This is a genomic window from Cupriavidus sp. a3, from assembly GCF_051015765.1.
GTDB classification, from domain to species: Bacteria; Pseudomonadota; Gammaproteobacteria; order Burkholderiales; family Burkholderiaceae; genus Cupriavidus; species Cupriavidus oxalaticus_A.
In genome coordinates, this window is sequence record NZ_CP170643.1 from 4,533,059 (window position 1) to 4,586,575 (window position 53,517).

53 protein-coding genes and 1 pseudogene (1 of these 54 running past the window's edge) are annotated in these 53,517 nt (G+C 65.8%); 26 read left to right on the forward strand and 28 right to left on the reverse strand.

Going from position 1 to position 53,517, the window contains the following annotated elements; all coding sequences use genetic code 11:
- Together ACAD63_RS21645 and gatB are read left to right on the forward strand one after the other, a co-directional pair.
- A protein-coding gene (locus ACAD63_RS21645) for a dienelactone hydrolase family protein (RefSeq protein WP_195427776.1) crosses the window boundary here: on the forward strand, positions 1-134 show its 3' end. It extends 955 nt beyond the left edge of the window; 134 of the gene's 1,089 nt are visible here — the last part of the coding sequence; the start codon falls outside the window, past its left edge; it ends in the stop codon at positions 132-134.
- Positions 135-231: 97 nt separating this feature from the next.
- Entirely contained in the window at positions 232-1,689 is a 1,458-nt protein-coding gene (gene gatB, locus ACAD63_RS21650; RefSeq protein ID WP_133096689.1) for an Asp-tRNA(Asn)/Glu-tRNA(Gln) amidotransferase subunit GatB, read from the forward strand.
- 48 nt (positions 1,690-1,737) lie between these two features.
- Here gatB and ACAD63_RS21655 read toward each other — a convergent pair whose 3' ends face one another.
- The gene (locus ACAD63_RS21655) at positions 1,738-2,442 is read right to left on the reverse strand and encodes a tetratricopeptide repeat protein (protein WP_135704104.1); all 705 of its coding nucleotides are present in this window, start codon (positions 2,440-2,442) and stop codon (positions 1,738-1,740) included.
- Between the two features lie 147 nt (positions 2,443-2,589).
- Complete coding sequence (locus ACAD63_RS21660; RefSeq protein WP_133096687.1) at positions 2,590-3,561, reverse strand: magnesium and cobalt transport protein CorA; 972 nt, start codon at positions 3,559-3,561, stop codon at positions 2,590-2,592.
- A gap of 242 nt (positions 3,562-3,803) precedes the next feature.
- On the opposite strand from ACAD63_RS21660, the gene minC reads away from it, so the two are divergent.
- The 4 genes from minC (at position 3,804) to ACAD63_RS21680 (ending at position 7,202) form a co-directional block, all read left to right on the forward strand.
- On the forward strand, positions 3,804-4,634 hold the full coding sequence (gene minC / locus ACAD63_RS21665; RefSeq protein ID WP_434033242.1) for a septum site-determining protein MinC: 831 nt from the start codon (positions 3,804-3,806) through the stop codon (positions 4,632-4,634).
- Between the two features lie 67 nt (positions 4,635-4,701).
- Positions 4,702-5,517 carry a septum site-determining protein MinD gene (gene minD, locus ACAD63_RS21670; protein ID WP_029047801.1) on the forward strand — a complete coding sequence of 272 codons (816 nt, stop codon included), beginning with the start codon at positions 4,702-4,704 and terminating at the stop codon, positions 5,515-5,517.
- A 21-nt stretch (positions 5,518-5,538) separates the two neighbouring features.
- Positions 5,539-5,793: a cell division topological specificity factor MinE gene (minE, locus tag ACAD63_RS21675; RefSeq protein ID WP_006164360.1), complete on the forward strand. Its 255-nt coding sequence runs from the start codon at positions 5,539-5,541 to the stop codon at positions 5,791-5,793.
- Between the two features lie 329 nt (positions 5,794-6,122).
- On the forward strand, positions 6,123-7,202 hold the full coding sequence (locus ACAD63_RS21680) for a porin (RefSeq protein ID WP_135704100.1): 1,080 nt from the start codon (positions 6,123-6,125) through the stop codon (positions 7,200-7,202).
- Positions 7,203-7,296: 94 nt separating this feature from the next.
- Here ACAD63_RS21680 and ACAD63_RS21685 read toward each other — a convergent pair whose 3' ends face one another.
- The gene (locus ACAD63_RS21685; RefSeq protein ID WP_133096684.1) at positions 7,297-8,004 is read right to left on the reverse strand and encodes a response regulator transcription factor; all 708 of its coding nucleotides are present in this window, start codon (positions 8,002-8,004) and stop codon (positions 7,297-7,299) included.
- Between the two features lie 202 nt (positions 8,005-8,206).
- On the opposite strand from ACAD63_RS21685, the gene ACAD63_RS21690 reads away from it, so the two are divergent.
- Positions 8,207-8,887, forward strand: coding sequence for a response regulator transcription factor (locus tag ACAD63_RS21690; RefSeq protein WP_133096683.1), 681 nt, complete (start codon positions 8,207-8,209; stop codon positions 8,885-8,887).
- A gap of 16 nt (positions 8,888-8,903) precedes the next feature.
- Here ACAD63_RS21690 and ACAD63_RS21695 read toward each other — a convergent pair whose 3' ends face one another.
- From ACAD63_RS21695 to ACAD63_RS21705, 3 genes are all read right to left on the reverse strand, one after another.
- Entirely contained in the window at positions 8,904-9,899 is a 996-nt protein-coding gene (locus tag ACAD63_RS21695) for a Bug family tripartite tricarboxylate transporter substrate binding protein (RefSeq protein ID WP_434033243.1), read from the reverse strand.
- Positions 9,900-10,018: 119 nt separating this feature from the next.
- The gene (locus ACAD63_RS21700) at positions 10,019-10,324 is read right to left on the reverse strand and encodes a hypothetical protein (protein ID WP_434034035.1); all 306 of its coding nucleotides are present in this window, start codon (positions 10,322-10,324) and stop codon (positions 10,019-10,021) included.
- A gap of 58 nt (positions 10,325-10,382) precedes the next feature.
- Positions 10,383-11,324 carry an EamA family transporter gene (locus ACAD63_RS21705; protein ID WP_434033244.1) on the reverse strand — a complete coding sequence of 314 codons (942 nt, stop codon included), beginning with the start codon at positions 11,322-11,324 and terminating at the stop codon, positions 10,383-10,385.
- Positions 11,325-11,411: 87 nt separating this feature from the next.
- Here ACAD63_RS21705 and ACAD63_RS21710 point away from each other — a divergent pair, with 87 nt between their 5' ends.
- A complete protein-coding gene (locus ACAD63_RS21710) occupies positions 11,412-11,972 on the forward strand; it encodes a MarR family winged helix-turn-helix transcriptional regulator (RefSeq protein ID WP_135704096.1) in 561 nt (186 codons plus the stop codon).
- Positions 11,973-12,009: 37 nt separating this feature from the next.
- Here the strand turns inward: ACAD63_RS21710 and ACAD63_RS21715 are convergent, their stop codons facing one another.
- Positions 12,010-13,251, reverse strand: a complete 1,242-nt coding sequence (locus tag ACAD63_RS21715) for an MFS transporter (protein WP_434033245.1) — start codon at positions 13,249-13,251, stop codon at positions 12,010-12,012.
- Positions 13,252-13,375: 124 nt separating this feature from the next.
- Between ACAD63_RS21715 and ACAD63_RS21720 the strand changes: the two genes are divergently transcribed.
- Complete coding sequence (locus tag ACAD63_RS21720; RefSeq protein WP_434033246.1) at positions 13,376-14,257, forward strand: AraC family transcriptional regulator; 882 nt, start codon at positions 13,376-13,378, stop codon at positions 14,255-14,257.
- A 77-nt stretch (positions 14,258-14,334) separates the two neighbouring features.
- Here ACAD63_RS21720 and ACAD63_RS21725 read toward each other — a convergent pair whose 3' ends face one another.
- The 3 genes from ACAD63_RS21725 to ACAD63_RS21735 form a co-directional block, all read right to left on the reverse strand.
- Positions 14,335-15,558 carry a M20 aminoacylase family protein gene (locus tag ACAD63_RS21725; protein WP_195427754.1) on the reverse strand — a complete coding sequence of 408 codons (1,224 nt, stop codon included), beginning with the start codon at positions 15,556-15,558 and terminating at the stop codon, positions 14,335-14,337.
- A 294-nt stretch (positions 15,559-15,852) separates the two neighbouring features.
- Positions 15,853-16,701, reverse strand: a complete 849-nt coding sequence (locus ACAD63_RS21730; RefSeq protein ID WP_135704089.1) for a fumarylacetoacetate hydrolase family protein — start codon at positions 16,699-16,701, stop codon at positions 15,853-15,855.
- Positions 16,702-16,738: 37 nt separating this feature from the next.
- Positions 16,739-17,458: a GntR family transcriptional regulator gene (locus tag ACAD63_RS21735; protein WP_434033247.1), complete on the reverse strand. Its 720-nt coding sequence runs from the start codon at positions 17,456-17,458 to the stop codon at positions 16,739-16,741.
- Positions 17,459-17,646: 188 nt separating this feature from the next.
- Between ACAD63_RS21735 and ACAD63_RS21740 the strand changes: the two genes are divergently transcribed.
- The 3 genes from ACAD63_RS21740 to gstA all read left to right on the forward strand — a co-directional run bounded on the left by ACAD63_RS21740 (position 17,647) and on the right by gstA (position 20,559).
- The gene (locus tag ACAD63_RS21740; RefSeq protein WP_133096676.1) at positions 17,647-18,945 is read left to right on the forward strand and encodes an MFS transporter; all 1,299 of its coding nucleotides are present in this window, start codon (positions 17,647-17,649) and stop codon (positions 18,943-18,945) included.
- Positions 18,946-19,032: 87 nt separating this feature from the next.
- Positions 19,033-19,761: a maleate cis-trans isomerase family protein gene (locus tag ACAD63_RS21745; RefSeq protein ID WP_029047813.1), complete on the forward strand. Its 729-nt coding sequence runs from the start codon at positions 19,033-19,035 to the stop codon at positions 19,759-19,761.
- A 171-nt stretch (positions 19,762-19,932) separates the two neighbouring features.
- Complete coding sequence (gstA, locus tag ACAD63_RS21750) at positions 19,933-20,559, forward strand: glutathione transferase GstA (RefSeq protein ID WP_133096675.1); 627 nt, start codon at positions 19,933-19,935, stop codon at positions 20,557-20,559.
- Positions 20,560-20,592: 33 nt separating this feature from the next.
- Here gstA and ACAD63_RS21755 read toward each other — a convergent pair whose 3' ends face one another.
- From ACAD63_RS21755 to ACAD63_RS21780, 6 genes are all read right to left on the reverse strand, one after another.
- Positions 20,593-21,222: a glutathione peroxidase gene (locus ACAD63_RS21755; RefSeq protein ID WP_434033248.1), complete on the reverse strand. Its 630-nt coding sequence runs from the start codon at positions 21,220-21,222 to the stop codon at positions 20,593-20,595.
- Positions 21,223-21,303: 81 nt separating this feature from the next.
- On the reverse strand, positions 21,304-22,857 hold the full coding sequence (locus ACAD63_RS21760) for an MDR family MFS transporter (RefSeq protein ID WP_135704085.1): 1,554 nt from the start codon (positions 22,855-22,857) through the stop codon (positions 21,304-21,306).
- 272 nt (positions 22,858-23,129) lie between these two features.
- Positions 23,130-23,570 (reverse strand): CBS domain-containing protein, encoded by a 441-nt coding sequence (locus ACAD63_RS21765; RefSeq protein ID WP_133096672.1) that lies wholly within the window; start codon positions 23,568-23,570, stop codon positions 23,130-23,132.
- Positions 23,571-23,726: 156 nt separating this feature from the next.
- Positions 23,727-25,148: an ATP-dependent RNA helicase DbpA gene (gene dbpA, locus ACAD63_RS21770; protein ID WP_133096671.1), complete on the reverse strand. Its 1,422-nt coding sequence runs from the start codon at positions 25,146-25,148 to the stop codon at positions 23,727-23,729.
- A gap of 22 nt (positions 25,149-25,170) precedes the next feature.
- The gene (locus tag ACAD63_RS21775; protein ID WP_135704084.1) at positions 25,171-26,082 is read right to left on the reverse strand and encodes a DUF72 domain-containing protein; all 912 of its coding nucleotides are present in this window, start codon (positions 26,080-26,082) and stop codon (positions 25,171-25,173) included.
- Between the two features lie 150 nt (positions 26,083-26,232).
- Positions 26,233-27,435, reverse strand: a complete 1,203-nt coding sequence (locus tag ACAD63_RS21780) for a DUF4382 domain-containing protein (RefSeq protein WP_135704083.1) — start codon at positions 27,433-27,435, stop codon at positions 26,233-26,235.
- A 279-nt stretch (positions 27,436-27,714) separates the two neighbouring features.
- Here ACAD63_RS21780 and ACAD63_RS21785 point away from each other — a divergent pair, with 279 nt between their 5' ends.
- Positions 27,715-29,514: a methyl-accepting chemotaxis protein gene (locus ACAD63_RS21785; RefSeq protein WP_135704082.1), complete on the forward strand. Its 1,800-nt coding sequence runs from the start codon at positions 27,715-27,717 to the stop codon at positions 29,512-29,514.
- On the opposite strand, the gene ACAD63_RS21790 is transcribed toward ACAD63_RS21785, so the two are convergent.
- Positions 29,501-29,992, reverse strand: a complete 492-nt coding sequence (locus tag ACAD63_RS21790) for a helix-turn-helix domain-containing protein (RefSeq protein ID WP_434033249.1) — start codon at positions 29,990-29,992, stop codon at positions 29,501-29,503. The two genes, ACAD63_RS21785 and ACAD63_RS21790, sit on opposite strands and share 14 nt — an antisense overlap.
- Before the next feature lie 74 nt (positions 29,993-30,066).
- Between ACAD63_RS21790 and ACAD63_RS21795 the strand changes: the two genes are divergently transcribed.
- The 3 genes from ACAD63_RS21795 (at position 30,067) to ACAD63_RS21805 (ending at position 33,247) form a co-directional block, all read left to right on the forward strand.
- Positions 30,067-30,957 (forward strand): class I SAM-dependent methyltransferase, encoded by an 891-nt coding sequence (locus ACAD63_RS21795; protein ID WP_434033250.1) that lies wholly within the window; start codon positions 30,067-30,069, stop codon positions 30,955-30,957.
- Between the two features lie 145 nt (positions 30,958-31,102).
- The gene (locus tag ACAD63_RS21800) at positions 31,103-32,245 is read left to right on the forward strand and encodes a hypothetical protein (protein ID WP_167884577.1); all 1,143 of its coding nucleotides are present in this window, start codon (positions 31,103-31,105) and stop codon (positions 32,243-32,245) included.
- Positions 32,246-32,389: 144 nt separating this feature from the next.
- Positions 32,390-33,247 (forward strand): hypothetical protein, encoded by an 858-nt coding sequence (locus ACAD63_RS21805; RefSeq protein ID WP_434033251.1) that lies wholly within the window; start codon positions 32,390-32,392, stop codon positions 33,245-33,247.
- Between the two features lie 69 nt (positions 33,248-33,316).
- On the opposite strand, the gene ACAD63_RS21810 is transcribed toward ACAD63_RS21805, so the two are convergent.
- A complete protein-coding gene (locus ACAD63_RS21810) occupies positions 33,317-33,640 on the reverse strand; it encodes a nucleotide pyrophosphohydrolase (protein WP_434034036.1) in 324 nt (107 codons plus the stop codon).
- A 156-nt stretch (positions 33,641-33,796) separates the two neighbouring features.
- On the opposite strand from ACAD63_RS21810, the gene ACAD63_RS21815 reads away from it, so the two are divergent.
- The gene (locus tag ACAD63_RS21815; protein ID WP_135704074.1) at positions 33,797-34,456 is read left to right on the forward strand and encodes a methyltransferase family protein; all 660 of its coding nucleotides are present in this window, start codon (positions 33,797-33,799) and stop codon (positions 34,454-34,456) included.
- A 40-nt stretch (positions 34,457-34,496) separates the two neighbouring features.
- Here the strand turns inward: ACAD63_RS21815 and ACAD63_RS21820 are convergent, their stop codons facing one another.
- The 4 genes from ACAD63_RS21820 to ACAD63_RS21835 all read right to left on the reverse strand — a co-directional run bounded on the left by ACAD63_RS21820 (position 34,497) and on the right by ACAD63_RS21835 (position 39,181).
- Positions 34,497-35,711 (reverse strand): T6SS immunity protein Tli4 family protein, encoded by a 1,215-nt coding sequence (locus ACAD63_RS21820; protein ID WP_434033252.1) that lies wholly within the window; start codon positions 35,709-35,711, stop codon positions 34,497-34,499.
- Positions 35,708-37,540 (reverse strand): lipase family alpha/beta hydrolase, encoded by a 1,833-nt coding sequence (locus ACAD63_RS21825; RefSeq protein ID WP_434033253.1) that lies wholly within the window; start codon positions 37,538-37,540, stop codon positions 35,708-35,710. The genes ACAD63_RS21820 and ACAD63_RS21825 overlap by 4 nt, the downstream gene beginning before the upstream one ends.
- Positions 37,541-37,668: 128 nt before the next feature.
- A complete protein-coding gene (locus tag ACAD63_RS21830) occupies positions 37,669-38,322 on the reverse strand; it encodes a hypothetical protein (protein ID WP_434033254.1) in 654 nt (217 codons plus the stop codon).
- A 175-nt stretch (positions 38,323-38,497) separates the two neighbouring features.
- Positions 38,498-39,181 carry a type 1 glutamine amidotransferase domain-containing protein gene (locus ACAD63_RS21835; protein ID WP_434033255.1) on the reverse strand — a complete coding sequence of 228 codons (684 nt, stop codon included), beginning with the start codon at positions 39,179-39,181 and terminating at the stop codon, positions 38,498-38,500.
- A 475-nt stretch (positions 39,182-39,656) separates the two neighbouring features.
- Between ACAD63_RS21835 and ACAD63_RS21840 the strand changes: the two genes are divergently transcribed.
- Both ACAD63_RS21840 and ACAD63_RS21845 read left to right on the forward strand, forming a co-directional pair.
- Positions 39,657-42,164 (forward strand): EAL domain-containing protein, encoded by a 2,508-nt coding sequence (locus ACAD63_RS21840; RefSeq protein ID WP_434033256.1) that lies wholly within the window; start codon positions 39,657-39,659, stop codon positions 42,162-42,164.
- A 391-nt stretch (positions 42,165-42,555) separates the two neighbouring features.
- Positions 42,556-45,198: a bifunctional diguanylate cyclase/phosphodiesterase gene (locus ACAD63_RS21845; protein WP_434033257.1), complete on the forward strand. Its 2,643-nt coding sequence runs from the start codon at positions 42,556-42,558 to the stop codon at positions 45,196-45,198.
- Between the two features lie 110 nt (positions 45,199-45,308).
- On the opposite strand, the gene ACAD63_RS21850 is transcribed toward ACAD63_RS21845, so the two are convergent.
- Genes ACAD63_RS21850 through ACAD63_RS21860 form a run of 3 tightly spaced genes read right to left on the reverse strand, consistent with a single transcriptional unit; the run spans position 45,309 to position 46,743 of the window.
- On the reverse strand, positions 45,309-45,641 hold the full coding sequence (locus ACAD63_RS21850; protein ID WP_195427740.1) for a hypothetical protein: 333 nt from the start codon (positions 45,639-45,641) through the stop codon (positions 45,309-45,311).
- Positions 45,613-46,212, reverse strand: coding sequence for a hypothetical protein (locus ACAD63_RS21855; RefSeq protein ID WP_195427739.1), 600 nt, complete (start codon positions 46,210-46,212; stop codon positions 45,613-45,615). The genes ACAD63_RS21850 and ACAD63_RS21855 overlap by 29 nt, the downstream gene beginning before the upstream one ends.
- Positions 46,213-46,215: 3 nt before the next feature.
- Complete coding sequence (locus ACAD63_RS21860) at positions 46,216-46,743, reverse strand: PAAR domain-containing protein (protein WP_218959519.1); 528 nt, start codon at positions 46,741-46,743, stop codon at positions 46,216-46,218.
- 650 nt (positions 46,744-47,393) lie between these two features.
- Here ACAD63_RS21860 and ACAD63_RS21865 point away from each other — a divergent pair.
- The gene (locus ACAD63_RS21865; RefSeq protein WP_434033258.1) at positions 47,394-47,903 is read left to right on the forward strand and encodes a hypothetical protein; all 510 of its coding nucleotides are present in this window, start codon (positions 47,394-47,396) and stop codon (positions 47,901-47,903) included.
- A 34-nt stretch (positions 47,904-47,937) separates the two neighbouring features.
- On the opposite strand, the gene ACAD63_RS21870 is transcribed toward ACAD63_RS21865, so the two are convergent.
- Complete coding sequence (locus ACAD63_RS21870; protein ID WP_434033259.1) at positions 47,938-48,216, reverse strand: hypothetical protein; 279 nt, start codon at positions 48,214-48,216, stop codon at positions 47,938-47,940.
- On the opposite strand from ACAD63_RS21870, the gene ACAD63_RS21875 reads away from it, so the two are divergent.
- From ACAD63_RS21875 to ACAD63_RS21900, 6 genes are all read left to right on the forward strand, one after another.
- Positions 48,197-48,808 carry a saccharopine dehydrogenase NADP-binding domain-containing protein gene (locus ACAD63_RS21875; RefSeq protein WP_434033260.1) on the forward strand — a complete coding sequence of 204 codons (612 nt, stop codon included), beginning with the start codon at positions 48,197-48,199 and terminating at the stop codon, positions 48,806-48,808. The genes ACAD63_RS21870 and ACAD63_RS21875 overlap by 20 nt on opposite strands.
- Before the next feature lie 57 nt (positions 48,809-48,865).
- A complete protein-coding gene (locus ACAD63_RS21880; protein WP_434034037.1) occupies positions 48,866-49,612 on the forward strand; it encodes a saccharopine dehydrogenase C-terminal domain-containing protein in 747 nt (248 codons plus the stop codon).
- A complete protein-coding gene (locus ACAD63_RS21885) occupies positions 49,612-50,784 on the forward strand; it encodes a glutathionylspermidine synthase family protein (RefSeq protein ID WP_434033261.1) in 1,173 nt (390 codons plus the stop codon). The genes ACAD63_RS21880 and ACAD63_RS21885 overlap by 1 nt, the downstream gene beginning before the upstream one ends.
- Before the next feature lie 4 nt (positions 50,785-50,788).
- On the forward strand, positions 50,789-51,517 hold the full coding sequence (locus ACAD63_RS21890) for a hypothetical protein (protein WP_434033262.1): 729 nt from the start codon (positions 50,789-50,791) through the stop codon (positions 51,515-51,517).
- 63 nt (positions 51,518-51,580) lie between these two features.
- On the forward strand, positions 51,581-51,979 hold the full coding sequence (locus ACAD63_RS21895; protein ID WP_116322302.1) for a DUF350 domain-containing protein: 399 nt from the start codon (positions 51,581-51,583) through the stop codon (positions 51,977-51,979).
- A gap of 43 nt (positions 51,980-52,022) precedes the next feature.
- Positions 52,023-52,790 (forward strand): ElyC/SanA/YdcF family protein, encoded by a 768-nt coding sequence (locus tag ACAD63_RS21900; RefSeq protein WP_434033263.1) that lies wholly within the window; start codon positions 52,023-52,025, stop codon positions 52,788-52,790.
- A 104-nt stretch (positions 52,791-52,894) separates the two neighbouring features.
- Here the strand turns inward: ACAD63_RS21900 and ACAD63_RS21905 are convergent, their stop codons facing one another.
- Complete coding sequence (locus ACAD63_RS21905; protein WP_434033264.1) at positions 52,895-53,224, reverse strand: DUF1484 family protein; 330 nt, start codon at positions 53,222-53,224, stop codon at positions 52,895-52,897.
- An 88-nt stretch (positions 53,225-53,312) separates the two neighbouring features.
- Positions 53,313-53,507: pseudogene (locus ACAD63_RS21910) on the reverse strand (3-hydroxyacyl-CoA dehydrogenase NAD-binding domain-containing protein); the annotation flags it as partial.
- Between the last annotated feature and the right edge of the window lie 10 nt (positions 53,508-53,517).

Below are 53,517 nucleotides of genomic sequence, written 5' to 3' on the forward strand. Positions count from 1 at the left end.
GCCACGACGTGCCCGCTGCCGGCAACGGCGGCGGCGTGCGCAAGGCGCGCGCGGTGACCGTCGGCGGCGACGCGGTGGCGCGCGCCGCGGCGCTCGCGCAACTCGATTCCTGGCTCGCCAGCCCCGACCCCTGAGGCGCACCGAGGGCCCGCAGCCAGACAGACCCAACCCGGGGCGGCCCGCCGCCCCGCCGTAACAGACAGAACGAAAGAACCGAACAGGAATACCGCCATGCAATGGGAAGTGGTGATCGGCCTCGAAACGCACGCGCAGCTTTCGACGGCCTCCAAGATTTTTTCTGGCACGTCCACCGCCTTCGGGGCCGAGGCCAACACGCAGGCCTCGCCGGTGGACCTGGCGCTGCCCGGCGTGCTGCCGGTGCTCAACAAGGGCGCGGTCGAGCGCGCGATCCAGTTCGGCCTGGCGATCGGCGCTACCATCGCGCCGCGCAGCATCTTCGCGCGCAAGAATTACTTCTACCCCGACCTGCCCAAGGGCTACCAGATCAGCCAGTATGAGATCCCGGTGGTCCAGGGCGGCACCATCACCATCCAGGTCGAAGGCAAGAAGGGCGAGTTCTACGAGAAAACCGTCAACCTGACGCGCGCGCACCTGGAAGAAGACGCGGGCAAGTCGCTGCACGAGGACTTCGCCGGCATGACCGGCATCGACCTGAACCGCGCAGGCACGCCGCTGCTCGAGATCGTCACCGAGCCCGACATGCGCAGCGCCGCCGAAGCGGTGGCCTACGCCAAGGCACTGCACTCGCTGGTGGTGTGGCTGGGCATCTGCGACGGCAATATGCAGGAGGGCAGCTTCCGTTGCGACGCCAACGTGTCGGTGCGCCCGGTCGGCCAGAAGGAATTCGGCACGCGCCGCGAGATCAAGAACCTGAACTCGTTCCGCTTCCTGCAGCAGGCCATCGAATACGAAGTGCAGTGGCAGATCGCAGAAATCGAGGACGGCCGCAAGATCCAGCAGGCCACCGTGCTGTTCGATCCGGACACCGGCGAGACCCGCGCGATGCGCACCAAGGAAGACGCGCACGACTACCGCTACTTCCCTGACCCGGACCTGATGCCGCTGGAGATCGAACCGGCCTGGATCGAGCGCGTGCGCAATGCGCTGCCGGAGCTGCCGGCCGCGATGCAGGCGCGCTTTGTGTCGCAATACGGCTTGTCGGCGTATGACGCGACCACGCTGACCGCGACCAAGGCATTTGCCGCCTACTACGAGGCCGTGGTCGCCGATGCCGGCGCCGCCAACGCCAAGCCCGCCGCCAACTGGCTGATGGGCGACGTGGCCTCGCAACTGAACCGCGAAGGCATCGCCATCGACGACGCACCGGTCAAGCCGGCGCAGCTGGCCAGGCTGCTGGCGCGCATCGCCGACGGCACGGTCTCGAACAACACCGCCAAGAAGGACGTGTTCCCGGCCATGTGGGCTGGCGAGCACGACGGCGATGCCGACGCCATCATCGCCGCCAAGGGCCTGAAGCAGATGTCGGACAGCGGCGAGCTGGAGAAGATCATCGACGACGTGCTGGCGGCCAACGCCAAGTCGGTCGAGGAATTCCGCTCGGGCAAGGAAAAGGCGTTCAATGCGCTGGTCGGCCAGGCGATGAAGGCGACCAAGGGCAAGGCCAATCCGGCGCAGGTGAACGAGCTGCTGAGGAAGAAGCTGGGCTGATCCAGGCCTGCCAGCTGTTTGCTACCTCTCCCGCGATGCGGGAGAGGACTACATCCCCGCCCTCCCCTTCACCGTCTCCTCCAGCAGCGACCTCAGCTTCGCCAGCGCACCCGGATCCCCGCGTGCCGCTGAGCGCGCATACCAGATCTTCGCCTGCTCGATATCGCGGTCGACCACGCCAGGCTCGCCGTGCTCATAGAAGCTGCCGACGATGTACTGCGCCCCGCCATCTCCCGCACTCGCCGCGCGCCGGTACCACGCAAACGCCTGCGCATAGTCGCGCGGCACGCCGCGACCGGTGAAGTAGTTCGTTGCCAGCTCCATCTGCGCCTGCACGTGCCCGCCTTGCGCCGCGCGCTCATACCAGCGGTTCGCCTCTTCGAGCGATTTCGGCACCAGCTGGCCGCGCTCGTACAGATCGCCCCAGGTGTATTGCGCATGCGTCATGCCGTTGTCGGCCGCCCTGCGCAGCCACACCAGGGCCTCTTGCGGCCGCGCAGCGGTGCCCTCGCCACGCAGCAGCATCATCGCGTAGTTGAATTGCGCCAGGCGGTTGCCCTGGCGCGCGGCGCTGGAGAAGCCCTGCAAGGCCTCGTCGAAGCGGCCCGACTCATAGGCAGCAACGGCGTCGCGGGTCTGCGTCTGTGCGGGGGCGGGCGGCTGGGGTGCGGCGGCGGCGGGCGGCAGGCACAGCCATGCACAGCAGAGGATGCCGGCCAGCACGGCGGCATGCGGGGAACGGGCTTTCGACATGGCGGACTCCGGGCGCGGCGCCTTCTTTGCTCCAGTGTAGGAGTCAGCGGGGGCACCCGGTAGGCGGGCCAGTTTATCGATGCGAATAATCAATCATATGAAAAATAATGATCCGTCATTCTTAGCATCAATAAATTAGCGATCGGATCATATCCATCCCGCGCGGTGGAGCCGCCGCCACAGCAGTCCGCACGCCACCGCCGTCACGCCGATCACTGCCGGATAGGCGTAGTGGAGAGTCAGCTCCGGCATGAAATCGAAGTTCATCCCGTACAGGCTGAACACCACCGTCGGGAGCGCCAGGATCGCGCCCCAGCCGGCAAGCCGCTTGACCACCTCGTTCTGGCCCACCGTCACCAGTGCCAGGTTGACCTGCACCGCGGTGGTCAGCATTTCGCGGATCACGTCCAGCGTGCGCACCAGCCGGCTGGCGTGGTCCTCGATGTCCCGGAAGTAGGCGCGCAGTTCCTTCGGCACCAGCTCCTCGTGCAGGCGAATCAGCTGGCTGCACATGTCTTCCACCGGGCTGACCGCATTGCGCAGGCGCAGCACCTGGCGCTTGACCCGGTACAGATTCTCGATCGCCCCGCGGTCGAACTCGTCGCGGAAGATGCCCTGCTCCAGGTCCTCCAGCGTGTCTTCCAGCCGCGTGACGATCGGCAGGTAGTGATCGACCACGAAGTCCATCAGCGCGTACAGCACGTAGCCGGGTCCGTTCGCCAGGCCTTGCGGGTCGCTTTCGCAGCGCTCGCGCACCGGGGTGTAGGCGCTGCTCGCACCATGGCGCACCGAGACCACGTAGTTGGGACCGACGAACAAATGCGTCTCGCCGACCACCACTTCGTCCTCGGCCAGCTGCGCCGTGTTGAGCACGACGAACACCGAATCGCCATAGGCCTCCAGCTTGGGCCGCTGGTGCGCATCGAGCGCATCTTCCACCGCCAGGTCGTGCAGGCCGAAGGCGAGCTGCACCTTGCGCAGCAGCGTCAGGTCTGGCTCATGCAGCCCGAGCCAGACAAAGGTGCCGGGCACGCCCAGCACCGTGGGGATCTCTTCCATGCCGACCGTGCCGAGCCGCTGGCCCTGCCGGTAGGCCACGCAATTGACGATGGCGCCCATGGGAACTCCGCTGTCCAATGGCGCAATCGTAACAAGGCTTTGCAAATTGCTACGGCGGCGAGAGCCGGCCCTGCGTGTCGCCGGTCACTCGGCGCCGGCGGTGCGAGCCGCGTGCTGCACAACGCGCGGGCAGATGGAACGCACAGGGCACCTATTGCGGCTCGATCTCATGGATCGCGCCAATTGTTACAGTTCGCGTGTAAGACAACGTTAGAATGTGGCATTTCCACGGTCACCCGGCTATGTCCCAGAAGAAATCGCCACGCTTCGAGCTGCGCAGTGGCAACGTCGATGCCCTCCTTCTCGCCCTCCAGACCGCCGACATGGCTGCGCTGCGGGATGACCTCCTCTCCCGGTTCGAAGCCACTCCCGATTTCTTCTCCAATGACGTGATCGCGCTGGACCTGCGCGCGCTCGAGGACGATAGCGAAGTCGCGCTCGGCACGGTGATCGAGACCCTGGCCACGCTCAAGGCACGCGCCATCGGCGTGGTGGCCCGCGCCGGCCAGCGCGAATGGGCCGAGCGCTTCGGTCTGCCGCTGCTCGACAGCCAGAGCCGCCGCGGCAGCGGGGCCGGCGCCGATCGTGCCGCCGAGGCCAAGGCCGCCGCCGAGGCGGAACAGGCCGCTGCTCAGGCCGCCGCGCAAGCCGCGGCCGAGCAGGCCGCGCGCGAAGACGCCGTCCGCGCCGCCGCGCAGGCCACCACCGACGCCGCGGTCGCCGCCGCGGTGCGCCAGCACCAGACCCTGCTGATCGACAAGCCGCTGCGCTCGGGCCAGCAGGTCTACGCGCACGGCGACGTGGTGATCCTCGACGTGGTCAGCTATGGGGCCGAGGTCATTGCCGAAGGCAACATCCATATCTATGCCCCGCTGCGCGGCCGCGCGCTGGCGGGCGTCAAGGGCAACACCGGTGCGCGCATCTTCAGCACGTGCATGGAGCCCGAACTCATTTCCATTGCCGGCATCTACCGTACCGCGGAGCAGACGCTCCCGGCCGACGTGCTCGGCAAGACGGCCCAGGTACGCCTGGCCGAAGAAAAACTGATCCTCGAGGCGCTGCGGCTCAAGTAACCGCACCGGCATCGGGGACCCCAATCAAGCAGCGCAAGCTTCAACCTAATTACTGGACCAAAGAGCCATGGCAAAAATCATCGTTGTGACCTCCGGCAAGGGAGGCGTCGGCAAGACCACCACCAGCGCCAGCTTTGCCGCCGGCCTGGCCCTGCGTGGCCACAAGACTGCCGTGATCGACTTCGACGTCGGCCTGCGCAACCTCGACCTGATCATGGGTTGCGAGCGCCGCGTGGTGTACGACCTGATCAACGTGGTGCAGGGCGAAGCCAACCTGCGCCAGGCGCTGATCAAGGACAAGAAGTGCGAAAACCTGTTCATCCTGCCGGCCTCGCAGACGCGCGACAAGGACGCGCTGACCAAGGAAGGCGTGGAGAAGGTCATCAACGGCCTGATCGAGATGGACTTCGAGTACATCGTGTGCGATTCGCCCGCGGGCATCGAGTCGGGCGCGCTGATGGCGATGTACTTTGCCGATGAGGCACTGATCGTCACCAACCCCGAAGTGTCCTCGGTGCGCGATTCGGACCGCATCCTCGGCATCCTGTCGTCCAAGACCAAGCGCGCCAGCGAAGGCGGCGATCCGATCAAGGAACACCTGCTGATCACCCGCTACAACCCCAAGCGCGTGCACGGCGGCGAGATGCTGTCGCTGACCGACATCCAGGAAATCCTGCGCATCAAGCTGATCGGCGTGGTGCCGGAATCGGAAGCCGTCCTGCACGCATCGAACCAGGGCACGCCCGCCATCCACCTGGAAGGCAGCGACGTAGCCGACGCCTATGGCGACGTGGTGGACCGCTTCCTCGGCAAGGACAAGCCGATGCGCTTCACCGACTACCAGAAGCCGGGGCTGTTCTCCCGCATCTTCGGCAACAAATAAACGGTCCGGAGGCTCATCCCAATGTCGATCCTTTCCTTCCTGCTGGGGGAGAAGAAAAAGTCCGCGTCGGTCGCCAAGGAGCGGCTGCAGATCATTCTCGCCCACGAGCGCACCGGCCATTCCGCCCCCGCCGACTACCTGCCCGCGTTGCAGCGCGAGCTGGTGGCGGTGATTTCCAAGTACGTCAAGATCAGCGACCAGGACCTGCGCGTCAGCCTCGAGCGCCAGGACAACCTCGAGGTGCTCGAAGTCAAGATCGAGATCCCGCAAGGCTGATCCCGGTCGCCATAGCCCGGTCCCCATCCGTCCCGCTACAGGCCAGGGCGCAGTGTCTGCGTCCTGGCCTGTAGTCTTTTGCGCTCCGCCATCAGTTCACCAGCCCAGTGCCCAAGCGGCCTGGGGCATTGCGCGTCGCACCAAAACTGGAATTTGTAGCGGCGAGACAACGAATTCGCACCAAAATCCTGCTTGAAAGCCGGGCTTGGCGGACATTTGTGTCCTTACTGCTTACGTTTTGTTAAATTTTCGCCGGCGTTTACACGAAACGTAGACCTTCTCCCTGCCGTGATCCGGCAGAGAACAGTACAAGACAGAAAAGGAGCACCATGAAGAAATCGGCCATCGTCCTCGCAGCCGGCAGCCTGTTGGCAGGTTCGGCATTCGCCCAGTCGTCCGTCACCCTGTACGGTATCGTTGACCAGAGCATCCGCTTCCAGACGAACTCGAGCGCCAACAACGACAACTCGTGGGAACTGACCAACGGCGCAGTGACCAACAGCCGCTGGGGTATCAAGGGCAGCGAAGCGCTGGGCAACAACCTGAAGGCGATCTTCCAGCTGGAAAACGGCTTCGATCCGGACACCGGCCGTGCCAACCAGGGTGGCCGCCTGTTCGGCCGTCAAGCCTATGTGGGCCTGTCGGGCGACTTCGGCACGATCAAGCTGGGCCGCCAGTACACCGAAGGCTTTAATTTCTTCGGCGACTTCGATCCGCTGACCATCGGCAACTACACCAACAACGCCTGGCCGTTCTTCCTGACCAACTTCCGTAACGACAACGTCGTCAGCTACGGCGGCAAGTTCGGCGGCCTGGACGTTGGCGCCAGCTACGGCTTCGGCGAGCAGCCGGGCAGCATGAGCCAGAACCAGTACTGGGGCACGCGTGCCGCTTACACCTACGGTCCGTTCGCCGTCGGCGGCGTGTACCAGGAAGTGCGCAACACCACCGGCCAGAAGCAGCAAATGTGGGGCGCTGCCGGTAAGTACTCGATCGGCCCGGCAAAGATCTTCCTGGGCTACATCGGCGGCCAGGACCGCACCGGTTCGGTCGACGCTTCGCTGAACTTCACCGGCGGCGCGACGAACAACCCGGTCCCGGCTGGCGGCAACTTCGCGGCTAACCCGCGCAAGGACACCATCGGCTACATCGGCATGACCTACCAGGCCACCCCGGCCCTGGCCCTGACCGGCGTGTTCTACGGCGACTACGTCGAGAACGTCAACGGCGTGAGCGACAACAACGGCCGCCGCTACACCGGCGTGCTGCTGGCCGAGTACTCGCTGTCGAAGCGCACCCAGGTCTATGGCACCGTGGACTTCAACAAGGTCTCGGGCGGCACCATCACCGAAATGCCGGGCCGCAACAACCAGACCGGCGCTGCCGTCGGTATCCGCCACATCTTCTGATCGTTACCCCATCAGCAGTCCCTGGCGAAAGGCACCTTCGGGTGCCTTTTTTTCATTGGCGTGCGCTGCCCTCGTGCCTGCCCTCATGCTTCCCTCACGCGGCGGCGCGCTCGATCCGTTCCAGCCGGTAGCCATGCGTGTAGACGGGCGTCAGCCGCAGCGCCTGCGACGCCTGCAGGCCGAGCTTGCTGCGCACGCGCGACACATGGGTATCGATGGTGCGCGACAGCGAAGAGATCTCGCGCCCCCAGACCGCGGCGGTGATGTGGTCGCGCGTGACGATGCGGCCCTCGTTGCGGAACAGCAGCACGGCGAGGTCGAACTCCTTGGGCGTCAGGCAGATGGGATGCCCGTTGCAGGTGGCCGTGCGCATGGCGCAGTCGAAGGCGTATTCGCCCAGCCGCAGCGGGGCGTGCGGCGACTGCACCGGGGGATAGGCGCGCCGCAGCAGGCATTCCACACGGGCCGACAGTTCGGCGGGACGCACCGGCTTGACCATGTAGTCGTCGGCGCCCGCGGCGAGCGCGCTGATGATGTCCTGCTCGGCATCGCGCCCGCTGAGGAACATCACCGGCACGCGCCGGTCGAGATGCGTGCGCACCCACGCCAGCACCTCGCGCCCGGACAGGTCCGGCATCGACCAGTCGAGCAGCAGCAGGTCGAAGCACGCATTACGCAGCGCCAGCAGCAGCTTGCGACTTTCGGTGAAGGTCACGCACTCATGCCCGCCGCCGGCGATGATCCGGCGGATCAGTGCCGCATCGGCGGGCGCGTCCTCTAGCGATGCAATCTTCTTTCCCATGTGTGGTCTCCGGCGACGTTCGCCCGCAGCGCACAGTCGCTGCAGTCGTAGCGCGTCATTTAAGACCGCGTGCCCCGCCGGACGAATAGGAAAGACCTCAATTCGGGCTTTCAACAATCTTTTACTTCTTGCCTCAGCCAGGCGCCCATAACATGGCTTCGCCATTGCCGGCGGCATTGCGCCGGCAGGAGGAGCCACGACCGTGAAGATTGCCTCGCTGCAGGCCGATCCGACCCTCGCCATCCGCATCGAACAGGCCCTGCGCCTTGACGGCCACCAGTGCCGGCGCTACCTCAGCGGCCGCACGCTGCTGGGCGCGCTGCACGCCGAGCCGTTCGACCTGCTGATCCTCGATTGCGAAACGCCGGGAATCCCGGCGCTGGATGTGCTGGCGTGGGTGCGGCGCTCGCTGGGCCATGAGCTGCCGGTGATGCTGACCGGCGGCTCGAATGAAGAGGACTTTGTCGCGGCCTGCTTTGCGCAGGGCGCCGACAGCTACCTGCCGGGGCCGCCGCGGCTGGGCGAGCTGGCCGCGCGCGTGCAGGCGCTGCTGCGGCGCGCGCGGCCGTCCACGCAAGCCTGCGAGGTGGCGCATGGCGCGTTCCGCTTTGCCCCTTCCGAGCGGCGTGCCTGGGTGCATGGCAGGCCGGTGCCGCTGGCGCCGAAGGAATTCGACCTGGCCGTGCTGCTGTTCCGCAATCTCGGCTGCGTGGTGCCGCGCCAGACCATGGTCGACCAGGTCTGGCGGTATCACATCGAGCCGACCTCGCGCACGGTGGACAGCCACCTGTCGCGCGTGCGCACCAAGCTGTCGCTGTGGCCGCACAACGGTGTGCGGCTGTCTGCGGTCTATGGGCTGGGGTGCCGGCTCGATACCGCCTGAGCCGGCATTCGCCAGGTCAGTCCCCCTTGATGCCGGCTTCCCTGACGATGCGTGCGTTCTCCGCGTACTCCTCGCGGATCGACCTGGCGAACTGCGCCGGGGTGCCGCCGGTGGGCACTTCGCCGCCCTTGAGCAGGCGCTCGTGGACGTCCGGTTCGGCCAGTGCCTTGTTCAGCTCGGCATTCAGGCGCTCGATGATCGCCGCGGGGGTCTTGCCCGGCGCGAACACGCCGAAGGTCGAAGTCAGGTTGGCCTTGGGATAGCCAAGCTCGGCCAGCGTGGGCACCTGCGGCAGGCTCTCCAGCCGCTTTGGCGCGCCGACCGCCAGTGCGCGCAGGCGGCCGGCCTGCATATGCTGGGTCAGTGCCGGGCTGGCGTTGGTGCTCATCACCTCGAACTGGCCGCCAAGCGCATCGTTCATCTGCTGGCCGGCGCCCTTGTAAGGGATCAGCGTGATGTCGGCCTTCGACTTCTGCCTGATCTGCTCCAGCACCACATGGCCGACCGTGCCCAGCCCCGAGGTCGCCCAGCGCACCGAACCCGGCTTGGCGCGGGCCTGGCCGACCACGTCGGCGAAGCCCTTGCCGCTGAAGCCGTTGGTGGCGATCACCAGCACCGGCGAGTACATCACGCTCATCACCGGCGCCACGTCCTTCTGCGGGTCGTAGTTGACGTGGCCGACATGCGGGTTCAGCGTCAGCGGGCTGGTCGAGGCGAAGCCGAGCGTGTAGCCGTCCGGCGCGGCCTTGGCGACGGCGTCGATGCCGATGCTGCCGCCGGCGCCGGCCTTGTTCTCGACCACCACCGAGGTGCCCATCTGCGCCGACAGGCGCTCGCCGAGCGCGCGCGCCACGGTGTCGCTGATGCCGCCGGTGGGATAGGCGACGATCAGGCGGATCGGGCGGCTGGGGTAATTGTCTGCGGCAGCGGAGGCGGCGACGGGGAGTGCGGCGGCCAGCAGGCCGGCGGCAACGGTGGCTGCCAGCAAGGTCGGGCGGAACGGGAAGGCCATGGTGTCGGGAATACGGGGAAGACGGGGAGAGAATCTGGAGCGCGTCTTCACCGGGCAGAACTGCCGGCCGGCGCGCGACAGCCGCTATCTTAGCCGATCGGTTGCGCGCTCAACGGTGCCTAGCGCACCAGCGGGCGTTCCGGCACCCAGGAGACAAAGAGCTCGTTGGCGCGGTCATAGAGGCGCCAGACCGTGCCGCAGTCGCGGCAGGCAAAGGTCAGCATGCTGAACGGCACGCCCGCGGCACTCTGGCTCACCAGCGGCGCGGTATTGCGCAGCGCCAGGCAGGCAGGCGGCTCGCGCCGGCGTGGGTCGGCGGCCAGTTCCAGGCAGCGCTCGCAGGCCGGCGTGACAGGCGCGGAGGTGACTGGAGAAGGCGGGGCGAGCGGGGGCATGGTGGGCACGGCGGACTTCATGCCCGCCATGATGCCGCAAAACGCAGGCCGGCAGCAGTCCGCGGCCGCTGCGGCGATGCCCATGCACTCAGTTTGCCGCGCGCTGCCCCAGCCAGACACTCGCCAGCACCAGCAACGCCCCCACCGCCTGCACCGCGGTCAGCGCCTGCCCCAGCACCACGAAGCCAAGCACGGTGGCGCTGACCGGGCTCAGCAGGCCCAGCGCCGACACCGCCGACGACGGCATGCGCCCCACCCCGCGAAACCACAGCGCATAGGTCACGCCCGCGCCGATGATGCTCAGCCAGGCGTAGCCCAGCCAGTTGGCCAGCGTGAAATGCCCGGGCAGCGGCTCCAGCGCCAGCGCGAACGGCAGCAGGAACAGGCCGCCCGCACACAGCTGCCATGCGGTCAGCACCAGCGGCGACAGCGGCGGCTGCCAGCGCCGCGTCAGCACGGTGCCCACCGCCATCGATGCCGCACCCGCGGCCGCCGCGGCCACGCCAATGGCATCGAGCCGTGCCGCCGGCCCCAGCACCAGCAGCGCCACCCCCAGCAGCCCGCCCACGCCTGCGAGCCAGGCCGCGGTGCGCGGGCGCGCGCCCAGCCAGGCCCAGGCCAGCGCCACCACGATCAGCGGCTGGATCGCCCCGACCGTGGCGGCCACGCCGCCGGGCAACCGGTACGCCGCGATAAACAGCATCGCCTGGAAGAAGCCGATATTGAGCACGCCCAGCACCGCCGCCCGCCACCACCAGCTGCCCTTGGGCAGGGTGCGGCCCCAGGCCAGCATCAGCAGCCCGGCCGGCAGCGCGCGGATCACGCCGGACAGCAGCGGCTGGCCCGGCGGCAGCCACTGGCTGGTGACGAGGTAGGTGCTGCCCCAGATCGCCGGGGCCAGGCCGGTGAGGAGGATGTCCCGCAGCGGCAGCCGGCCGGTTGCGGGGGACGCTGAAGCCGCGGAAATTGCCCCGGCAGAAGCGGATACAGCAGCGGACGCAGCAGCGTTGGCCGGACCATTCGTCTTCATATCAAGTTTCTTGATATCAATATAAACCCACTTTACGAAGCAGATCGTTTGATGTCAAGATACTTACGTTCCTGCCTGAATGTACCAATGCCAGCCCGCCGCAAACCCCAGCCCGCAATCCCGGACGACACGCCAGACCACGTCGACACCATCCTCGCGCAGTGGGCGCGAGAACGCCCTGACCTGGATGCTTCGCCGATGGGCCTGATCGGCCGCGTGGCCCGGCTCAACCGTCATACCGGCAAGTCGATCGAGTCCGCGCTGGCGGAAACGGCGCTGCAGCCGTGGGAATTCGATGTGCTGGCGACCCTGCGGCGCTCCGGCCCGCCGTTTGCGCTGTCGCCGGGCGCGCTGATCGGTTCGCTGATGATCACGTCCGGCACCATGACCAACCGGCTCGACCACCTGGAGCGCGCGGGCCTGGTGCAACGCCGCCCCAACCCGGACGACCGGCGCGGCCTGCTGGTGGAACTGACCGACGCCGGGCGCGAGCGCATCGATCATGCTGTGGCAGTGCACGTCGAGAACGAGCACCGCCTGGTGGCGGCGCTCAGCGCCACGGAACGGGCCCAGCTGGCCACGCTGCTGCGGCGCTGGCTGCGCCAGTTCGAACCGCCTCCTGGCGGCGACGAGACCAGCGACGCCTGAGCCCTGACTGACCCGGCCCCGGAAAGCCGGCCGAGTGTCAGCCGTGCGCGCGCTCGCGCAGGTCCGGCAGGAACACCGTCAGCAGCCCCAGCAGCGGCAGGTAGGCACAGTACTCATAGACCGCGCCGATGCCGTGCGTATCCGCCATCCCACCCAGCACCGCAGCGCCGATGCCGCCCATGCCGAAGGCAAAGCCGAAGAACAGCCCCGACACCATGCCGACCTTGCCGGGGATCAGCTCCTGCGCGAACACCAGGATCGCCGAGAACGCCGACGCCAGGATAAAGCCGATGATGAAGGTCAGTACCGTGGTCCAGAACAGGCCCGCGTGCGGCAGCAGCAGCGTGAACGGCGCCACGCCCAGGATCGACGCCCAGATCACGCGCTTGCGCCCGATGCGGTCGCCGATCGGCCCGCCCAGGATGGTGCCCGCCGCCACCGCGAACAGGAACAGGAACAGGTGCAACTGGGCGTTCTGCTGCGCCAACCCGAAGCGCTCCATCAGGTAGAAGGTGTAGTACGAGGTCAGGCTGGCCATGTAGAAATACTTGGAGAACACCAGCACCATCAGCACCAGCATCGCCCGCATCACCACGCGCGTCGGCACCGGGCTGGCCGCGGCGCCCGCGGCCTTGCGCTTGCGCGCGCCCTGCGCCAGCTGGCGCGCGTACCACCCGCCGATGCGCCACAGCACCACGATGCCCACCAGCGCCGCCAGCGAGAACCACGCCAGGCTCGCCTGCTGGTGCACGATCAGCGCCGCCAGCAGCGGCCCCATGGCGCTGCCGCCGTTGCCGCCGACCTGGAAGATCGATTGCGCCAGCCCGTGCTGGCCACCCGACGCCATGCGCGCCACGCGCGACGACTCGGGATGGAAGATCGACGAGCCGGTGCCGACCAGCGCCGCCGCCACCAGCAGCACGCCGTAGGTCGGCGCCACCGACAGCAGCAGCAGGCCGCCCAGCGTAAAGGCCATCGCGATCGCCAGCGAATGCGGCTTGGGATGCTTGTCGGTGTACAGGCCCACCACCGGCTGCAGCAGCGACGCGGTGACCTGGTACGTCATGGTCAGCAATCCGATCTGCGTGAAGCTCAGGTTGAAGCCGCCCTTGAGCATCGGATAGATCGCCAGGATCAACGACTGGATCATGTCGTTGAGGAAGTGGGCGAAGCTGATCGCCGACAGCACGCGGAAGCCGGTGCGTTCGGCCTGCGCCGGCGTGGTGGAGATGCTGGAAGCTGAGGCGCCGGACGGCGCGGAGTCGATGGTTGTGCTCATTGGCGGCTCTCGACAAACGGAAAGCGGTCAGCGGGGGCGCTGGCCAGGACTGTGAGTCGGGATGCTAGCTGGCACGCACGCGCCTGTCCTGCGAGAATGGGGCCGCAACCTTGGAGAAAAGGACATGCCGCGCGCGCCCCGTGCCTCCGACGACACCGCCCCGCCGGGTTCCGCAACCGGGCGGGCCCGCGATCTGCGCGGCTTGCCGGTGCCGCCAGCCGCCACGCCGGACGACACCTACAGCAGTCCCCCGCGCTACGTCCGCTACGACCGCAGCCCGATGCCGGTTGCCGCCATGGCCGCCGACTACCTGCCCGGTGAAATGACCAAGCGGCACCAGCACCCGCACGCGCAGCTGATCCACGCGGTGCACGGTGTGATGGTGGTAGCCACCGAGGAAGGCCAGTGGATCGTGCCGCCCACGCGCGGCATGTGGATGCCGGGCGGCACCATGCACTGGATCCGCATGGTCGGCCACGTGCAGATGCGCACCGCTTATATCCGCCCGGATGCCGCGCCGGGCCTGCCGCAGCGCTGCACCGTGCTCGGCATCTCACCGCTGCTGCGCGAGCTGATCCTGGCCGCGATCGACATCCCCCTGCCCTATGAACCGGATACGCGCGATGCGCGCCTGATGCGGCTGCTGCTCGATGAAGTCCTGCTGGTGCCATCGCTGCCGCTGCACCTGCCGCGCCCGGCTGACGCAGGCCTGCGCCAGATCTGCGACGCGATCGTGCAAACGCCCGACATCGCGCTGACCCTGGCGGACTGGGGCGAAAAGCTGGGCGTGGATCCCAAGACCATCCAGCGCCGCTTTGCGCGCGAGACCGGCATGACCTTCGGGCAATGGCGCCAGCAGGCGCGGCTGCTGGCGGGGCTGGAAAAGCTGGCTGCGGGCAGCAAGGTGGTCGACGTGGCGCTGGACCTCGGCTACGACAGCCCGAGCGCGTTCGCGACGATGTTCAGGCGGCAGTTCGGCGTACCGCCTAGCGTGTTCTTCCGGTAAGAAACCGACCACTGGTGCCCGTCGTGAGGGCTCCCCTCGCCCGCGAAGTGGGAGAGAGGAGAAAACCCGTGCCCCGCTCAACGCCCCAGATACCGCTCCACCAACCTCGTCCAGTACGCCGCGCCCACCGTCAGGTTCTCGTCGTTGAAGTCGTACCCCGCGTTATGCAGCAGTGGCTGGCTGGCCCCATTGCCCAGCCGCACGAAGCAACCCGGACGCTGCTGCAGGTAATACGCAAAGTCCTCGCTGCCCGTGATGCGCGCAGCCTGCGGCACCACCTTGTCGGCGCCAACCAGTTCCTCGGCCACCTGCCGCGCGAACTCGGTCTCGCGCTCGCTGTTCACCAGCACCGGATAGCCGCGCACGTAGTCGACTTCCGCCACGGCGCCATAGCCCTCGGCCTGCGAGAGCGCCAGCTGGCGGATGCGGTTTTCCAGCGACGCGCGCACATCGGGGCTGAAGGACCGAACGCTGATTTCCATGCGCGCGCTGTCCGGGATCACATTGGGTGCGTGGCCGGCGTGCAGCGTGCCGATGCTCACCACCGCGGCCTCGTTCGGATCCACGAAGCGCGACACCACCGACTGCAGCGCCATCACCAGGCTGCCGGCCACCAGGATCGGATCGACCGACTGGTGCGGGCGCGCCGCGTGGCCGCCCTTGCCGCGGATGGTGATGGTGACCGTGTCGCACGCCGCCATGAACGGGCCCGCGCGGAACAGGAAGTTGCCCTGCTCCACGCCCGGATGGTTGTGCAGGCCGAAGATCGCGTCGCACGGGAAGCGCTCGAACAGGCCATCAGCCAGCATGCGCTCGGCGCCGCCGCCCGCGCCGATTTCCTCGGCCGGCTGGAAGATCAGGTGCACGGTGCCGTCGAAGTTGCGCGTACGCGCCAGCTGCCGTGCCGCACCGAGCAGGATCGCGGTGTGGCCGTCGTGGCCGCAGGCATGCATGCGGCCCTGATTGACGCTCGCGTAAGGCAGCCCCGTGCGCTCGTGGATCGGCAGCGCGTCCATGTCGGCGCGGATGCCGATGCTGCGCGTGCCCTCGCCGCTTTGCAGCGTCCCGACCACGCCGGTCCCGCCCACGCCACGCGTGACCGTGAAGCCCCACGCTTCCAGCAGGCTGGCGATCAGGCCGGACGTGCGGACCTCGTCAAAGGCAAGCTCGGGATTCTGGTGGATGTTGCGCCGGATCGCCTCGAGTTCGGCGCGGCTGTCCAGGGTGTCGGCCAGCCCGCAGTAGCGGCGCTTGAGTGTGGTACCGAGGTAGGACTCGATCTCGGGGGCGTGCTCTGACATGACGTTTGCTCTCTGGCGAAACCTGTATAACCAGTATTTCACGCAGAAAACGCAAGCGAAATGCCAAGTGTGCGATTTCGGGTAAATCGAGGCGATCCGGGCGTTTTCGTCACCGGAACCGTTGCGCGCACGGCACGCTTTGTATGGAAACCCAACGCTTTGTGTGAAAGCGTTTCGACGGGGAACCATTGAAGCTGGCGCTCTTTACCTGCGTTGCAGCATCGCGCAACGCGCGCGGCGGCGTCACCTTGCCAGGTAACGCCGCGCCCTGCCCGGCTTGCGCCGGGAGGGTGATCAGCGCTCGCCGTAGGCGACCACGCGCTGGCTCTGCACGCCGAGCCCTTCCACGCCCAGGCGCATGGTGTCACCCGCCTTCAGGAAGCGCGGCGGCTTGAAGCCCATGCCCACGCCCGGCGGCGTGCCGGTCGCGATCAGGTCGCCTGGCAGCAGCGTCATGAAGCGGCTGACATAGCTGACCACCGTGGCCACGTCGAAGACCATGGTCGCGGTGCTGCCCCGCTGCACGCGCTCGCCGTTGACCTCCAGCCACAGGCCCAGCGCCTGCGGATCGGCCACTTCATCGCGCGTCACCAGCCACGGTCCGGCCGGGCAGAAGGTGTCGCAGCCCTTGCCCTTGTCCCAGGTGCCGCCACGCTCGATCTGGAACTCGCGCTCGGACACGTCGTTGACCACGCAGTAGCCGGCCACGTGGTTCAGCGCCTCTTCGCGCGAGACATTGCGCGCGACGGTGCCGATCACCACGCCGAGCTCGACCTCCCAGTCGGACTTCTCCGAGCCGAACGGCAGCATCACATCGTCGTCCGGGCCGTTGAGCGAGCTGTTGGCCTTCAGGAACACGATCGGCTCCGCCGGCAGCGGCATGCCAGCCTCGGCGGCGTGATCGGCATAGTTCAGGCCAATCGCCACGATCTTGCCGATACCCGTCCAGGGCACGCCAAAGCGCGCGCCCTCGAGCACGGGCAGCGCTGCCACGTCCACCTGCGCCAGCCGCGCCAGCGCCGCGGGCGCCAGCTCGCCCGGGCCGATCTCGCCCACCACGCCGCTCAGGTCGCGCACGCGGCCGTCTGCATCGATCACGCCAGGGCGCTCGGCGCCGGGATTGCCTACTCGAACCAGTTTCATCGTCGTTGCTTTCGTCAGGGATTGGATTAGGGATGATTCATGCGGACTGCTTCAGGCCGGGGGCGCGCGCACCGGCTTCGCCCAGCGAAGCCGCCACCACGGCGAGTACCTCGGTCGCGGTGTTCTCCGAATGCCGGCGCAGCACCTGCGCCAGGCGCGGCCTGCCGGGCTCGCGCAGCGCGGCCATGATTTCTTCATGTTCCTCATGCGACTCCTGCCAGCGCAGGATGTCGGCATTGGCGGCGCCGCGCGCGCGGTGGACCTTGCTCATCAGCGTGGCGTAGACGCCGGCCAGCACCGGGTTGGCGGCGCCGTCGATGATGAGCTGGTGGATTTCCTGGTTGATGCGGAAATAGTCGGTGCGCCGCCCCGCGGCATGCGCGTCGATCATGGCCTGGTGGCGCCGCTCCAGCTTCGCCATGGCGGCGTCGCCCAGCCGCCGCGCCGCCAGTTCGCCGGCCAGCGCCTCGAGCCCGTGCAGGGTCTCGAAGGTGGCGCGCAACTCCCCCAGGTCCAGCGGCGCCACGCGGTAGCCGATGTATTGCCGGTGCAGCACCAGTCCCTCGGAGACCAGCACCTTGAGCGCCTCGCGCAGCGGCGTCTTGGAGACGTCGAAGGTCTCGCAGAAGGCGCGCTCGTCGATGCGGGCGCCGGGCGGCAACTCGCCCTCTTCGATCATGGTGCGCAGCCGGGCAGCGATGCCGGCGGACATGCCGAGCGTGCGCAGGCGCGTGGTAGGGGAAAGCGTTTGTGTCACAGACGTCACCAGAATGGGGAAATGCACCACGAGAAGGCTATCACATACCAAAATTGTGCATTCGCAACATCGTAAAATCAATAACTTACAAGCGTTGTAATTACAGATTACGTATCCTATACTCCGGCCTGTTGCGCGACACCCATTAAAACTGCCCACCCAAAGGACCGAGACAAGGAGACGCCGCCATGCAAACGACAAGCCAGGCGACGGTGTTGACGGAGGCCAAGACCTCCGTGCGCTGGAAGATTTTTTTGATGATGCTGTTTCTCATCGCGATCAACTACATCGATCGCGCCTCGCTTTCGGTGGCCATGCCGCTGATCGCGAAGGAGTTCGACCTCAGTCCCACCATGCAGGGCCTGATCCTCAGTTCGTTCTTCTGGACCTACGCGCTGATGCAGGTGCCGGGCGGCATGCTGGCCGACAAGTACAAGCCGCGCATCGTGATCGCCTGCGCCACCGTGTTCTGGGGACTGGCCCAGACCATCGCGGCGTTCACCACCAATGCCATGTCGCTGATGCTGACGCGGCTCGGCCTTGGCGCCGCCGAAGCGCCGATCTACCCGGCCGGCGGCAAGCTCAACGCCATCTGGATGACGCAGAACGAACGCGGCCGCGGCGCCACGCTGCTTGACGGCGGCGCACCGCTGGGCGCGGCCCTGGGCGCGATCATCATCACGTGGCTGATCGCCTCGCTGGGCTCGTGGCGGCTGGCCTTTATCGTGGCCGGCGTGGGCACCGTGCTGGCCGGCTTCATGGCCTGGTATTACGTGCGCAATTCCCCGCGCGAGCACCGCGGCGTGAACGAGATGGAAGCGCGCTATATCGAAGAAGCGCAGGCCAGCGAGCACCGCGCCGAGCCGGCCAACCTGTCGGGCCGCTCCATGGATTTCTTCAAGTACCGCTCGGTGTGGTGCATGGCCGCTGGCTGGATGTGCTTCAACACCGTGTTCTACGGCCTGCTGACCTGGATGCCCAACTACCTGAACAAGGTGCACGGCTTCGACATCAAGCAGATGGGCGGCGCCAGCTTCATCATCTTCTTCAGCGGCTTTATCGGCGAACTGGTCGGCGGCTGGATCGCCGACAAGTGGAAAGAGGCGGGCGGCCGTCCCAACGTGGTGATGCGCACGCTGTTCGGCATCGCCGCGGTGGTGGCCACGGCCTCGATCTTCTCGGTGGCATATGTCAGCGACCCGATCATCGTGGTGGTGCTGCTGTCGTCCACGCTGTTCTTCCTGCGCTGGTGCGGCCTGTTCTGGTGCGTTCCGTCGATGCTCGGCACCCGCAACAAGGTCGGCTTCCTGGGCGGCGTGATGAACCTGGGCGGCAATATCGGCGGCATCACCGTGCCCATCATCGTCGGCATGATCGTGCAGTTCACCGGCTCGTACTTCCTGGCGCTGATGTTCTTCGCTGCTGCCGGCGTTGGCCTGCTGCTGGCCTCGACCGCCATCGACTACGAGACCAAGATTCCGGTCTGATCCGCGCGGATCGCTGCGATCACCAAATTCCAAGACAAGCAGGGGGCCGGCAACGTCCCAGCCCCCACGTTTACTCCTGAACACAACATGACCAAGCAAATCCGACTCGGCATGCTCACGCCGTCTTCCAACACGGCGCTCGAGCCCATCACCAGCGCGATGGTTGCCGGCCTGCCCAATGTCAGCGCGCACTTCTCGCGCTTCACCGTGACCGAGATCTCGCTGCGCGACCAGGCGCTGGGGCAGTTCAACCTCGACAAGATCCTGGCCGCCGCCAGCCTGCTGGCCGATGCGCGCGTCGACGTCATCGCCTGGAACGGCACCTCGTCCGGCTGGCTCGGCTTCGACAAGGATGAAGCGCTGTGCAGGCAGATCACCGAGGCGACCGGCATCCCGGCCACTACCTCGGTGCTGGCGCTCAACGAGATCCTGGAAAAGACCGGTGCGCGCAACTTCGGCCTGGCCACGCCGTACCTGGACGACGTGCAGCAGCGCATCATCGCCAACTACGAACGCAGCGGCTTTCACTGCGTGGCGGAAAGCCACCTCGACCTGCACGTGAACTACAGCTTTGCCGAAGTCGAAGCCGACACCATCCGCGAGATGGTGCGCGGCCTCGCGCAGCATGGGCCGCAGGCAATCACCACGTTCTGCACCAACCTGCGTGCGGCGCACCTGGCCGAGGAGCTTGAAGCCGAGACGGGGATCCCGCTGTACGACACCATTTCTACCGTGGTGTGGAAATCGCTGCGGCTGTGCGGCGTGGATACGCGCGAGCTGAAAGGGTGGGGCCGGCTGTTCCGCGAAGTGGAGTGATTGCCTGAGCCACGATGGCGCGATCCAGTCGCGCCATCGACGCACGCGGGCTGTGCAAATCTGCAATCCCCCTCCGCACGCCCGCGCATTGCCGCACCGAATCCGCGATCCTAGACTGCTCCCACGGCCCCACAATGGCGTGGCGGCCAGCCCACCCCAAACAGGATCGCGATGAAGCTCTACTACTCCCCCGGCGCATGCTCGATGTCCGTCCACATCGCGCTGCGCGAAGCCGGCCTCCCCGTCACGCTGGCCCAGGTCGACCTGCAACACCACAAGCTGGCACAGCCCGAGAACGGCAGCGACGACTACTACGCCATCAACCCGCGCGGCTATGTGCCGCTGCTGCAGCTGGTCGACGGCTCGCGCCATACCGAAGTGGCATCGTTGCTGCAGTACATCGCCGATCTGGTGCCCGAACGCGGCCTGCTGCCCGCCGCCGGCACGCGCGAGCGGCTGGAAGCCACCGGCTGGCTGACCCTGGTCTCCACCGAACTGCACAAGGTGTTCAGCCCGTGGCTGTGGCACAAGGAAACCGCGGCAAGCACGCAGCAGGCATGCAAGGCAAAGCTGCAGGCGCGCTTCGCCGAACTCGACCGCCACCTGCAAACCCGCCAATACCTGATGGGCGACCGCTACACCGTGGCCGATGCGTACTGCTTCACCATCCTTGGCTGGGCGCGCATGCTGATGATGCCGCTGACCGCCTACCCGTCGCTGCAGGAATACCTGTCACGTGTGGCCGCACGGCCCGCGGTACAGGAAGCAATGCGCGCGGAAGGGCTGGTGCGCGACTGAGCTGGCGCGGAGGTGGTGCGGGGAGGGCGCCGCTCAGCGCTGCGCGCCGAGCAGCGATTCGATCTTCGCCACCAGTTCCTTGTCGTCGGGCCTGGTGCGGCTGTCGTAGCTGGCCACCACCTTGCCGTCGCGGCCGATCAGGTACTTGTAGAAGTTCCACTTGGGCGCGGTGCCGGTCTGTCTGGCAAGCAGCGCGTACATCGGGTTGGCGTCGCTGCCGCGCACGTGCGACTTGCCCAGCATCGGGAACTTGACGCCGTAGGTGTTGTAGCAGAAGTCGGCGATCTGCTTCTCCGAGCCCGGCTCCTGCGAGAAATCGTTGGACGGGAATCCCAGCACCACCAGCCCGCGCGAGTTGTATTTGGCGTGCAGCGCCTCAAGCCCTTCGTATTGCGGCGTGAAGCCGCAATAGCTTGCCGTGTTGACCACCAGCACCACCTTGCCGGCGTACTGGCACAGGTTCTGCGGCGCTTCGTCCTGCAGGCGCGGGAAGGTGAAGTTGAGCGATGCGGGGCAAGCGCCCGCCTGCGTCGCCACAGCGGGCGCTGCGGACTTCTCGGCGGCGCGAGCAGGCGAGGGCACCAGTGCCGACGCGGCGAGCGCCACGGCGGCGAAGGCGAGGGCGAGGGCGAGGGGGCGGGAAATCACGGAACGACGGAACATGGCGGCGGGGCTCCAGGGGTCGGCTCGCTGTATCGGGTACGCGTAGTCTACGCCGATGGCGGGCCCGCTGCCGCCGCCGCTTCAGTCCATCGCCAGCGTGGCCGCGTGCTCGGTGACGCTGCTGCGCAGCTCAAGGTCCGGCATGCTGCGCACGACCAGCAGCGCCAGCACCGATGCGGCCGCGCCGGCGGCAAAGATCAGGTGGAAGCCCGACTCGACACCGTCCGCCAGCACGTGCCGCACCGCCGGCGACAGCTGCGCCAGCGCTTCGCTGCCATGGCGCAGCGCGCCCAGGTCGAGCGCCTGCTTCACGCCCGAGGCCGCCAGCGCATGGCGGAATTCCAGCGTCAGCAGCGTGCCCGCCAGCGCCCCGCCCAGCGCGCTGCCGAGCGAGCGCAGCACCAGCAGCGCGCCGGTGCCGGCGCCGGTATCGCGGCGCTCCAGCACGTTCTGCACGCTCATCAGCGTGGCCACCATGGTGATGCCCAGGCCCACGCCGGCCAGCGTCATCGCCATCAGCACGACAGCCAGCGGCACCGCCGGCGTCACCAGCGCCAGCACGATCAGGCCGAGCGCACCGGCGACATAGCCCGCCGTCAGGATGCCGCGCATGCGGCCTACGCGCGGCGCCACCCATGCCACGATAAAGTTGCCCGCCACCGTTGCCAGCAGGAACGGCATCACCAGCAGGCCGGAAGTCGAAGCATCGGCACCGCGCACCAGCTGGAAGTGCAGCGGCAACGCAAAGATGCACAGGAAGATGTTGAGCGCCGACAGCGCCGACGCCGCCACCCCCATCACATAGGCGCGGTTGGCAAACAGCCGCGGCGGCAGCATCGGGTCGGCCGCGCGGCGCTCCTGCCACGCCAGCAGCGCCACCGCCACTGCCGCGGCGAGCAGCAGGGCGGCCAGCTCAGGCGAGAGCCAGTCATAGACATCGCCACCCCAGCTCATCGCCAGCAGGAAGGCGACGATGGCCACCGCCAGCAGCAGCGCGCCCAGCCAGTCCACGCGCGCCGGACCGCCGCGCGGCGCCAGCATCGCCAGGCCGCGATGGCACATCGCCATCGCCAGCAGGCCCAGTGGCACGTTGACCCAGAACAGCCAGCGCCACGACATGTAGTCCGACACCCAGCCGCCCACCAGCGGCCCCGCGATCGACGCCACCGCCCACACCGTGGCCAGGTAACCCTGGTAGCGCCCGCGCTGGCGCGGCGCCACCACGTCGGCGATGGCCGCCTGCGCCAGCGACATCAGCCCGCCGCCGCCCACGCCCTGCAGCGCGCGGAACAGGATCAGCTGCCCGAGCGTCTGCGCCAGCGCGCACGCCACCGAGGCGCCGATGAACAGCGTGATCGCCACCATCAGCAGCCGGCGCCTGCCGAAGCTGTCGGAAAGCTTGCCGTACAGCGGCGTGGTCACCGTCGACACGATCAGGTACGCGGTCACGATCCACGACAGGTGGCCGAACCCGTTGAGGTCGTTGGCGATGGCCGGCACCGCCGGGATCACCACGGTCTGGTCCAGCGCCGCCAGCAGGATGCACAGCACGATGCCGCCGATGACGCGCATGATGGCGCGATGGTCGTGGACGGGCGTTGGAATGGCTTGGGCGGCGGGTGCGGACGACGACATTGCAGACACGGGTACGCGGCACAGTGCCGCGAGGGAAACACAGGGAAGGGGGAATTGCCGGCCGGAAGGTCCGCCAGGAACGGCCGGTAAGCCGCAGCGGAGTGACCGTAATTCAGTAACCGCATAATTATATGCGGTCGGCGCATATCGCGCTAAGGGAGGCCGCGGGGCATGTCGTCAAACCCCTACGGTTTTCTCCCCTCTCCCGCCCGCGGGAGAAGGGCCAGGGGGCAGGGCCGGCGCATCAATTCCCCACCAGCCCAACGCATTGCCTAATGCCCACCCCCATGGATGTAATGCTCCAGCTGCTCGATGATGAACTGCTGCTCGGAGATGATGTCCTTCACGAGGTCACCGATCGACAGCATACCGACCAGTTCATCGTTTTCCATCACCGGCAGGTGGCGCAGCCGGTGCTTGGTCATCAGCGCCATGCATTCGTCAGTGCTCTGGCCGGCACTGACGTAGATCACCGAGGTGGTCATGATGTCGCGTACCAGCGTCTCGCGCGAAGTACGCTGCATCAGGATAACCTTGCGCGCATAGTCGCGCTCGCTCAGGATGCCCTTGATGTCACCGTGCTCGATGACCAGCAGGGCGCCGATCCCTTTCTCGGCCATCAGCTGCAGCGCGGCATAGACCGTCGCCGTCGGCGGGATGCTGTAGATGGCCTGAGTCGGCTTGGATTCCAGAACCTGGCGTGCAGTTTTCATCACCAACTCCTCTTCCGTCGAGAAATCATGCGGCTGGCGCTACCTGCCTTGCGACCAATGGAACCAGAGTAGCAAAGGAATGCGCCGGCTTACAGGGTGACTTACGCGAATCTTTGTAAGCGATGTTGTGGCGCACCCACGACTGCGGGCTTCCACTTATTCCGTCATCAGTCGCACCTTCACCTTCTTGCCTTTGACCTTGCCGGCGTTGAGCCGCTTCACCGCCTCGCGGCCGATGCTGCGCTCCACGGCGATATAGGTCGACATATCGAGCACGTTGATCTTGCCGATCTGTTCCTTGGTGAAGCCGGCCTCGCCGGTCAGCGCGCCAAGGATATCGCCGGGGCGGATCTTCTCCTTGCGGCCGCCAAGCATCTGCAGCGTCACCATCGGCGGCAGCAGGCGCTCACTGCTCGCGGGCGTCAGTTCGGCCAGCGAATGCCATTCGAACTCGCCGCCGTGGTGCTGTTCGAGATTACCTACGCGTCCCATCTCGTCCATGCTGACCAGGCTGAACGCCCAGCCCTCCTGGTCGGCGCGGCCGGTGCGGCCGATGCGATGCACGTGCACCTCGGGATCGGGCGTGATCTCGACGTTGATCACCGCTTCCAGCTGCGCGATATCCAGCCCGCGCGCGGCCACGTCGGTGGCAACCAGCACCGAGCAGCTGCGGTTGGCAAACTGCACCAGCACCTGGTCGCGATCGCGCTGCTCCAGGTCGCCATGCAGGGCCAGCGCCTGGTAGCCCTGCGCGCGCAGCAGCTCCACCAGCTCGCGGCAGCGCGCCTTGGTATTGCAGAACGCCAGCGTGCTGGCCGGGCGGAAATGGTCGAGCAGCCGCCCGACCGCGCCCAGGCGCTCGCCTTCTTCCACTTCATAGAAGCGCTGGCGGATGGTGGCATTGTCGTGCGTCGCTTCCAGCTTCAGCGACTGCGGCTTGCGCAGGAACTTGTGGGCCAGCTTGTCGATGCCTTCGGGATACGTCGCCGAGAACAGCAGCGTCTGGCGCTCCTTCGGGCAACGGCTGGCGACGTAAGCGATATCGTCGAAGAAGCCCATGTCGAGCATGCGGTCGGCTTCATCGAGCACCAGCGTGTTGATCGCCGCCAGGTCCAGGCTGCCGCGATCGATATGATCAAGAATCCGGCCCGGTGTACCCACCACGATATGCGCGCCGTGAATAAGGCTATCCACCTGCGGGCGCATCGGCGAGCCGCCGCACAGCGCCAGCACCTTGATGTTCTCTTCGGCGCGCGCGAGGCGGCGGATTTCCTGGGTGACCTGGTCGGCCAGCTCGCGCGTGGGGCACAGCACCATGGCCTGCACGTCGAAGCGGCGCGGATCGAGCCGGTTCAGCAGCGCCAGCGCGAACGCCGCGGTCTTGCCGCTGCCGGTCTTGGCCTGTGCGACCAGGTCCTGGCCCGCCAGCGTGATCGGCAGGCTGGCCGCCTGGATCGGCGTCATCTCGTCGTAGCCGAGCTGCGCCAGCGTGGCGAGCATGGCGGGCGACAGCGGGAGGGTGGAAAAAGCGGGGCCGGCTTGCGGCTGCGGGGGTGCTTGGACAGGGGTCGAGTTCATGCGGGATTATAGCGAGCCGGCGTCAGGCATCCGCGTCGGCGGGCGGCGTCCAGCCCAGCCGCTCCAGCAACGCCTGCGCGGCGGCCGGCGCGCGTTCCTTGGCGCCGTTGATGAAGAAGACAAAGACTTCGCGCTTGCCGCGCTTGGGTGCCGCGGGCTTGCGGTCTTCGAGCACCGGCAGGTCGTCCGGCTGCGCGCCCTGCGCCCATGACTGCGCGCGTCCGGCCCATTCGTCGAGCGCACTGGGGCCATAGCCGGTCTTCAGCTTCTCGCTGCTTTCCATCAGGCGCGCATAGACAAAATCCCCGGTCAAATCCGCCATCGAGGGGAATTTCGGCGAATCGGTGAACACCGTGGCGGCCTTGTACTTGCGCGCGAGCTTCAGGTAGTCCGGCGTCATGAAGCTGTCATGCCGCACTTCGAGCACGTGACGCAGCTTCACGCCTTCGACGGAAGCCGGCAGCAGTTGCAGGAAACCTTCGAAGTCCTCCCCGTCGAACTGCTTGGTCGGTGCGAACTGCCAGACCAGCGGACCCAGCTTGGGGCCCAGCTCGGCAATGCCGCTGTCGATAAAGCGTTCGATCGATTCGGCCGATTCCGCCAGCACGCGCCGGTTGGTGGCAAAGCGCGACGCTTTTACCGCAAACACGAAATCTTCCGGCGTTTCATCACGCCATTTGATAAACGACGAACGCTTTTGCGTGCCGTGATAAGTGCTGTTGATTTCGATCGCGCTGAGGTGCCGGCTGGCGTAGGCCAGTTCGCGCGATTGCGGCAGCCTGGCCGGATAGAAGTTGTCGCGCCAGGGTGCGAAATTCCAGCCGCCGATGCCGACCCGGAACAGGCCGCCGGGCTTGCGCCGCGCTGCTGTCGGCGCAGACGCCGGCTCAGTTGCCGGCGCAGGTGCGGACTTGGCCGCGGTGCGTGCTGCCATGGCGCGATCTCCCTGGACGCGAGAGTCCAAGTCTAGCGGGAAACCGCGGCCAGCGGGGCGCCATGCCGAACCGGGCAGGCGCCAGAAACGAAGAAGCCGGAAGCAGGCTTGCGCCCGTTTCCGGCTGGTCCCCCGTTAACCCGGGCCCGCTCAGAACGACAGGTTCTGGATCACATCGGCAGTATTCACATCGACCTGTTGCGTCACCACCGCACCGCTGTTGCTGGTGGCCTGCACGCTGTACTTGCCGCCCGCGGCGCCGTCAGGCTGCAGCGGGATCGGCAGCGAGGCCTGGTAGGTGCCGATCACCGGCGCGGCCACCGGCAGCGCCCGCTCGGTCACGAACAGGCTGTAGGCACCGGTATTGGTTTCCGCGGCGGTCGCCGCGATCTCGAAGGTGCCGCCGTTGACCAGTTGCAGCGCGCGCAGCGTCGCTTCGGCCGAAGCCGGCGTCACCGTGCCCGAGACGCGGCGGTACGCGGAAGTCGGCAGCGACATCGGCGATGCCGAATTCGAGATCGCCGTGCTGCCGCCCGCCACAACCGGCACGCTGCGTACGATGCCCGTGCCACGGCCATTGGCTTCGCCCGGCACCACCACCACGTCGACCGCGCCGGCGGTGCTGCTCTGCTCGATCGGCGACAGCGTGAAATTGCCGTTGGCATCGGCCACCGTCGCCTTCACCACCACGCCGTTGCGCTCGGCATAGACGCGTGCGCCCGGGGCCGAGGCCACCACGCCGGTGACCGCACCGCTGACCACCGTCGGAATCGCCGTCACCACCGGCTTCAGGCCATAGGTGCCGTTGCCGCGCGTCACCACCGACTTGCAGGCATCGAAGTCCAGCACCAGGTCGGTGAGCGTGCCGGACGCGACCGTGAACGAGCGGTTGATCTTGATGCCGGACTGCACCGCGCTGGGCGTATCGAGCGCCTGCTCGGTACCGCCGGTGGGTACCACGGAGTTGGCCAGCGCACCCGAACCGCCCCCGCGGTTCGCGTCGAGCACCAGCCGTACCTGCTGATAGTTGCCGGCCGGCAGCACGGTCTGGCCCAGTGTGGTCAGCACGCCGTTGGTCAGCGACAGCAGGTCGATCTTGCGCGCGGGCACCACGTCGATATCGACCCAGCCGCCGGCGCCGGGCTCGGCATTGGCGCTGCTGTGCACGCGCACCTTGTTGACGGTTACAAAGACATTGTCATAGCCGCAGGCGGGCGCATCGGTCATCGAGACCTTCAGCGTTCCCTGGCCACCGGAATCATCGCCACCGCCGCCGCCACAAGCGGCCAGCGCGAGCGCGCCGCTCAGCGCCAGGATGCGCAGCGGCGTGGATGAGTGTGAAAGGTTCAGCACGGTGTCTCTCCAATTTTTGTCATAGGTTGATCGGAGAATATGCTGCGAAACGCATACCCGGTGTAAGCCTTTGTAATGCGTTGTAAGGAAGCCTCGCCTCAGTATCCTGAACGACGCTCCGATCACACAGCAAGTGGGTACGTTGCGTCATCAACTTCGGTGAATTCCCCAACATCTCGCCTTCCTGCCTCAAGTCGGCAAGCGGGTGCACCGTATACAGCGGGGTGGAAATCCCACGAACAAACGCCCCCAACGATTCCCTACGAAGGAACTCCCCCGATGTTTAATACCCTCCGCGCCCGGATCATGGCCCTGTGCGTGGCCATTGTCGTGGCCGCGCTCGCCATCAATACGGCGCTGAACCAGTCCGTCGCCAGCCGCTACAACGAAGACGCCATCGACAGCAGCCTGGCCGCCGTGCAGAGCGGCCACACCAGCGCCATCGTCGAATGGGTGGCGTCGCACAGCCAGATGATCAATTCCCTGCAGGACGCCGTGCTGCAGCCCGAACCCGATGCCGCGCTCAGGCAGATTGCCGATGCCGGCCGCTTTGCCAACGTCTACGTCGGCTATGCCGACAAGACCGCCAAGTTCTCCAAGCCCGAAGGCATCCCGCCCGACTACGATCCCACCGGCCGCCCATGGTACAAGCAGGCCGCCGCGGCCGGCAAGCCGGTGGTCACGCCGCCTTATGTCGATGCCGGCACCGGCAAGCTGGTGGTGGCCTTCGCCGTGCCGGTGATCCGCGACGGCGGCATCAAGGCCGTGGTTTCGGGCGACGTCGCCATGGACACCGTGGTCGCCAACGTCAAGGCGATCCATCCGACGCCGGCGAGCTTCGGCATGCTGGTCGCCAAGTCCGGCGAGATCGTCGCGCATACCGACGACAAGCTCACGCTCAAGCCCGTCACCGACCTCATCCCCGCGCTGACCGCGGACAAGCTCGGCACGCTGGCCGGTGCGACAACGCCGCTGCAGGTCGATGTCGGCGGCAGCGCCAAGCTGCTCGGAGCGCGCGCCATCCCCGGCACCGACTGGATGGTCATCGTCGCGCTCGACAAGGCCGAGGCCACCGCCGGCATGCGCTCGGTGCTGATCGCCTCGGTGATCGCGCTGGTGCTGATCGCCGGCGTTGCGGCCATCGTGGTGTGGGGCGTGGCGACCATGTCGCTGCGCGGCCTCGGCACCGTGCGCGACGCCATGGACGCCATCGGCTCCGGCGACGGCGACCTGACCCAGCGCCTGCCGGCGCACGGCAACGACGAAGTCGCGCAGATCGCGCGCGCCTTCAACACCTTTGCCGACAAGCTCTGCACCACCATGCGCCAGATCCGCGAAGCCAGCGAATCCGTGCGCGCCGCGTCCGACGAGATCGCCGCCGGCAATATCGACCTGTCGCGCCGCACCGAATCCGCCGCCGCCAGCCTGGAGCAGACCGCGGCGTCGATGGAAGAAATCACAGCCACCGTCAGCCAGTCGGCCAACTCGGCGCAGCATGCCAACGAGTCGGTCAGCACCGCCTCGCGCGTGGCCGCCGATGGCGGCGTGGTGATCGGCGAAGTCATCGCCACCATGGGCCAGATCGAGAACGCCTCGGTCAAGGTCTCGGACATCATCGGCGTGATCGAAGGCATCGCCTTCCAGACCAATATCCTGGCGTTGAATGCCGCCGTGGAAGCCGCGCGTGCGGGCGACCAGGGCCGGGGCTTTGCCGTGGTCGCGGGCGAGGTGCGCGCGCTGGCCCAGCGCAGTGCGCAGGCAGCCAGGGAGATCAAGACGCTGATCGAGTCCACGGTGGGCAGTGTCACCTCCGGCTCGGGCCAGGTCCGGCGCGCCGGCGAGACCATGGACGAGATCGTCAGCAACGTGTCGAAGGTGACCGGAATTATTAACGAGATTACTCACGCATCGATGGAACAGACACGCGGCATTCAAGAAGTGAATAAAGCGGTCAGCCAGCTCGATGAGATGGTCCAGCAGAACGCGGCGCTGGTGGAGCAGTCGACCGCGGCGGCCGCGGCATTGCAGACGCAGGCGGGAAGCCTGGCGGGGGCGGTGGGGCAGTTCAGGCTGGGGTAAGGGGGCTGGCCACGCGAAGGCTGGCCGCAGGCCGCCTTCGCGCCGGCTTAAGCGGCGGCCGTACGTTTGCGGCGCCCGCCAATATCGCCCCCGATGCCGCCGCACCAAGAATCCGCCGGAACGTCGGGCATTCCATATGGCTCGGCGCCGGGCACGCAGCCGCGTGCCGCAATCCGTCCCGCATCGCCATCAGCTTCCGGATGGTCCGGTCCAGCTCATCGGCCTTGGCGGCGAGCAGCTTCCTGTCGATCTGCGGCCCGCCCTGCCGCGAGAACATCCGGGCGATGTCGTCCAGCGAGAATCCCGCCGCCCGCCCGAGCGCGATCAGCGCCAGGCGTTCGAGCACCGCGGCGTCGTACACGCGCCGCATGCCACGCCGGCCGATCGGGGCGATCAGGCCCTTTTCCTCATAGAAGCGCAGCGTCGACGCAGGCACGCCCGCCTGCTGCGCCACTTCGGCGATATCCAGGCTTGTCACCGCTTGACCTCAAGTTGACTTGAACTAGCACAGTGTAGCTTCGCCGCCGCGATGGCGTGCAGGAGGACACAACCATGGGTGACAAGCAGGCAACAAGCAGTGGCGCCGGCGAACAAGCCGCGCTGTGGAACGGCCCGACCGGCCAGGCATGGGTAGCGCACCAGGCGCTGCTTGACCGGATGCTCCAGCCGATGGAAGCGCTGCTGGCCGGCGCGGTCGATGCCGGCACGGCGCAGCACTTGCTCGACGTAGGATGCGGTGCGGGCGCTACGACGCTGGCCCTCGCGCGGCTGACCGGTGCGCGCGGGCATTGCACGGGCATCGACATCTCCGGCCCGCTGGTGGACGTGGCGCGGTCGCGCGCGCAACGGGAAGGCGTGCCGGCCACGTTCGTCCACGCGGATGCACAAGCCCATGCCTTCGCGCCAGGCAGCTTTGACGCCATCGTGTCGCGCCTTGGCGTGATGTTCTTCACCGACCCGGTCGCCGCGTTTGCCAACCTGCGGCGTGCCGCAAAGCCGGGCGCCGCGTTGCGTTGCATCGCCTGGCGCAGCGCGGCGGACAACCCCTTCATGACCACTGCCGAGCGCGCCGCTGCGCCGTTGTTGCCGAACCTGCCACCCCGCCAGCCGGGTGGGCCTGGCCAGTTCGCGTTCGGCGATCGCCAGTTGGTGCGGTCCATCCTCGAGGACAGCGGCTGGACCGCCATCGACATCACGCCGGTCGACGTGGCATGCGCGCTGCCGGCGCACGCGCTGGAAGACTACTTCACGAGCCTGGGCCCCGTCGGCCTGGCGCTGCGCGACGCAGACGCAGTCACGCGTGCCCAGGTTGTCGAAGTCGTCGGCAACGCCTTCAGGCCCTATGTGCAGGGCGAGACCGTGCCCTTCACCGCAGCCTGCTGGATGATTACTGCGCGGGCGCCCGCCGGCCCGGAGGCAGAGCACGCAACTGAGCATGGCTGACGCCACGGTTTCGGGCCTGCCGCACTCCACGACCGGGAATGCCTGGGTTGAGTGCGCTACCGCACCGAGCTTCCGTTGTGCAGGTCGAGAATAGGAACCCTTCGGCGCCATCGCGCACCGCATCCCGCTACTGCGGGAAAATTGCATGGCAAGGCTTCCTGGCCGACTGGCCGCCTGCGTCGCGTTCAGCCTGATGCTCACCACGGGTGCGCAGGCGTCGGATATTGCCTGCCATCATGGGCTGGGTTCGCAGGCCGCCCGCTGCGACGGCCAGTCGGCCCCAGGGAATACGTGCAGGCATGCGGACAAGCCGCCCAGTGGCGCGGCCCTCATTTGCGATTACACAATGCTCCGCGGCGCGTATGAACGCGTCTACGCCGAGCAGTTGCAGGGCTTGCGCACCGGGGAGTTCGGGCCGGACGATATCGCCGCATGGCGAAGGCTACGGGATGCCTGCACCTCGGTGCCGTGCCTGGACAGGGCCTTCGCCAACTGGCGCGACTACGCGAGGCAGAAACCCATTCCCGCCGCCGCCGACGCGCCCCCGGGGGTGCCTGCACAACCCGCGCGCGCTACCAGGAAGAGCAAGCCGGATGCTGCCGGACAGAAGGCTGAGGTCCGGCAGCCTACGCCTGTCGGGAAGCCGGAGCCGCGGGTGAAGCAGCAGGAGAGGCAGCAGGAGAGGCAGCAGGAGAGGCAGCAGGAGGGGCAGCAGGAAGAGCGGCACGAACGGCAGCAGCGGGACACGCTGCCGGCTGCGGCCGTGGCGTCTACAGAAAGCCGGGAACAGCCCGCCCCTGTCGAGAAGAACCGATCGCTCCCCGATACCGTCTCACCACCTGCGCCGCAGCTTCCGCCTGAGCCTGTGGCCGACAGGAACATCAAGGCGCTTCCCATCGCGCCGGTCACGATCGACCCGCCGCTCCCGGATTCCGCCTCAGTGCCCGCGCCACAGCTCAGGCCCGAGGCCGCGACCGGAAGAGAAACCCCTGAGCGCCCCATCGCCTCGGTTGCGATCCATCAGCCACCTCGCGGCCCAGCCACCCTATGGACCCCCGCCTACCCCGTGGATGGCACCTTGCCACGCAGATGGGAAACGCTTGTCGCGCTGGCGTGGCTGGGGCTGTGCGGGGTGTGCCTGGCCTGGTGGTGCCGGAGGCGGCGGATTGAATGGCTGCCGGATGCCGCGCGCCGACGCGAACGGACGCGGACCGCGGCGCGGATCGTGCTGGTATCGGCGGGACTGATCGCCGTGAACAGCATCGTGCTGTTCTGGATCCTGGCGTAACGCCGGTCATGGCCTTGCGCTCAGGCCGGGATACCCCTGCCGTTCCGTGCGCGACCGCACCGAACATCCGCCGCAGAGCCCCAGAATAGGAGCCCATCGACGCCCCGCTTGCGCCGCCTCCCTCGGCTTGCCCCGGGCGACAGCATGACAAGGCTTCCGGGCCAACTGGCCGTTTGCATCTCGATCAACCTTCTGCTCACCGCCGGTGCGCAGGCGTCGGATATCGCCTGCAAGCACACGCTGCGTCAGCCAGCCGCGCGCTGCGACGATCTGTTCGCCTCCGGCAGCCCGTGCAGGGAGCACCGGCAACCAAGCGCCGCCACCCTGATCTGCGACTACGCGATGCTCTATCGCAATCACGAACGCATTCATGCGCAGCAGCAGCGACTGCTGCGCGCCGGGGTAATCGGGCAGGACGAGGTCATCGCATGGCGCCGGCGCCGGGATGCCTGCACGTCGGTGGCATGCCTGGACAACGTCTTTGCCAGCTGGCGCCCGCACCGGAACCGCAAGCCGGAGCCTCGCGCCACCGCGTCGCAACCCGAGGCGCCCGTGCACAGCATTGCGAAGAACGAGCCGCAAGCGGCACCAAAGATGGCGCCCAGGCTAACGCGGCCGAACGAGCCGCAGCCAGCGCCACCGGACATCGCGCCGCAGCCTCCGCCTGGTCCCGTAGTCGAATCGGGAATTCTTGAAGACCCCGTCCCCCGCGCCGCAGTCGATCGTCCGCCCCCGGCTTCCATACCGCTACGTACGTCGCCGCCGCGCGCGCAGGCACCCCGGCAAAGCGGATGGGAATCGCTTGGCACGCTGGCGTGGCTGGGCATGTGCGGCGCGGGCATTTGCTGCTGGTCCCGCAGGACGCGTGGGGAATGGCTGCCGGGCGGGCACCGCCTGCGCGAGCGCCTGCGCGACGCATCGGCCATGGCGCTGACGGTCAGCGGACTGTTGGTGCTGAATGCGGTGCTGTTCTTATGCATCCTGGGAGCATCCGGCTCATGAGGCCGCGCCGCCGTCGCGCAATGCGACGCAGGCCTGCGTTGCCGATGTCAGCGCATGCAACCCGCCCGCTCACTCCGGCAACGGATACTTCCGGGCATTCATCTCCATCTCGGCGCGCACCGCGGCGTCAAGGTCCACACCCAGCGCCGTCACCAGCTGCGTCAGGTAGATGGTGATATCGGCCAGCTCCTGCTCCACATGCTCACGCTTGTGCGTCGACATGACCTGACGCGACTCGTCCTCGGTCTGCCACTGGAAGATCTCGACCAGCTCGGCCACCTCGACGCTCAGCGCCATCGCCAGGTTCTTGGGGCTGTGGTATTTGCCCCAGTTGCGGGCCTCGCCAAAGGCAAAGGCGGCTTGCTGGAGGTTCTGGATATCGATCAGTGGCATGGCGGGATGGCGTTGGCGTTTCATGGCCCCCTTGCGACGTCGGTGCATCGGCAGCAGGGTGAAACCCGCAATTTAAGCACGACCACGCCCGCTCGACAGCCCCGCCTGCCGGGCTTACGCTACACAGGTGCATCGATCGTCGCAGCGGAGGTCTCCATGCGCCCGACTCCCGGCCTGGCATTCGCCACCCTCGCCGGCACCGTTGCCTACCTGGCCATCGCAATCGCAGGCTGGGGCGGCATCGGCGCCTTCTTCGCGCATCCCGCGCGCGTGGCACTCACCATCGTGCTGTTTGCACTGGCCGTGGCCGCGCTGTTCTCGGGCGGCAACATCAGCAGCGGCATGCGCGAAGACCGCGGCAACCGCTGGGTGCTGGGCGCGTTCGGCGTGCTGGGGCTGCTTGCGGCTTACCTGCCGGCCTATACCGACCGCATCGGCTTCTGGACGCTGGACGGCGATACCGTGCGCTGGATCGGCGTGGCCTTGTTTGCCACTGGCGGCGTGCTGCGCTTGTGGCCGGTGTTCGTGCTCGGGCGGCGGTTCAGCGGGCTGGTGGCGATACAGCCCGGGCATACGCTGGTGACGACCGGCATCTATGGCGTGATCCGGCATCCGAGCTATCTCGGGTTCGTGATCAGTTCGCTGGGGTGGGTACTCGGGTTCCGCTCAGGCGTGGGGGTGTTGCTGACACTGGCGATGGTGCCTGTGCTGGTAGCGCGCATCCGCGCGGAAGAGGCGTTGTTGCTCGATCAGTTTGGCGATGAGTATGCGGCGTACTGTGGGCGGACGTGGCGGATGGTGCCGGGGGTGTATTAGACGGTCGTCCATCGCGCCGTGCAGCAGTGCAGCGGCTCATTCAATGAGCCTCGCCCATCCACGTCCACACCACCAGCGCTTCGTCGGCGGGCGACAGCCCGAAGCGGACCATCGGCATGCCTTTCTGCCTGACGATGCTGGATTTGCTGGCCACCCACGCTGCCTGCGGGTGCCCGGGCGGAAGCGAGGCGCGCCACATGCCAGACAAGGGCGTGATCTCGTCCGAGCGCACCGTGACGGGACCACCCGTCTGCGTCGGCGGCGCGTTGACGCGAAAGCGCACGCCATCCAGCAGCCTGTTCCAGAGGGCAATGGCTTCCTCGTCGCTCAACGATGCCGTGTCAGCGGCCCCGACACGATTGGCGGCCACCTTCGTGTACATCTTCGCGTTGATCCAGGCGGGGTGCAGCGTTGAGCGTTCCTTGCCCACGGCCTCCCATTCGAAGTCATGCGTGCCATCCGCACGGCGGACCAGCGATTCCTCGCCCTGCCAGACGCCGACCGTACGCTTGCGTTCCCGCAAGGTCGTCAGCTTTGGATAGCGGTGGCCGAGATCCTTCTTTTGCTGGGCGATCGAGGCCAGCAATCCGACGTCATCGGTGTCGTCAACGGTCGCCAGCTTGTTGGAGTCCACCGAAAAGCTGACATCCGGAAAGCTTGGCAGACGGATACCTGCGCTGAAGATTTCCTGGAATGTGCCGGATGCGTCCGCGACGAAGCCGTGGTCGATGCAGACGCCTGGAGCGGTTGGAATGTACGCATTGTCGCGTGGTCGAAGTGCGCGAACTAAGTCGGCATTCTTTCGACCGCCAGACCATTCAAAAAGGTGGGGCCCCGCGGAAACAAATGTATACGTCTCTTCAGCGCCATATTGCTTGGCTATATCACTTTCAAACGAGCGTATTTGGAGGCTATTGATAGTTGCGCCAGGTCCAAAAAATGTAATCTCGGCAGTCTTGCTCTTGGCCAACTCCTTGGCACGATAGGCTTCCGCCATCTCCTTCATGTGGCCAGCAGCTCCGACGTGAGTCACAATCTCGCCAGGAAACTCCTGGAATCCCCACAGCAGCTTCGCTTCCGCAGGGACCTCCATCACGTAGCGTCCAAAGCAAACCTGCTTAGTCTTGGCAAAGAGCGCCTGCAAGCGTGGCGACAGCGCAGCGGGTTCCGACATGTTCTTCTCCGGATAGGCATGCGATTGGCAGCCCGCGAGAAGCAGGGCGGCCAGGGTGATGGTTAGGGCTCGGCGGATCATTGATCCCACCATTCGGCAGTGTTGGCGATCCTGATGATCGAATACAGCGTACTCGCCAATACCAGGTCATTCTTATAGCTGTCCTGATGCTCGTAGCCGGTCTGCCGGAACAGCGTACCGCGCACAGCTTCGGCTGAGGCTTTGGCCGGCACGGTCTGGTCCCCTGCGTCCTCCGGGGACGCCAGGCGCAGCGTCAATGGCTCGGCGCTCGCAGTACGAACAACGATGCGGCCTTCGGCGTCTTCTCTCTCGAGCGTCCACGAGAGCGGGTTTCCGTGCGGCGCCAGATCGGCAGTGTCCGCGCGCCACGTCACACTGCCATAGGCCTTCTGGTAATCGTCATGACCATAGCTGGCGTAGGTGATGGGGTGATACAAGTTCTTGATATCCGCGTGGAATTTCTGTGCCGCCTCAATCTTCACTTTGGCGCGAGTAGCCGGATCCATCTCACGATACGGTTTGTTAGCAGGATTTATCCACGTCGGATTCAGCAGCCGCCACCAGCACTCCGGGTTGCGCCCATAGATGTCATAGACCGGATCGCCAACAGCCACCGGCGCCGCTGGCTTACTCGCGCCCAGCGTGCGGTGCAGTTCCAGATCATCCCGGTACGCTTTCAATGGTTCATCCGACACGATCGGCAACGCCATCACCTGGCGGTAGTCGCATGTTTGCAGACGCAACCAGCCGCGCGGATATGAGGCGTTCGGCAAGAGTTCCAATGCCCCGGAAGCATTGGCAAAGACTGCCGTCACTTCCTTGCCCGTTCTGCCCAAGACATCCCGCGTAAGCTCCCCAGACAGACTGGTCTGCGCCTCGAAGCCTGCGCGCACGCGCCGGTAGGCCGCCCCGGCTCCAAGTGCTGGCTGTACACCGTGGTAGATCCCGAGAATCTTGTCCTTCGCGTTGCCGTAGTCCGGATGTAGCAGCGCGCGGGCAACCAGCCCGCCCATGGAATGAGTGACCACGATCACCTTCTCGCACTTCCGCCCATTGGCCTTGTACATTCCGATGATCTCGTCGATGCGACTGGCAATCTTCCGCGCCGACGTACCGTTGCTTTGCAGCCAGTTGTAGCCCATCGCGTAGACCGGGTACCAGCAGTTCGACACGCGCCGGATATCGTCCTCGGTCAGCGCATCGCCCGCGCCGCCCCAGTAGGCGGGAGCGACGCCCAGCACCTTTACCTTCCTGCCTTGCTTCCAGGTTGGCGAGAGCTCCTTGGACGATGGGACCAACATGTCGTTCATATGCGCCTCCAGCAGCTTGATCACGGTGCCGTACGTCTCGAACATGACTTCGCTCCATCCGCGCCAGCGCGCCTTCTGCGCCGCCGTGGATTCATGATTGCCGCGCCTGGCTTTCCATTCCTCGCCGGCTGGCGGTAACGGTGCGCTCATCAGCAAGCCGATATCGGGCAGTCCGTCCGGCACATTGCTGTGACGCTTGTCGGAGTCCACCGTTTCCGCGCCGGTCATGTCGAACTTGCCGGCATCCTCGGTGATTTCATAACGGTCCACTTCGGTCGCGTCGGGGTCGAAGTTCCGTTGCCGCAGGGCTGGCGAATCCCTGCGACGTGCAAGGGCGTCCCAACGGTCGTCGGGACGCCATGCGATGTTGTCAGTACGCCCGATCTCCTTCTGGCGCGTGCGGCTCATGCGCAAATTACTGCCCATGATGCCCGGCAGAAAGATGATGGGAATCACCCTGGCAGGCGGCACCTGCAGGCTCACGCGCCGCTTGTCGGTCGAAGGCGTCAGGGCAATGGTGGCACCGGCGTGCCCACCGATTTCCTCGCCGGTTTTCAGGTAGATGCGATCAGATTCCATAGAGCACTTCCGCCGTGTGAGAGGTGGAGCTCCTTTATAGCCAGCGCCCGCAGAGGCAGGTATCGGATTGCTCTGGTCAGCTGGTAGGAATCGACGTCATCTCAACGATGCTAGTCGTGGGCTGTAGATCAGAAACCGATGGGTAGTGTTTGCAAGTCGCGCATCACCACTAGTGCCAGCGGTATCAGCGGGATCGCCAGCAGAATCAAGGCGCCATCCGCAGCAACCGTCAGTGGCGTCATGACAACCAGCGCTTCCCTCGTGCCGTTCGGCAGCGCTTCCCTGACCTCGACCCGGTAAGGCTGATTCAATGGCCTGGTGCCCGCCGGCATGCTGAATTTGGCAGCGGAGTAGCGGGAGCCTTGCAAGGCAAACCACCGCACCGCGCGGGTCGTCGATAAATCGGTGAATCCGAACGCCTTGGCGGCCAGCCGGTCCTCCTGGCTTGCCTGCTCGAGAATCAAGGCAAACGGCCCTTCGACATCGCCATTTGCCTTGACGTTAAAGACATCAAAGCGGGCCGACATTTTCCGGTGCAGCGGCGAGTCCAGCAACTGCACCAAACCCTCCGGTACATCGAAGATGTAGTGATATTTCGGACCAAGAACCGCCAGCCTCTTGCCGTCCGCGGTGACCAGCACCTGGCTGACCGTCTCCTCGTATCGCCGGTACTCGGTTTTAGTCGCCTTGTCCATCAAGGCCTTGGTGGCGCATCCGCCAGTGCCAAGCAATGTGAGGGCCGCCAGGGTGAGAAGTGTTCTGCGGTGGATGCGATTCGTCATCTGGGGAGTGGCTGGCGCCAGTCGATGGGAATCGAATATCAAAGCCTACGTCAGACACTCACTCAATAGCGCGAATCCAAATTGCATACGGAATTTTCCCGAATCTCGTCTGGCATCGCCGCTCGCGAAGACGCCCATCGGCCCTGATCGTGCTCCCGGCCCCTATCTCGTCTCATCAGCCATGCTTCAAGTGCGTGAGCAGCGCATTGGCAACGGGGTCCGAGGACGCCGGGTTCTGTCCCGTGATCAGCAAGCCGTCCGTGACCACGTACGGTTGCCAGTCCGCAGCCTTGGAAAAATTGGCGCCGCTTGCCTTCAGCATGTCCTCGACAAGGAAAGGCACGACTTCGGCCAGTCCGACCGCTTGTTCCTCGCTATTCGTGAAACCCGTGACGTTCTTGCCCTTGACCAGGGGGCTGCCGTCCTTCGCCTTCACATGACGCAGCACGCCGGGTGCATGGCAGACCAGTGCGACCGGCTTGCCTGTGGCGATCATGCGCTCGATCAGGTCCTTCGAGTGCGAGTCCTCGGCAAGGTCCCACATCGGCCCGTGGCCGCCCGGATAGAACACGGCGTCGTACCCGTCCACCGAGACCTCCGACAGCTTGATCGTCGCCGCGAGTGCCGCCTTGGCTTCCGCATCGCCGTCAAAGCGGCGAGTCGCGTGGGTCTGGAAGGAAGGGTCATTGCTCTTCGGGTCGAGCGGGGGCTGCCCGCCGTTCACGGAAGCAAGCGTCACCTCGACGCCGGCATCCTTCAACACGTAGTAGGGTGCGGCCAGTTCTTCCAGCCAGAACCCGGTCTTCTCGCCGGTATCGCCGAGTTGGTCGTGAGACGTCAGGACAATCAGGACTTTCATGACGGATCTCCAGGTGGGGGGAGCACGAGTCCATGGGGCTGAAGCGGCGCAACGGCGACGGATTGCCGGCGCTGCGTCGTGGGTGGGACGGCATGCAGCAACCGTGGCTTGCTTGATGCGCATGGACCTTGGTAAGCATGGACGATGCGGCTTCAAAATCAAAGGCTGAAATGGACCACGTTTTGGGGGCACATTGGGAGGACTGAGGCTTCGCCTTGCGGCACTTCGCAGCACCCGAACCAAAACGGCGCGAGACCAGATGGCCCGCGCCGTTTTGTTTTCAGGCCCGCTGCGAGCCGGCATGTCACTCGTCGGCGGGCACCGCGCTATCCGCGCCCTCGCCAGCGTATCCATTTGGCACACGCAGATTCCGCCTTGATCTACATCAACGGTTGCCACCGATCCCGCCACTATGCTGGCGAGCGCTAACGGATAGCGCTGAACAAAAGAAAGACACAGACATTACGGGTACAACATGCCGCATCACACCCTGGATATCGAGATCGAACGCCTGGTATCGAAATCAACGCTGGAGTGCGAGCCACTGACTCCCGTCAGCGAAGTTGTCGCAAGAATGACGGCGCGCCGCTGCAGTTCGATCGTCGTGATGGACCAGGGGCGCGCTGTCGGCATCTGGACCGAACGCGATGCGCTGACACTCGGCGACGCGGCCGACGCGCTGTCCAGTCCGATCAGCGCGCTGATGAGCCATCCCGTGCAGTCCCTGCCCGGCCGCACGCGCCTTGGCGATGCGGTCGTCCATTTCAAGAACAAGGGTATCCGCCATTGCCTGGTGGTCGACGATGCCGGACACCCGCTCGGCATGCTCTCGCAGACCGATCTTGTCATGGGCCACGGTGCGGAATTCTTCCTGCGCACCAGGCCGATCGATTCGGTCAGATTGTCCCGGCCTGTCGTGCTGGCGCCCGACACCAGCCTGCCCGACGCGATGCACGCCATGCGCACCGGCGGGCTGAGCGCCATCATCGTCCGCTACCCCGCAGGCGAGTACGGCATCCTGACCGAACGCGATATTGTCCGCCTGGCAGCCGCCAATGCGCTGGGCGGCACGGTGGCCGAACACGCAGCGCGCCCCCTGCGCGCATTGCGGCGATCCCAAAGCCTCTACGCGGCTCGCCAGACGCTGATCGAACACCGCATACGCCATGTCGGCATATTTGACGACCAGCACCACGACCACGGCGAACTGGTGGGTGTGCTGAGCCTGGCCGACATCCTGAGCCATATCGAATACGAGTATGTGCACGAGCTGCAGCTGGCGCTGCGCGAGCGCGATGAAGCCCTGCTGCAATCCGCCTATCACCTGAAGCTGGCCGACCGCGTGTTCGAAGCCACGCTCGACGGCGTCATGGTGACGGACCGGAATGGTGTAATCGAGCGGGTGAATCCGGCCTTTACGCAACTGACCGGCTACTCCCGGGCCGATGCCATCGGCAAGACCCCGCGCATGCTGAACTCGGGAAAACAGGGCCCCGAGTTCTATCGGTCGCTGTGGCGCCAGCTACGCGAGCATGGCGGCTGGCAGGGCGAGATCTGGAATCGCCGCAAGAACGGTGAACTCTACCTGGAGTACCTGTCGATCTCTGGCATCCACAGCCCCGATGGCGACTGCACGCACTACGCCGCCATCTTTTCGGACATCACCCAGCGGCGGATGGACGAGGAGCGCCTGAACCACCTGGCAATGCACGATGCCCTCACGGCCCTGCCGAACCGTACCCTGTTCAGCGAGCGCCTGAAGCAGGCCATTGCCCGCGCCGAGCGTGCCGCCAGGCGGGTGGCCGTGATGTTCATCGACCTCGACCGCTTCAAGCTGATCAACGACACCATGGGGCACGGCGTGGGCGACCAGGCCCTCAAGGCCATCGCCCGGCGGCTCAGGGAATCCGTTCGCGAAAGCGACACGGTGGCGCGCCTGGCCGGGGACGAATTCACCGTGGTCATCGAGGACATCGAAGACATCCGCCACGTCGCGCAGATTGCCCAGGGATTGCTGAGCGCTGTCGGGCACCCCATCGACACCAACGGACAAACCGTGTTCGTGACACCGAGCATCGGCATCAGCATCTACCCCGACGACGGCACCGACCAGAAACAGCTGCTGATGCAGGCCGATCGCGCCATGTACGCGGCCAAGGAGGAAGGCAAGAACAGTTTCCGCTTCTTCTCCACGCAGATGACCTCATCCTCGATGGAGCGGATCACGCTGGAAACCGAGCTGCGCAACGCCCTGGCGGCCAACGAATTCCGCCTGCACTACCAGCCGGTCTTCGACCTGCGCAGCGGGGCCATCGTCAGCGTGGAAGCGCTGCTGCGCTGGCAGCATCCGACGCGGGGTCTGCTGGCACCGGGCGCGTTCATCACCGCCGCCGAGGATTCGGCATTGATCATGCCGATCGGCGCCTGGGTACTGCGCGAAGCCTGCAGGCAGGCGCGCCGCTGGATCGAAGAGGGTTTCGCGTTCGGCCGGATCGCCGTCAACCTCTCCGCGCGGCAATGCCGCCACGAGCAGTTCCTGCATGACCTCACTACGATCCTGAGCGATGCCGGCTTGCCGCCGGGCAGGCTGCAGCTGGAACTGGTCGAGAGCATGGCCATGACCGGCAATGGGGTGACGGAAGCGCTGCTGGGCGAGCTCGCGCGGCGTGGGGTGAGTCTTGCTATTGATGATTTTGGGACGGGGTACTCGTCGTTCACGTATTTGCAGACGTTGCCGGTGGATACGCTGAAGGTGGACCGGTCGTTTCTTGCTGGTATCGATGGTCGGCGGCGTGACAGTGCGATCGTGCGGGCGATTGTTGCCATGGCGCGGTCGCTTGGGTTGGCGGTGGTGGCGGAGGGGGTGGAGAACGAGGAGCAGTTGCGGTTTTTGCGGGAGATTGGGTGTGATCGGGGGCAGGGGTTTTTGCTGGGGCGGCCTGTGGCGGCTGAGCGGTTGCAGCGTGCAGGTTTTGGGGCCTGACGTCATTGGCTAGCCACCAGATGCATGCTTGGCGCGCCCACCACACTTGACCCGGAAGTTCAGTACCGACTTCGCGCCGACCTGAAACAGCCGGCACTCGGTCCGCGTAAATGCCTTAGCCCCCTTTTGGGGGGCGCCAATCAGGCCGGAATGGCACATAGTTGCCATCATGCCTGCTGGCCAGCCTTGGCACACTCAGCTGGTCGCCGATACCCGCCCCCTCGCATTCGCGAGCAGCGGGGCAAGATCACCACGTGCCGCTTTCGGCGCACGCCGGCCTCGGCATCACGCGGTGAGCATGGGACTAGAGTGCGTGCTGCTTGTCGGGTTCGCTGACCTCGACTAGCCTGCTATCGATGTCGATTCTTCGCTGCGCTGCGATACCCATTTGATGCCAGAACGCTCGACCACCCGCTATGGCAAGGCGCTGCAGCGCCTGCGCGAGGTCTTTTCCCCGTTGAACCTGGCGGCGGCGGCATGGCTGATAGCAACATGGGCGTTCGCGGCGTTTCAGCTCGTGAGCGAGCGGGACCGCTTGCTGCACGACGCCGCGAAGCGTACCCAGGCGCAGGCCCAGGCGTTCGGCGCGTACTCGAAATCCAGCATCCTGCGGCTGTCCGAGTTCCTCCTGGACCTGCGGGCCAGTTGGCTGGCCGGCCAGCCGGGGTTCATCGAGATGGTGCGTGAGCGGCAGAACCTGGTGGTGGACCTGTCGTTCCAGGTGTCGGTGATCGACAAGCATGGTCTGCTCCTCTACTCGTCCATTGCCTCGCCCACGCCCGGCGAGAAAGTCGACTTGAGCGGGCGCGAGCATTTCCGGGTCCATCAGCACGCGGGCGGGCGCGACATGCTGTTCATCAGCGACCCGGTGAAGGGCAAGGTCTCGCGCAAATGGTCGATCCAGTTCACGCGCCCCATCCTGCGCGCAGGCAGCTTCGACGGGGTCATCGTGGTCTCGGTCAGTCCGGAGCAGTTCGCCAGCTTTGCGCAGACGTTCACTAACCGCGATGGCGAAGTGGCGTCGGTCATCAAGACTTCCGGGCAGGTCATTGCGCGCGTGCCGGCCCTGGAGGGCACGCTGGCCAGGGTGGCCAGCAACAGGCCGTACCTCGCCAGCGGGTCGCCCGAGTCTGGTAGTTATCGGGCGGTGTCGGGCTCCGAAGACGTGGAGCGGGTCTTCGGCTATTACCGATTGCCGGAGTTCGGCCTCAATTTTGTGGTGGGCGAGTCGGTCGGCCTGGTGCTGGCGCCCTACGAGGTCTATCGCCGCGTTGCCCTGGCCGGTGCCATGGCTTCCACGCTGCTGCTTGCCCTGCTGTACTACAGCCTGCGCCGCTCCATGGCGGAGCGACGGCGCCATATGGAGGAAATGCGGCTGGCTTCGCTGGTCTATTCGTCCAGCAGCGAGGCCATGGTGGTGACGTCACTCGATGGCACCATTATCGACGTGAATCCGGCCTTTGCCGCTGCCACCGGCTATACAGCCGAGGAGATCAGGGGCCGCTCGGGCTATAGCGTCAGCGGGGCAGGCAATGCGGCAGGGCTGGTCGAACGCCTGCGGGCAACCGTGGCAGCCAAGGGCAGATGGAGCGGCGAATTCTCGATCCGCCGCAAGGACGGCAGCGAGTTTCCCGCCTACCTGACCGTGGATACCTACCTGGCCCACGCGTATGGCGAGCGCTGCCGCGTTGCGCTGATCCATGACATGACCGAGAAGCGCCAGGCGGAGGAAGTCATCCGGCACCAGGCGAATTTCGATGCGCTCACGGACCTGCCCAACCGCCGCCTGTTCTTCGACCGGCTGGAACAGGAGATCGAGCGTTCGCGCGGCACGCAGGACGTGCTGGCGCTGCTGTTCATCGACCTGGATCGCTTCAAGGAGGTGAACGATACCCTCGGGCACGACCAGGGCGACCAGTTGCTGCTGGAGGCGGCGCGGCGCATTGCGGCATCGGTGCGCGCGTCGGATACCGTGGCGCGGCTGGCCGGCGACGAGTTCACCGTGATCCTGCCCGCGGTGGGCGATGCCGGCGTTGCCGGGGACATTGCCGAGGCGATCCTGGAGCGGATTGCCGCGCCTTACCGCCTGGCCGACGAGCTGGTGGTGGTGTCGGCCAGCATCGGCGTGGCGACCTGGCCCAAGGACGCTGACAACGCCGAGGCCCTTCTGGTGTGCGCCGACCAGGCGATGTTTGCCGCCAAGGAGGAGGGCCGCAATCGCTGGAAGGTCTTCACCCAGGCGCTGCTGCAGGTGGAGAGGGAGCGCCTGCGCATCACGCAGGACCTGCGCACGGCGCTGGCGTCCGGGCAGTTCGCGCTGCACTACCAGCCCATTGTCAATCTGCGCACGGGCAAGGTCTGCAAGGCCGAGGCCCTGATCCGCTGGGACCATCCGGTGCGCGGGCCGATCCGTCCGGCCGATTTCATTGCCGTTGCGGAGGAATCCGGCCTCATCATCGACATCGGCCGCTGGGTGCTGACCGAAGCGCTGGACCAGCTTGCGCGCTGGCAGGTGGTGCTGGGCAAGGGCTTCCAGATCTCGGTCAACAAATCACCCGTGGAGTTCTGCGCGCCTGCGAGCGGGCCCGAGTCCTGGTCCAAGATGATCGAGCGCAGGAACGTGCCGGTGGGCAGCCTCGTCATCGAGATCACCGAAGGCTCGCTGATGGAGCAGAACGCCGATGTCATGGACCAGCTCTCCCGCTTCCAGGCGGCTGGCATCGAGATCGCGCTCGACGACTTCGGCACCGGCTACTCGTCCTTGTCGTACCTGCGGCGCCTGGACATTGACTACATCAAGATCGACCAGTCCTTCATCCGCTCGCTGACGCGGGGCCCGGACGACGTGGCCTTGTGCCACGCCATCATCAGCATGGCGCATGCACTGCGCATCAGGGTGATTGCCGAGGGCGTGGAGACGGAGTCGCAGCGCGACATCCTGGTGGCCGCTGGTTGCGACTACGGGCAAGGCCACTTCTTTTGTCCGCCGGTGGAGGCCAGCGCGTTCGAGGCGTTTGTGAGCGCCGTGACTTGAGGCGAGCGGCGTCCTTCGGTGTTTTGGTCGGGGGCTCGTCTGGGCTTCGTTCTTGGACCTACCAATTGCGACAATGGAGTCTCGCCAATTTGGCGGACTCCATTCTTCCGTCAGCGCGTAGTGATGGGCGGGTCGAATGAATAGCCTTCGGCCGTCCAACCGATCAGGTTGCCACACCTGACCCGGAAGTTCAGTATCGATTTCGCGCCGACCTGAAACAACCGGCACTCGGTGCCGGGCTCGACATAACCAACGACCTTCGCCGCAGGGTCTAGCATGCCTTCCCATTCCTGGTATAGCGCAACACGTTTCGCCACGACCCGGCTTTCGAAATCCAGGCGATAGCCGCCGACCAGGCCGAATAGAACAACAGCAACCGCTGCGAGACCTAGCCATATGACGTAGGATCTGCGCTTACCAATTTCCCGACGCGCCACCTTCATAGCCCTTCTTGTAGTGTCGTTCCTCAACAAGCCGATTCGATCTTCTCAGCCCCATCAGCACGTCAGCCGGCGAAACCAGATCGAAACCGCGTGGGTCATGCGCAAGAATCCCCGCCAGTTCTAGTACATCAGCGACATTGGTGCTGCACGAATTGCCGAACAGGCTGTACTTAGAGTTCTCGGCGACCCGTCTTTCCAGTTCATCACGGATCAGCTTCATTTCACGCGGTGACACCCAAAGGTACATGCCAATGCCATCCCGATACATGCCAGGATGGCTTCCCGATTCGTCCGACACGGTTTGTGCCGTATTGCTGCGCAGGTACTTAGTATAGGACCCCTTGAAATAGGTCGAAGGTGCGCGGCTGTAAACGGTGCCATCGATCTCTATGGCCACGTGGCCGAACTGTGAACCACGACTAATCAGACGGCCATCGAAGATCACGACTTCGATGAACGCTCGCTCGACTTGAACAGGCTTTGGTTCGTCCGCCGACACGGGCGTGGTCGTCCGCGTTGCCTGGCGAATCAAGGTCTTGCCAGAGGTTGGAGATACGAGCTGATTCGTCATGGCTCACCCCTCAACGAAGATTGTGACGTCTTCCGCCTGCGCGTCAGCTGCCAATAGGTGCGTTCTGCCTTCAACGTCAGTTACGCCAAACTCAGCGTTACCACTGGCTCGACGTATCGCATATTCAGTGCTGGCAAGCGGCTGCGCTGTCTTGCTATCCAACAGCACATAGCGATCGTCGAAGCCGACTGTCGAGTCTGTGCCTGTGTCCGTGTCGCACCGTGGACTACCTGCTCCGACGTAGGCAGACCCTATGCCTCTTGGATACTCGACATTGGCGAATCCGCTAGTTGATGAAATAAGGAGGGCGCCACATGCGGTACGCATCCCATGAAGCGCCACGGAGTAATTGTGTGCGGTGAATCCGGAGTCGCCCTCGATAATCGGGAAGGCGCCCTTGCACTTCGGGCAAAACACCATATGCCCTACGCCAGCCACGGGCACGCCGTGCACCAGAAAGTTGGGAATGCCTTCCAGAACGGTCCCGCCGTGCGTCGTGCCATCGCCCTTGCAAACAATGCCCTTCATCATGGAGTCCTCTCCCTTAAAAGGTGGAACTCCCTTATAGCCGCGTGCAGTAACGGCATAAATCAGACTTTTCCGGCTTTTTGGAAGGGTAGTCGCCATATGTAGCGACGAGACTTCTGCTTGAACACGGCATCCGAAGAAGTCCTCCAAGCGGGAGATTCCTCACAGCCATCTGCCAACGCCAACCCAGATCCGTTGCCCGATGCTCTTGACTGCATCGACGGCTTCGCGGAAGAGCCCCTTTGCCGTAGCGCGGACCCTGGTCACGACGGCCCCTCCCGCAGAGGCGATCGTCGTCGGCAGGCGCTGCACGCGGATCGGCTTGCCCGCAGGCTCGAGCTGGCAAATTTGAAAATTGGCGATATTTGCGAGTCCCAGGACACAACTCAAATTCCTTCCCCGCGCCTTTCGCTATAGATAGCGGGGCAAACATTTGATAACCAGGGAGACGCGCATTGCATACTATCCCTCGCGGTGTCCGCTCTTGCGGGCATGTCCTCCACACTTCCCAGTACCTGTACGTCCTCGTTCAGAACCAGCCGGCGAAAGACCAGCCCAACTGCTGCCGCGTCTCCTGGGAATACCTAGATACCGATCAGCCTGCCAAGGGGCCACTATGCACCGGACACAAAGGGATACCTGCGAAGCTGATAGTGGCGATTTTTGCTGGCTTGGCGCTCGCTCCCCAGGCCTTCGCCCAAGTGCCGTCGCCGGTTTTTGACAGCTGCGTATTGATGGAAAGCTACAAGGCTGGCACATACCAGGAGCTTGGTGGCGAGGCCACCATCAGCGACGACGAGATACGCGGGTATTCGGTCCTGAGCTATCAGCATAAAGGAATCAGCTACGGGTATGCATCCAGCGCCAGAAGCCAAGGGGATCTGCTTATAGTTGGCTCACAAAGGATGTCAATCCTCAAAGCCAAGCGAGTGGGGAAAGAGAGTCCAGAGAGAATCGATCCAACTCAGGCGGTCTACGGGATCGTGCGCTACAAAGCGCGAGCCTACTATTGCGTGGCATCCAATTTTGAAGGGTTGGGGCGAAGCGGCTCGCTTCAAAACATACGAGCTGCCTACATTGCTCCCCTCACTGGTTCCAGCAAGGCGCCAAAGATGAGTGGGCTCTACTATTCTGTGCGGGATATCCGCAAGATCCCGAGATAGCCAAGCGGGCAGATAAGCGGCCTTGCCCGCTTGGTCATTCATCGCTGGGCCCATTGGCCGCCCACCATACCGCGAGCAGGCCCGTCACCATCAACGCCTCGGCATACCGCCTGCGTTGCCAAGGTCTGCGCGCATGCTTGGCAGCAACCATTGCCCGCGATAGTATTGCCTTCGCCATCTCTGGCAACTCCAGACAAAACGAATAAAAACCAGGCGCCCGGCCCGGGGCCGGCGTGGCGGCAACCACCGCAGCGCCGGCATGGCCGATCGCCATTACAGGCGGAAAGGTCTGCGTGATCGAACAAATCGTCATCGTCGGCTTCGGCTGCATCGGCCAGGCTGTGCTGCCGCTGCTGGAGAGAACCTGGCCAAAGGCGGCGATAACCGTGGTCGACCGCGTGCTCGACCACACGCGCATGCAACTCGTAGCCAGACACGGCCTGCATGCCGTCGAGGCCAACATCACCGCCGGCAACCATGAAACGGTACTCGGCCCGCTACTGAGCCCCGGCACCTTCGTGCTGAACCTCGCCCCGTCCGTCTGCAGCCGCGACCTAATCGCACTGACGCAGGCACACGGCGCCTTGTACGTCGACGCCGGCATCGAACCATGGGACTACGAAGCCGACCCGCAAGCCTCGCACCTGAGCAACTACGCACTGCGCGATGAGATGCTCGCCTTCGCCCGCGGCCGCGAATCCCTGCCGACCGCATTGATCGCGCATGGCGCCAATCCCGGGCTGGTGTCCGTGCTGGTCAAGGCCGCGCTGATGGCGCTGGCCGGCAACGCGGGATTGCAGTTGCCCGAGCCTGAAGACCGCGCCGACTGGGCCGCACTCGCGCGCGCCCTCGACGTGCGTGTCATCCAGGTCGCCGAGTACGACAGCCAGCAAGCTCCCGGCTAACCGCGCGACGGCGAATTCGCCAACACCTGGTCCGCCGAAGGCTTCATCACCGAATGCCTGCAGGACGCCGAACTCGGCTGGGGCACGCATGAGCCCACGCTGCCGCCCGACGGCTATCGCCACGGCTACGGCAGCGGCGCGGGCATCGCGCTGAACCGGCCCGGGCACCGCACGCGCGTGCGGTCGTGGTCGCCGCAGCATGGCCCCTTCGACGCGTACCTGATCACGCACAACGAATCGATCTCGATCGCCGAGTACCTGACCCTGACTGGCAACACCACCACCGGCCAGCCGCCATACCGCCCCACCGTCTACTACGCCTATCGCCCCACCAGCGCCACGCAGGTGTCGATGCAATGGCTGGACGACCGTGCCGCACCGCGTGTGCGCAGCGAACGCATCCTGCGCGACGAGATCCAGTGCGGCGAAGACGAACTCGGCGTGCTGCTGATGAGCGGCCGGCACGGCGCGGTCTGGTACGGCTCGCGCCTGTCCGTGCAGCGCGCGCGCTCGTTGGCGCCGTACAACACCGCCACCAGCCTGCAGGTGGCATCGAGCCTGGTCGCCGGCATGCAGTGGATGCTGGCCAACCCCGCGCGCGGCGTGGTGGAATCCGACGCGCTCGACTTCCGTCCCGTGCTGGCCGATGCCGCGCACTGGTGGGCACCGCTCAGCGTGCATTTCACCGACTGGCTGCCGCGGCCGGGCGCCACGTCGCTCGCCTTCACCGACTTCCTGCTCGACGACGCCACCGCGCAACCCGTCGCCTGCCAACCCGCAACGTCTCCGACAATGGCCTGCTGATGCAACGCATCCCCCAGACCCCGCGCCGCAACTGGCCGCGCGAACTCGAGAAGGTCGGCTTCCACTTCCATTCACTGGACGAGTTCAACGTCCCGCGCGAAGTCGATGACAACACCTTCTTCTACTGGCGCGAAGATGCCGCCTACGCCTTCAGCAAGCACGAGATCGAAACGCTGTACGCCGCCGCGTACGAACTCAACCAGCGCTGCCTGGAAGCCGTGCAGCACGTGATCGACCACGACCTGTTCGCGCGCCTGGCCATCCCGCAGGACTTCGCGCAACTGATCCGCACCTCCTGGGACCGCGACGAGCCCACGCTGTTCGGCCGCTTCGACATGACGCTGGACGAGCACGGCGTGCCGAAGCTGTACGAGTTCAACGCCGACACCCCCACCTCGCTGATCGAATCCGCCGTGGCGCAGTGGTACTGGAAAGACACCGTGCAGCCGCAGGCCGACCAGTTCAACAGCCTGCACGAGGCGCTGGTGGCGCGCTGGCAATGGCTGCGCCAGCACTACCGCAACGCCAGCGTGCTGCACTTTGCGTGCATGTTCGACAGCCAGGAAGACATCTGCAACACCGAGTACCTGATGGACACCGCGCTGCAAGCCGGCTGGTCCGTCAAGCTGGTCGACCTGCAAGACATCGGCACCGACGGCCGCGGCGGCTTCTATGACGCCGACGACGTGCCGATGGAAGTCGTCTTCAAGCTCTACCCGTGGGAATGGATGGCCACCTCCGACTACCGCGACCAGCTCGCGCACAGCCCCGTGCGCTGGGTCGAGCCGCCGTGGAAGGCCGTGCTGTCCAACAAGGCCATCCTGCCGATCCTGTGGGAGCTGTTCCCGGGACACCCCAACCTGCTCGAAGCCAGCTTCGACCCCGGCCGCTTCGCCGGCCAGCCGCACGCCAAAAAGCCCTTCCTGTCGCGCGAAGGCGAGAGCGTGACCCTGCTCACCCCGGAAGGCCACGTCCACAACCCCGGCGAGTATGGCGAGGAAGGCTTCATCTACCAGGCCTACGCGCCGGCGCGGCGCTTTGACGGCCGCTACACCACGCTGGGCGTCTGGATCGTCGACGACGTGCCCAGCGGCCTGTGCGTGCGCGAGGAATCCGGGCCCATCGCCAGGAACACCAGTTTCTTCGTTCCACACTACTTCACGAACGCGTAAGCACATGGCCAAGAAGAAGCCGGGCAGCCAACGGCCGTCGAAGTACGACAGCCCCTACAGCCCCAGGCCCAGCCGCTCCGCCAAGGTGTCATGGCAGGCGCAGGCCTACAACGCCCAGCCGAAGAAGTCGCCCACGCTGTGGGTCATCGGCGCCTGCGCCGTGGTCGCCGGCGTAGCGGCACTCGGCTCCTGCAGCGACGACGCCGACGACGATCCCGGCGTGACCGTCCGCCGCGCCAGCTACGCCACGCTGCAAGACTGCGAAGCCGACTGGAACACGCCCAACGACTGCGAGAGCGTGCCGGCCGACGACACGCGCAACCTCTACAGCTCCAGCCTGGCCGACGCCGCCAGCAGCCCGGGCGCCAACGGCAGTTCAGGCAGCGGTCATGGCAGCACCGCCTACTACGCGCGCTGGTACGGCCCGTACTACACCGCCAGCGGCACCGTCTATCACCCCGACGGCTCGCAGACCCAGCGCGACATGTCCGCCGGCCCGCTGCGGCCGATGACTGCCTACGACAGCAACGGCATGCGCACGCAGCAGCAATGGGCGCCATCCACGCCGAACGCCGCGATGGTGGAAGAAGCCACCGTGCGCCGTAGCTCGCTCGGCCGCGGGCAATCCATGGGGCTGTCCATGCGCACCGCCGCCGTGTCGCGCGCGCCGGTGGTGTCGCGTGGCGGCTTTGCCAGCCGCTTTGGCAGCTCCGGGCGGTCTGGTGGCGGTTGAGTGTTGCTGCGCTTTCGCTGTGTCTTATTTCCTTCCCTGATCCACTGACAACGAGTCGAACCTATGGTCAATGCCATGCATCCGGCGCTTGCCTACCTGATCTATATCGTCACCAGCTTTGGCTTGCTGGGGTTGTTCCTGCTGGTCTATACGCGGGTGACGCCGCATCGGGAATTCCAGCTGATTCGCGAGGGGAACGTAGCGGCGGCGTTGTCGCTGGGCGGGGCGGCGCTGGGGTTCTCGCTGACGTTGTCGTCGAGCATTCAGCATAACGCTACGTTTGGGATGTTCTTGTTGTGGGCGTTTGGGGCGTTTGCTGTGCAGGTGGTGGCATACCTGGTGGCGGCGCGGGCGTTGGGGGGTGTCAGTGAGGCGATCTCCAATGACAACCGGGGGGTTGGGGCGGTGATGGGGGTGATTTCGTTGTCGGTGGGGGTGGTGAATGCGGCGTGTCTTAGCTGAGGTGGTGGAGGCAGGGCCGGCGGTGAAACGCAGCAGGCATTGTGTGCGCATTGGGCTGGCGCTGGTTGGTGCTGTGCTGCTTGGGGATGCTGTTGGGCTGATGGCGATGGGGTTGTTCAGCCTCGGCATTACGTTGCCGGGGGGTATTGGTATTGCCTTTCTGTTGCTCGCGTTGTGTTGGGATGGCGTGGCGCGGTGGCGGAAGGCCGATCGGTGGCGGGAGTTGCTTTGGCGTGCGGGGTGGGTTGCGTTTGCGGTGTGGCTGGTGACTGTCGGGGTGTTCTTTTATGGCATCCGCAGTGGCATGGGCGTGTCCGTGCCGACGGGGACGTCGGTGAAGGCGATTGTCATTCTTGGGTCTGGTACGCCTAACTGTGAGGCGTCGCCGACGTTGATTGCGCGGTTGGATCAGGGGTTGGTGCAGGCGCAGCGGTGGCCGGGGGCCAAGGTTGTTGTGAGTGGTGGGCAGGACTTTGGGCTGCGGTGTGTTGAGGCGGACATCATGGCTGACTACCTCATTGCGCGTGGGATAGCGGCTGACAAGGTGATTCGCGAAGGACGCAGTACCAGTACTGAGGAGAATCTGGTGCTCAGCCGGCGGTTGCTGGAGGGGCAGGGCGTTGATGCTGCGGGTGCGATTGTGGTGGTGACCAGCGATTTCCACGTGCGGCGGGCGGTGGGGATTGCGCGGAAGGCTGGGTTCAGCGAAGCATTCGGCGTCGGGGCCGAGACGCCTTTGTACCTTCGATTCAATGCGTGGTTGCGGGAGTACTTCGCGGCGATCAGTAGTTGGGTGTTGAGGGAGTACTGAGGCTTCAGCTTGCGGCACTTCGCAGTGTCAGAAGCAGAACGGCGCGAGACCAGGGGCTCGCGCCATTTTGCATTCAGACCCGCGTTGCGCGGGCCTGTGGCCCGTCAGACAAGCGCCTGGAGGCGGTCGGCGCTTTGGTCAATCTGCCGTTTGAGCGGTGACAGTAGGGCGTGGAGGCCAATGCTATCGGGGATATCTCCGGCCTGCAGGTCCAGCAAGGTCAGCACGGATTGAAGGCCGGCGCTGACGCGCAGGAGGTCGTCGCTGGCTTCGAGGATGTGGTCCTCGAGGGTGATGGCTTTGCTGGGTTGCGGTGGGATGGCTTTGGCGCGGCGGCGGAACTGGGCGCGGTCGGCTTTGGCTAGGTTTTCGGCTAGTTGGGCTTGTTTTTGGGCGAGGGTGGGCTCTTGGGGAGCTGGGGTGGTGCTAGTCATTGCGACCTCCGGTACGGACCTATCCGGAATTTTGTGTACGAGGCATATCATGAGAGGTAATGACCATGGATATGCCGATGAAGAAGAAACGTCCCAGTTCCTTCGCCAGCGCTTCCACGGCGGCGTGGGTGGCGTCGCTGGTCTGCAGGCCGCGGATCAGTTCGACCAGGGCCATCACCGGCACCGGGTTGAAGAAGTGCATGCCGATAAAGCGGCCGGCGCGCGAGGTCACCGCGGCCAGCTTGGTGATCGAGATCGACGAGGTGTTGGACGCGATGATCACGTTCTCGCCG

What these genes read in the sequence shown, in the direction of transcription:
- gatB (WP_133096689.1), top strand. Translation starts at nt 232, where the DNA reads ATGCAATGGGAAGTGGTGATCGGCCTCGAAACGCACGCGCAGCTTTCG.
- ACAD63_RS21655 (WP_135704104.1), bottom strand. Translation starts at nt 2,442, where the DNA reads ATGTCGAAAGCCCGTTCCCCGCATGCCGCCGTGCTGGCCGGCATCCTC.
- ACAD63_RS21660 (WP_133096687.1), bottom strand. Translation starts at nt 3,561, where the DNA reads ATGGGCGCCATCGTCAATTGCGTGGCCTACCGGCAGGGCCAGCGGCTC.
- minC (WP_434033242.1), top strand. Translation starts at nt 3,804, where the DNA reads ATGTCCCAGAAGAAATCGCCACGCTTCGAGCTGCGCAGTGGCAACGTC.
- minD (WP_029047801.1), top strand. Translation starts at nt 4,702, where the DNA reads ATGGCAAAAATCATCGTTGTGACCTCCGGCAAGGGAGGCGTCGGCAAG.
- minE (WP_006164360.1), top strand. Translation starts at nt 5,539, where the DNA reads ATGTCGATCCTTTCCTTCCTGCTGGGGGAGAAGAAAAAGTCCGCGTCG.
- ACAD63_RS21680 (WP_135704100.1), top strand. Translation starts at nt 6,123, where the DNA reads ATGAAGAAATCGGCCATCGTCCTCGCAGCCGGCAGCCTGTTGGCAGGT.
- ACAD63_RS21685 (WP_133096684.1), bottom strand. Translation starts at nt 8,004, where the DNA reads ATGGGAAAGAAGATTGCATCGCTAGAGGACGCGCCCGCCGATGCGGCA.
- ACAD63_RS21695 (WP_434033243.1), bottom strand. Translation starts at nt 9,899, where the DNA reads ATGGCCTTCCCGTTCCGCCCGACCTTGCTGGCAGCCACCGTTGCCGCC.
- ACAD63_RS21700 (WP_434034035.1), bottom strand. Translation starts at nt 10,324, where the DNA reads ATGGCGGGCATGAAGTCCGCCGTGCCCACCATGCCCCCGCTCGCCCCG.
- ACAD63_RS21705 (WP_434033244.1), bottom strand. Translation starts at nt 11,324, where the DNA reads ATGAAGACGAATGGTCCGGCCAACGCTGCTGCGTCCGCTGCTGTATCC.
- ACAD63_RS21710 (WP_135704096.1), top strand. Translation starts at nt 11,412, where the DNA reads ATGCCAGCCCGCCGCAAACCCCAGCCCGCAATCCCGGACGACACGCCA.
- ACAD63_RS21715 (WP_434033245.1), bottom strand. Translation starts at nt 13,251, where the DNA reads ATGAGCACAACCATCGACTCCGCGCCGTCCGGCGCCTCAGCTTCCAGC.
- ACAD63_RS21720 (WP_434033246.1), top strand. Translation starts at nt 13,376, where the DNA reads ATGCCGCGCGCGCCCCGTGCCTCCGACGACACCGCCCCGCCGGGTTCC.
- ACAD63_RS21725 (WP_195427754.1), bottom strand. Translation starts at nt 15,558, where the DNA reads ATGTCAGAGCACGCCCCCGAGATCGAGTCCTACCTCGGTACCACACTC.
- ACAD63_RS21730 (WP_135704089.1), bottom strand. Translation starts at nt 16,701, where the DNA reads ATGAAACTGGTTCGAGTAGGCAATCCCGGCGCCGAGCGCCCTGGCGTG.
- ACAD63_RS21740 (WP_133096676.1), top strand. Translation starts at nt 17,647, where the DNA reads ATGCAAACGACAAGCCAGGCGACGGTGTTGACGGAGGCCAAGACCTCC.
- ACAD63_RS21745 (WP_029047813.1), top strand. Translation starts at nt 19,033, where the DNA reads ATGACCAAGCAAATCCGACTCGGCATGCTCACGCCGTCTTCCAACACG.
- gstA (WP_133096675.1), top strand. Translation starts at nt 19,933, where the DNA reads ATGAAGCTCTACTACTCCCCCGGCGCATGCTCGATGTCCGTCCACATC.
- ACAD63_RS21755 (WP_434033248.1), bottom strand. Translation starts at nt 21,222, where the DNA reads ATGTTCCGTCGTTCCGTGATTTCCCGCCCCCTCGCCCTCGCCCTCGCC.
- ACAD63_RS21760 (WP_135704085.1), bottom strand. Translation starts at nt 22,857, where the DNA reads ATGTCGTCGTCCGCACCCGCCGCCCAAGCCATTCCAACGCCCGTCCAC.
- ACAD63_RS21765 (WP_133096672.1), bottom strand. Translation starts at nt 23,570, where the DNA reads ATGAAAACTGCACGCCAGGTTCTGGAATCCAAGCCGACTCAGGCCATC.
- dbpA (WP_133096671.1), bottom strand. Translation starts at nt 25,148, where the DNA reads ATGAACTCGACCCCTGTCCAAGCACCCCCGCAGCCGCAAGCCGGCCCC.
- ACAD63_RS21775 (WP_135704084.1), bottom strand. Translation starts at nt 26,082, where the DNA reads ATGGCAGCACGCACCGCGGCCAAGTCCGCACCTGCGCCGGCAACTGAG.
- ACAD63_RS21785 (WP_135704082.1), top strand. Translation starts at nt 27,715, where the DNA reads ATGTTTAATACCCTCCGCGCCCGGATCATGGCCCTGTGCGTGGCCATT.
- ACAD63_RS21795 (WP_434033250.1), top strand. Translation starts at nt 30,067, where the DNA reads ATGGGTGACAAGCAGGCAACAAGCAGTGGCGCCGGCGAACAAGCCGCG.
- ACAD63_RS21800 (WP_167884577.1), top strand. Translation starts at nt 31,103, where the DNA reads ATGGCAAGGCTTCCTGGCCGACTGGCCGCCTGCGTCGCGTTCAGCCTG.
- ACAD63_RS21805 (WP_434033251.1), top strand. Translation starts at nt 32,390, where the DNA reads ATGACAAGGCTTCCGGGCCAACTGGCCGTTTGCATCTCGATCAACCTT.
- ACAD63_RS21810 (WP_434034036.1), bottom strand. Translation starts at nt 33,640, where the DNA reads ATGCCACTGATCGATATCCAGAACCTCCAGCAAGCCGCCTTTGCCTTT.
- ACAD63_RS21815 (WP_135704074.1), top strand. Translation starts at nt 33,797, where the DNA reads ATGCGCCCGACTCCCGGCCTGGCATTCGCCACCCTCGCCGGCACCGTT.
- ACAD63_RS21820 (WP_434033252.1), bottom strand. Translation starts at nt 35,711, where the DNA reads ATGATCCGCCGAGCCCTAACCATCACCCTGGCCGCCCTGCTTCTCGCG.
- ACAD63_RS21825 (WP_434033253.1), bottom strand. Translation starts at nt 37,540, where the DNA reads ATGGAATCTGATCGCATCTACCTGAAAACCGGCGAGGAAATCGGTGGG.
- ACAD63_RS21830 (WP_434033254.1), bottom strand. Translation starts at nt 38,322, where the DNA reads ATGACGAATCGCATCCACCGCAGAACACTTCTCACCCTGGCGGCCCTC.
- ACAD63_RS21835 (WP_434033255.1), bottom strand. Translation starts at nt 39,181, where the DNA reads ATGAAAGTCCTGATTGTCCTGACGTCTCACGACCAACTCGGCGATACC.
- ACAD63_RS21840 (WP_434033256.1), top strand. Translation starts at nt 39,657, where the DNA reads ATGCCGCATCACACCCTGGATATCGAGATCGAACGCCTGGTATCGAAA.
- ACAD63_RS21845 (WP_434033257.1), top strand. Translation starts at nt 42,556, where the DNA reads ATGCCAGAACGCTCGACCACCCGCTATGGCAAGGCGCTGCAGCGCCTG.
- ACAD63_RS21850 (WP_195427740.1), bottom strand. Translation starts at nt 45,641, where the DNA reads ATGAAGGTGGCGCGTCGGGAAATTGGTAAGCGCAGATCCTACGTCATA.
- ACAD63_RS21855 (WP_195427739.1), bottom strand. Translation starts at nt 46,212, where the DNA reads ATGACGAATCAGCTCGTATCTCCAACCTCTGGCAAGACCTTGATTCGC.
- ACAD63_RS21860 (WP_218959519.1), bottom strand. Translation starts at nt 46,743, where the DNA reads ATGATGAAGGGCATTGTTTGCAAGGGCGATGGCACGACGCACGGCGGG.
- ACAD63_RS21870 (WP_434033259.1), bottom strand. Translation starts at nt 48,216, where the DNA reads ATGACGATTTGTTCGATCACGCAGACCTTTCCGCCTGTAATGGCGATC.
- ACAD63_RS21885 (WP_434033261.1), top strand. Translation starts at nt 49,612, where the DNA reads ATGCAACGCATCCCCCAGACCCCGCGCCGCAACTGGCCGCGCGAACTC.
- ACAD63_RS21890 (WP_434033262.1), top strand. Translation starts at nt 50,789, where the DNA reads ATGGCCAAGAAGAAGCCGGGCAGCCAACGGCCGTCGAAGTACGACAGC.
- ACAD63_RS21895 (WP_116322302.1), top strand. Translation starts at nt 51,581, where the DNA reads ATGGTCAATGCCATGCATCCGGCGCTTGCCTACCTGATCTATATCGTC.
- ACAD63_RS21905 (WP_434033264.1), bottom strand. Translation starts at nt 53,224, where the DNA reads ATGACTAGCACCACCCCAGCTCCCCAAGAGCCCACCCTCGCCCAAAAA.